This window comes from Herbaspirillum sp. RTI4 (genome assembly GCF_034313965.1).
Lineage (GTDB): Bacteria > Pseudomonadota > Gammaproteobacteria > Burkholderiales > Burkholderiaceae_D > Herbaspirillum.
The window spans coordinates 3,745,999-3,802,711 of the sequence record NZ_JAVIWQ010000002.1; the positions used below are offsets into that span (position 1 = coordinate 3,745,999).

Annotated in this window: 56 protein-coding genes, 1 other RNA gene and 1 riboswitch (2 of these 58 running past the window's edge); of the genes, 27 read left to right on the forward strand and 30 right to left on the reverse strand. The window is 54.7% G+C overall.

Annotation, left to right across the window (positions count from 1 at the left end; all coding sequences use genetic code 11):
• The 5 genes from RGU70_RS16675 to RGU70_RS16695 all read right to left on the reverse strand — a co-directional run.
• Positions 1-901 carry the beginning of an efflux RND transporter permease subunit gene (locus RGU70_RS16675; RefSeq protein WP_322210496.1) on the reverse strand. Its footprint begins 2,297 nt before the window's first position, so the window shows 901 of its 3,198 coding nt (coding positions 1-901); its start codon is at positions 899-901; the stop codon falls past the left edge of the window.
• Between the two features lie 15 nt (positions 902-916).
• The gene (locus RGU70_RS16680; protein WP_322210497.1) at positions 917-2,149 is read right to left on the reverse strand and encodes an efflux RND transporter periplasmic adaptor subunit; all 1,233 of its coding nucleotides are present in this window, start codon (positions 2,147-2,149) and stop codon (positions 917-919) included.
• 406 nt (positions 2,150-2,555) lie between these two features.
• Positions 2,556-2,960 (reverse strand): cytochrome c family protein, encoded by a 405-nt coding sequence (locus tag RGU70_RS16685; RefSeq protein ID WP_322210498.1) that lies wholly within the window; start codon positions 2,958-2,960, stop codon positions 2,556-2,558.
• A gap of 362 nt (positions 2,961-3,322) precedes the next feature.
• Positions 3,323-4,144, reverse strand: coding sequence for an aliphatic sulfonate ABC transporter substrate-binding protein (locus RGU70_RS16690; protein WP_322210499.1), 822 nt, complete (start codon positions 4,142-4,144; stop codon positions 3,323-3,325).
• 21 nt (positions 4,145-4,165) lie between these two features.
• The gene (locus RGU70_RS16695; RefSeq protein ID WP_322210500.1) at positions 4,166-4,297 is read right to left on the reverse strand and encodes a hypothetical protein; all 132 of its coding nucleotides are present in this window, start codon (positions 4,295-4,297) and stop codon (positions 4,166-4,168) included.
• Between the two features lie 279 nt (positions 4,298-4,576).
• On the opposite strand from RGU70_RS16695, the gene RGU70_RS16700 reads away from it, so the two are divergent.
• Positions 4,577-5,959, forward strand: coding sequence for an amidohydrolase (locus RGU70_RS16700; protein ID WP_322210501.1), 1,383 nt, complete (start codon positions 4,577-4,579; stop codon positions 5,957-5,959).
• A gap of 158 nt (positions 5,960-6,117) precedes the next feature.
• Here the strand turns inward: RGU70_RS16700 and RGU70_RS16705 are convergent, their stop codons facing one another.
• The 4 genes from RGU70_RS16705 to RGU70_RS16720 form a co-directional block, all read right to left on the reverse strand.
• Positions 6,118-6,825, reverse strand: coding sequence for an MIP/aquaporin family protein (locus tag RGU70_RS16705; RefSeq protein WP_322210840.1), 708 nt, complete (start codon positions 6,823-6,825; stop codon positions 6,118-6,120).
• A gap of 168 nt (positions 6,826-6,993) precedes the next feature.
• Positions 6,994-8,493 (reverse strand): glycerol kinase GlpK, encoded by a 1,500-nt coding sequence (gene glpK / locus RGU70_RS16710; RefSeq protein WP_322210841.1) that lies wholly within the window; start codon positions 8,491-8,493, stop codon positions 6,994-6,996.
• Between the two features lie 251 nt (positions 8,494-8,744).
• Complete coding sequence (glpD, locus tag RGU70_RS16715) at positions 8,745-10,271, reverse strand: glycerol-3-phosphate dehydrogenase (RefSeq protein WP_322210842.1); 1,527 nt, start codon at positions 10,269-10,271, stop codon at positions 8,745-8,747.
• A gap of 477 nt (positions 10,272-10,748) precedes the next feature.
• Complete coding sequence (locus tag RGU70_RS16720; protein WP_322210502.1) at positions 10,749-12,008, reverse strand: globin domain-containing protein; 1,260 nt, start codon at positions 12,006-12,008, stop codon at positions 10,749-10,751.
• Between the two features lie 664 nt (positions 12,009-12,672).
• Between RGU70_RS16720 and RGU70_RS16725 the strand changes: the two genes are divergently transcribed.
• Together RGU70_RS16725 and RGU70_RS16730 are read left to right on the forward strand one after the other, a co-directional pair.
• Complete coding sequence (locus RGU70_RS16725) at positions 12,673-13,122, forward strand: MarR family transcriptional regulator (RefSeq protein WP_322210503.1); 450 nt, start codon at positions 12,673-12,675, stop codon at positions 13,120-13,122.
• A 63-nt stretch (positions 13,123-13,185) separates the two neighbouring features.
• On the forward strand, positions 13,186-13,614 hold the full coding sequence (locus RGU70_RS16730) for an organic hydroperoxide resistance protein (protein WP_322210504.1): 429 nt from the start codon (positions 13,186-13,188) through the stop codon (positions 13,612-13,614).
• Positions 13,615-13,754: 140 nt separating this feature from the next.
• On the opposite strand, the gene RGU70_RS16735 is transcribed toward RGU70_RS16730, so the two are convergent.
• The 5 genes from RGU70_RS16735 to RGU70_RS16755 all read right to left on the reverse strand — a co-directional run bounded on the left by RGU70_RS16735 (position 13,755) and on the right by RGU70_RS16755 (position 18,924).
• Positions 13,755-14,363 (reverse strand): FMN-binding negative transcriptional regulator, encoded by a 609-nt coding sequence (locus RGU70_RS16735; RefSeq protein ID WP_322210505.1) that lies wholly within the window; start codon positions 14,361-14,363, stop codon positions 13,755-13,757.
• Positions 14,364-14,652: 289 nt separating this feature from the next.
• On the reverse strand, positions 14,653-16,008 hold the full coding sequence (locus RGU70_RS16740; RefSeq protein WP_322210506.1) for a GntP family permease: 1,356 nt from the start codon (positions 16,006-16,008) through the stop codon (positions 14,653-14,655).
• Between the two features lie 77 nt (positions 16,009-16,085).
• Entirely contained in the window at positions 16,086-16,469 is a 384-nt protein-coding gene (locus RGU70_RS16745) for a RidA family protein (RefSeq protein WP_322210507.1), read from the reverse strand.
• 42 nt (positions 16,470-16,511) lie between these two features.
• Complete coding sequence (locus RGU70_RS16750; RefSeq protein ID WP_322210508.1) at positions 16,512-18,032, reverse strand: N-acyl-D-amino-acid deacylase family protein; 1,521 nt, start codon at positions 18,030-18,032, stop codon at positions 16,512-16,514.
• 1 nt (position 18,033) lies between these two features.
• Positions 18,034-18,924: a MurR/RpiR family transcriptional regulator gene (locus tag RGU70_RS16755; RefSeq protein WP_322210509.1), complete on the reverse strand. Its 891-nt coding sequence runs from the start codon at positions 18,922-18,924 to the stop codon at positions 18,034-18,036.
• A gap of 123 nt (positions 18,925-19,047) precedes the next feature.
• Between RGU70_RS16755 and RGU70_RS16760 the strand changes: the two genes are divergently transcribed.
• Both RGU70_RS16760 and RGU70_RS16765 read left to right on the forward strand, forming a co-directional pair.
• Positions 19,048-20,340: an amino acid deaminase gene (locus tag RGU70_RS16760; protein ID WP_322210510.1), complete on the forward strand. Its 1,293-nt coding sequence runs from the start codon at positions 19,048-19,050 to the stop codon at positions 20,338-20,340.
• 102 nt (positions 20,341-20,442) lie between these two features.
• A complete protein-coding gene (locus tag RGU70_RS16765) occupies positions 20,443-21,363 on the forward strand; it encodes a sugar kinase (RefSeq protein ID WP_322210511.1) in 921 nt (306 codons plus the stop codon).
• A 64-nt stretch (positions 21,364-21,427) separates the two neighbouring features.
• Here the strand turns inward: RGU70_RS16765 and RGU70_RS16770 are convergent, their stop codons facing one another.
• Both RGU70_RS16770 and RGU70_RS16775 read right to left on the reverse strand, forming a co-directional pair.
• Positions 21,428-22,351 carry a LysR family transcriptional regulator gene (locus RGU70_RS16770; protein WP_322210512.1) on the reverse strand — a complete coding sequence of 308 codons (924 nt, stop codon included), beginning with the start codon at positions 22,349-22,351 and terminating at the stop codon, positions 21,428-21,430.
• A gap of 50 nt (positions 22,352-22,401) precedes the next feature.
• Complete coding sequence (locus tag RGU70_RS16775; protein ID WP_322210513.1) at positions 22,402-23,043, reverse strand: Vat family streptogramin A O-acetyltransferase; 642 nt, start codon at positions 23,041-23,043, stop codon at positions 22,402-22,404.
• Positions 23,044-23,287: 244 nt separating this feature from the next.
• On the opposite strand from RGU70_RS16775, the gene RGU70_RS16780 reads away from it, so the two are divergent.
• The 3 genes from RGU70_RS16780 to RGU70_RS16790 all read left to right on the forward strand — a co-directional run bounded on the left by RGU70_RS16780 (position 23,288) and on the right by RGU70_RS16790 (position 26,531).
• On the forward strand, positions 23,288-24,448 hold the full coding sequence (locus tag RGU70_RS16780) for an ABC transporter substrate-binding protein (protein ID WP_322210514.1): 1,161 nt from the start codon (positions 23,288-23,290) through the stop codon (positions 24,446-24,448).
• A 262-nt stretch (positions 24,449-24,710) separates the two neighbouring features.
• On the forward strand, positions 24,711-25,463 hold the full coding sequence (locus RGU70_RS16785; RefSeq protein ID WP_322210515.1) for a class II aldolase/adducin family protein: 753 nt from the start codon (positions 24,711-24,713) through the stop codon (positions 25,461-25,463).
• A 75-nt stretch (positions 25,464-25,538) separates the two neighbouring features.
• Complete coding sequence (locus RGU70_RS16790) at positions 25,539-26,531, forward strand: 2-dehydropantoate 2-reductase (protein WP_322210516.1); 993 nt, start codon at positions 25,539-25,541, stop codon at positions 26,529-26,531.
• 128 nt (positions 26,532-26,659) lie between these two features.
• On the opposite strand, the gene RGU70_RS16795 is transcribed toward RGU70_RS16790, so the two are convergent.
• Entirely contained in the window at positions 26,660-28,594 is a 1,935-nt protein-coding gene (locus tag RGU70_RS16795; RefSeq protein WP_416186572.1) for an autotransporter outer membrane beta-barrel domain-containing protein, read from the reverse strand.
• Between the two features lie 1,290 nt (positions 28,595-29,884).
• On the opposite strand from RGU70_RS16795, the gene RGU70_RS16800 reads away from it, so the two are divergent.
• From RGU70_RS16800 to RGU70_RS16810, 3 genes are read left to right on the forward strand one after another with little or no spacing between them, the layout of a single operon-like run.
• Positions 29,885-30,217, forward strand: coding sequence for a hypothetical protein (locus RGU70_RS16800; RefSeq protein ID WP_322210518.1), 333 nt, complete (start codon positions 29,885-29,887; stop codon positions 30,215-30,217).
• 19 nt (positions 30,218-30,236) lie between these two features.
• Positions 30,237-30,857, forward strand: coding sequence for a ParB-like protein (locus RGU70_RS16805; protein ID WP_322210519.1), 621 nt, complete (start codon positions 30,237-30,239; stop codon positions 30,855-30,857).
• A complete protein-coding gene (locus RGU70_RS16810) occupies positions 30,858-32,552 on the forward strand; it encodes a SulP family inorganic anion transporter (protein WP_322210520.1) in 1,695 nt (564 codons plus the stop codon). It abuts the gene before it with no gap.
• Between the two features lie 53 nt (positions 32,553-32,605).
• Here the strand turns inward: RGU70_RS16810 and RGU70_RS16815 are convergent, their stop codons facing one another.
• Both RGU70_RS16815 and RGU70_RS16820 read right to left on the reverse strand, forming a co-directional pair.
• Positions 32,606-33,136 carry a hypothetical protein gene (locus tag RGU70_RS16815; protein ID WP_322210521.1) on the reverse strand — a complete coding sequence of 177 codons (531 nt, stop codon included), beginning with the start codon at positions 33,134-33,136 and terminating at the stop codon, positions 32,606-32,608.
• A gap of 165 nt (positions 33,137-33,301) precedes the next feature.
• Positions 33,302-34,894, reverse strand: a complete 1,593-nt coding sequence (locus RGU70_RS16820; protein WP_322210522.1) for a methyl-accepting chemotaxis protein — start codon at positions 34,892-34,894, stop codon at positions 33,302-33,304.
• 628 nt (positions 34,895-35,522) lie between these two features.
• Here RGU70_RS16820 and RGU70_RS16825 point away from each other — a divergent pair.
• Together RGU70_RS16825 and RGU70_RS16830 are read left to right on the forward strand one after the other, a co-directional pair.
• Positions 35,523-36,041 carry a chromate transporter gene (locus RGU70_RS16825; RefSeq protein WP_322210523.1) on the forward strand — a complete coding sequence of 173 codons (519 nt, stop codon included), beginning with the start codon at positions 35,523-35,525 and terminating at the stop codon, positions 36,039-36,041.
• On the forward strand, positions 36,038-36,619 hold the full coding sequence (locus RGU70_RS16830; RefSeq protein ID WP_322210524.1) for a chromate transporter: 582 nt from the start codon (positions 36,038-36,040) through the stop codon (positions 36,617-36,619). Before RGU70_RS16825 ends, RGU70_RS16830 begins: the two co-directional genes overlap by 4 nt.
• A gap of 40 nt (positions 36,620-36,659) precedes the next feature.
• On the opposite strand, the gene arfB is transcribed toward RGU70_RS16830, so the two are convergent.
• Entirely contained in the window at positions 36,660-37,061 is a 402-nt protein-coding gene (gene arfB / locus RGU70_RS16835) for an alternative ribosome rescue aminoacyl-tRNA hydrolase ArfB (protein ID WP_322210843.1), read from the reverse strand.
• 147 nt (positions 37,062-37,208) lie between these two features.
• Here arfB and RGU70_RS16840 point away from each other — a divergent pair, with 147 nt between their 5' ends.
• The 3 genes from RGU70_RS16840 (at position 37,209) to RGU70_RS16850 (ending at position 40,192) form a co-directional block, all read left to right on the forward strand.
• Positions 37,209-37,967: a hypothetical protein gene (locus tag RGU70_RS16840; RefSeq protein ID WP_322210525.1), complete on the forward strand. Its 759-nt coding sequence runs from the start codon at positions 37,209-37,211 to the stop codon at positions 37,965-37,967.
• Positions 37,968-37,994: 27 nt separating this feature from the next.
• Complete coding sequence (locus RGU70_RS16845) at positions 37,995-38,429, forward strand: hypothetical protein (protein WP_322210526.1); 435 nt, start codon at positions 37,995-37,997, stop codon at positions 38,427-38,429.
• A 293-nt stretch (positions 38,430-38,722) separates the two neighbouring features.
• On the forward strand, positions 38,723-40,192 hold the full coding sequence (locus tag RGU70_RS16850) for an MFS transporter (RefSeq protein WP_322210527.1): 1,470 nt from the start codon (positions 38,723-38,725) through the stop codon (positions 40,190-40,192).
• Between the two features lie 20 nt (positions 40,193-40,212).
• Here RGU70_RS16850 and RGU70_RS16855 read toward each other — a convergent pair whose 3' ends face one another.
• From RGU70_RS16855 to RGU70_RS16890, 8 genes are all read right to left on the reverse strand, one after another.
• On the reverse strand, positions 40,213-40,656 hold the full coding sequence (locus RGU70_RS16855; RefSeq protein ID WP_322210528.1) for a transcriptional regulator: 444 nt from the start codon (positions 40,654-40,656) through the stop codon (positions 40,213-40,215).
• A gap of 8 nt (positions 40,657-40,664) precedes the next feature.
• Positions 40,665-41,222, reverse strand: a complete 558-nt coding sequence (locus tag RGU70_RS16860; RefSeq protein WP_322210529.1) for a GNAT family N-acetyltransferase — start codon at positions 41,220-41,222, stop codon at positions 40,665-40,667.
• Positions 41,212-42,609 carry an MATE family efflux transporter gene (locus RGU70_RS16865; protein WP_322210530.1) on the reverse strand — a complete coding sequence of 466 codons (1,398 nt, stop codon included), beginning with the start codon at positions 42,607-42,609 and terminating at the stop codon, positions 41,212-41,214. The genes RGU70_RS16860 and RGU70_RS16865 overlap by 11 nt, the downstream gene beginning before the upstream one ends.
• On the reverse strand, positions 42,606-43,640 hold the full coding sequence (locus tag RGU70_RS16870; RefSeq protein ID WP_322210531.1) for a cysteine synthase family protein: 1,035 nt from the start codon (positions 43,638-43,640) through the stop codon (positions 42,606-42,608). The genes RGU70_RS16865 and RGU70_RS16870 overlap by 4 nt, the downstream gene beginning before the upstream one ends.
• A gap of 22 nt (positions 43,641-43,662) precedes the next feature.
• Positions 43,663-45,069: an alanine racemase gene (locus RGU70_RS16875; protein WP_322210532.1), complete on the reverse strand. Its 1,407-nt coding sequence runs from the start codon at positions 45,067-45,069 to the stop codon at positions 43,663-43,665.
• A gap of 61 nt (positions 45,070-45,130) precedes the next feature.
• Positions 45,131-46,150 carry an ornithine cyclodeaminase family protein gene (locus tag RGU70_RS16880; RefSeq protein ID WP_322210533.1) on the reverse strand — a complete coding sequence of 340 codons (1,020 nt, stop codon included), beginning with the start codon at positions 46,148-46,150 and terminating at the stop codon, positions 45,131-45,133.
• A 113-nt stretch (positions 46,151-46,263) separates the two neighbouring features.
• Positions 46,264-47,316 (reverse strand): TauD/TfdA family dioxygenase, encoded by a 1,053-nt coding sequence (locus RGU70_RS16885; RefSeq protein ID WP_322210534.1) that lies wholly within the window; start codon positions 47,314-47,316, stop codon positions 46,264-46,266.
• Positions 47,317-47,550: 234 nt separating this feature from the next.
• Positions 47,551-47,793, reverse strand: coding sequence for a hypothetical protein (locus RGU70_RS16890; protein ID WP_322210535.1), 243 nt, complete (start codon positions 47,791-47,793; stop codon positions 47,551-47,553).
• Positions 47,794-47,979: 186 nt separating this feature from the next.
• Here RGU70_RS16890 and RGU70_RS16895 point away from each other — a divergent pair, with 186 nt between their 5' ends.
• From RGU70_RS16895 to ssrS, 3 genes are all read left to right on the forward strand, one after another.
• Complete coding sequence (locus RGU70_RS16895) at positions 47,980-48,222, forward strand: DUF904 domain-containing protein (protein WP_322210536.1); 243 nt, start codon at positions 47,980-47,982, stop codon at positions 48,220-48,222.
• Complete coding sequence (locus RGU70_RS16900) at positions 48,219-48,530, forward strand: cell division protein ZapA (RefSeq protein ID WP_322210537.1); 312 nt, start codon at positions 48,219-48,221, stop codon at positions 48,528-48,530. The genes RGU70_RS16895 and RGU70_RS16900 overlap by 4 nt, the downstream gene beginning before the upstream one ends.
• A 141-nt stretch (positions 48,531-48,671) precedes the next feature.
• A non-coding RNA gene (gene ssrS / locus RGU70_RS16905) (6S RNA) lies at positions 48,672-48,850 on the forward strand.
• Positions 48,851-48,969: 119 nt separating this feature from the next.
• Here the strand turns inward: ssrS and nrdR are convergent.
• Both nrdR and glyA read right to left on the reverse strand, forming a co-directional pair.
• Positions 48,970-49,449 (reverse strand): transcriptional regulator NrdR, encoded by a 480-nt coding sequence (nrdR, locus tag RGU70_RS16910; RefSeq protein WP_322210538.1) that lies wholly within the window; start codon positions 49,447-49,449, stop codon positions 48,970-48,972.
• Between the two features lie 102 nt (positions 49,450-49,551).
• A complete protein-coding gene (gene glyA / locus RGU70_RS16915) occupies positions 49,552-50,796 on the reverse strand; it encodes a serine hydroxymethyltransferase (RefSeq protein WP_322210539.1) in 1,245 nt (414 codons plus the stop codon).
• 136 nt (positions 50,797-50,932) lie between these two features.
• A riboswitch (ZMP/ZTP riboswitch) is annotated at positions 50,933-51,036 on the reverse strand.
• 252 nt (positions 51,037-51,288) lie between these two features.
• Between glyA and RGU70_RS16920 the strand changes: the two genes are divergently transcribed.
• The 8 genes from RGU70_RS16920 to ybgF all read left to right on the forward strand — a co-directional run.
• On the forward strand, positions 51,289-52,038 hold the full coding sequence (locus RGU70_RS16920; RefSeq protein ID WP_322210540.1) for an SDR family oxidoreductase: 750 nt from the start codon (positions 51,289-51,291) through the stop codon (positions 52,036-52,038).
• Positions 52,038-52,508: a tol-pal system-associated acyl-CoA thioesterase gene (ybgC, locus tag RGU70_RS16925; protein ID WP_322210541.1), complete on the forward strand. Its 471-nt coding sequence runs from the start codon at positions 52,038-52,040 to the stop codon at positions 52,506-52,508. The genes RGU70_RS16920 and ybgC overlap by 1 nt, the downstream gene beginning before the upstream one ends.
• A gap of 62 nt (positions 52,509-52,570) precedes the next feature.
• Positions 52,571-53,272: a protein TolQ gene (tolQ, locus tag RGU70_RS16930; protein ID WP_322210542.1), complete on the forward strand. Its 702-nt coding sequence runs from the start codon at positions 52,571-52,573 to the stop codon at positions 53,270-53,272.
• Positions 53,272-53,706, forward strand: a complete 435-nt coding sequence (locus RGU70_RS16935; protein WP_322210543.1) for an ExbD/TolR family protein — start codon at positions 53,272-53,274, stop codon at positions 53,704-53,706. Before tolQ ends, RGU70_RS16935 begins: the two co-directional genes overlap by 1 nt.
• Before the next feature lies 1 nt (position 53,707).
• Positions 53,708-54,607, forward strand: a complete 900-nt coding sequence (locus tag RGU70_RS16940; RefSeq protein WP_322210544.1) for a cell envelope integrity protein TolA — start codon at positions 53,708-53,710, stop codon at positions 54,605-54,607.
• Positions 54,608-54,658: 51 nt separating this feature from the next.
• Positions 54,659-55,924, forward strand: coding sequence for a Tol-Pal system beta propeller repeat protein TolB (tolB, locus tag RGU70_RS16945; RefSeq protein ID WP_322210844.1), 1,266 nt, complete (start codon positions 54,659-54,661; stop codon positions 55,922-55,924).
• 55 nt (positions 55,925-55,979) lie between these two features.
• Positions 55,980-56,489 (forward strand): peptidoglycan-associated lipoprotein Pal, encoded by a 510-nt coding sequence (gene pal, locus RGU70_RS16950; protein WP_322210545.1) that lies wholly within the window; start codon positions 55,980-55,982, stop codon positions 56,487-56,489.
• Between the two features lie 6 nt (positions 56,490-56,495).
• A protein-coding gene (ybgF, locus tag RGU70_RS16955) for a tol-pal system protein YbgF (protein ID WP_322210546.1) crosses the window boundary here: on the forward strand, positions 56,496-56,713 show its 5' portion. The gene runs 532 nt beyond the window's last position; only the first 218 of its 750 coding nucleotides appear in the window; its start codon is at positions 56,496-56,498; its stop codon lies off the right edge, out of view.

A 56,713-nucleotide genomic window follows, 5' to 3' on the forward strand; every position in this document is an offset into this window, starting at 1 on the left:
TGAGCGCATTCGCGCCAGTGGCGAGCTGAATACCAAAGCCAGCGGCTGGCTGGCCGTTGTATTTGGTATCGAAGTTATAGTTCTCCGCGCCCAGCTCAATCCTAGCGACATCTTTAATTCGTACTTGCGATCCGTCGGCATTGACCTTCAGCAGCACGTTGCCGAACTGCTCAGGCGTTTGCAGCAAAGTTGACTGCGTGATCGTCGCCTGCAACATCTGACCGGGTACTGCCGGTGTACCGCCGAGACTACCGGCGGCGATCTGTACATTCTGGTTGGTGACCGCGTTCTTGACGTCCAAGGGAGTCAGGGCGAAATTAGTCAGTTTGCTGGCGTCAAGCCAGATGCGCATCGCGTATTGCGAGCCAAAAACCTGGACGGTGCCGACTCCATCGATACGGCTGATTTGATCCTGAACCTTCGATGCCACGTAGTTGGTCAGGTCATTCCGGTTCATGCTGCCGTCTTTGGACGTGAAGGCCATCGCCAACAGAAAGCTGCTACTGGATTTGGTGACCTTGGTGCCGTTTTGCTGCACCGCTTGTGGCAGCAGAGGTGCGGCGAGTTGCAACTTGTTTTGTACCTGGACTTGCGCAATATCTGCGTTGGTACCGGGGGCAAATGTGAGCGTGATCACGGCGCTGCCGGAATCATCGCTGGAGGAGGAAAGGTAAAGCAAATGATCGAGACCACTCATTTGCTGCTCAATCACCTGCGTGACGGTATTTTCAACCGTACTTGCCGAAGCGCCCGCATAGTTGGCGCTAATCTGAATGGCAGGCGGAGCGATCGTTGGATATTGCGCGACCGGTAAGTTGAAAACGGATGCTAACCCTGCCAGCATCAAAATGATGGCGATCACCCACGCAAAAATGGGGCGATCTATGAAGAAATTTGCCATGAAGCGAGCTCCTGATTATTTCGTGCCGGCGGCCGCTGGAGCGGAAGCCGCTCCTTGTGCGTCGCCGGCATTATTCGGACCATTCGTGGCTGTAGTTTGGGTTGCCGTTGCAGGCAGAGTGGCAGGGATGGCTTTAACGAGTAGGCCAGGCTTGACCTTGTCGACACCCTCAACAATCACCCGGTCACCCGCAGCGAGGCCGCTTTCAACGACCCAGTTGCTGCCGTAGGTGCTGGAGGTGACCAATACCCGTCGCACGACCTTGTTATCCGAACCGACCACAAGTGCAACGGCCTGTCCCTTCTGGTCATGCGATACGCCGATTTGCGGCACGATCAGTGCTTTGTCGTTGACGCCTTCATTGATCGTTGCGCGCACAAACATGCCCGGCAGCAACACCCGACTTTTATTCGGGAAAATGGCTCTGACAGTGACCGACCCGGTACTGGGATTGACACTCACATCCGAAAACTGGAGCGTGCCCGTCTCTGTATAAGGACGACCATCTTCAAGCACCAAGGTGACCTTGGCCGCATTTTCGCCAGTGGTTTGCAGACGTCCTTCTTGCATCTGACGACGCAACTTAAGGCCATCGACGCTCGATTGCGCCATATCGACGTAAGCAGGATCAAGCTGTTGCACGGTCGTGAGCAAGGTTGCCTGACTCGCTTGCACAAACGCGCCTGGCGTTACCGCCGACAGACCGATACGGCCAGAAACCGGCGAGGTCACATCGGTGTAGCCGAGATTGATCGTTGCCGTATCCAGCAGCGCCTTGCCGGATGCCACATCGGCAGCGGCCTGACCCTGGGTTGCCACTGCATTGTCGTAATCCTGCTTGCTCACAGCGTTACCTGCGACCAGTATTTTGTAGCGCGCAATCTGCGCATTTTGCGTCACCAGATTGGCGTCGGCCTTGGCCAGCGTCGCTTTGGCCGTGTTCAGCGCAGCGATGTACGGTGCCGGATCAATCTTATACAGACGCTGCCCGGCCTTGACATCGGCCCCTTCGACAAACTCACGACGAAGGACAATGCCATCGACCCGTGAACGCACCTGCGCAACCAGAAAAGCACTGGTGCGGCCCGGCAATTCGTTGGTGACTGGTACGGAGGAGGTCTTAACGGTGAAAACGCCTACTTCAGGCGTAGTTTGCGTTGCTGCCGGAGGTTTTTGGTTGCAAGCTGCGAGAACTGCAGCGACTGAAATGATAGTAACTAAGCGATAGGAAATCCATTTAAAGCGCATGTGTAGTCCTTTGTTGATTGCAAAAAAAAGAGTTCTTTTTTTTGCAACTGCATATCTTTATAGCAAGTAGGACGTTACGAAAATTGTACTTTGATTTGACTTTTTTTATTTCCCAAGGGCATTAATAGAAAATGTGCGTAAGAATTGAGCGCATTGAATGTGAGAATAAGGGAAGGTAAAAAATGTTTTTCAGACAACTATCCGGATCGCATTTTCCCCGCAAGAAAAGCGGCTCTCATCGTTCGGATTAGCTATGCAAAGGCAGAAATGCAGCGTGAGGAACGCGGCACACAGAGTCCGCTTTATCACCGAGACCGGTAAGTAAGTCAGGAATGATGCGGGGTCATCAAATCCGGCCAGTCGCGCTGAGGGCGCGACAGGAGCGAGAGGCGTAAAGCTTCGTTCTCTATTTCGGATCGACCGGAAAGCTGCGCAAATACGCCAATAAATTGGCAAGCTTCTTTTCATCGCTGATGCCCCAGAAACTCATTTTGGTTCCGGGAACGACATTGCCAGGGGAGTTGAGGAATTTCGTCAAAGACTGTTCCGACCAGACGATGCCGGATTTTTTCATCGCGGCCGAATAGCGCTCTTTGTAATCCGGCGAGCTGCCTGCCACCCGTCCGAAAATACCGTTAAGCTGCGGCCCAAAGCCCGAGCGCGCATCCGGCCCCACTGCGTGGCAAGAGGCACAGGTCAAACTCAAAAACAGCGCCTTACCCGCGACGACATCCCCCGCCGCGTAAGCCCGCGGTAACTGGCATACCAAAGCTGAGGCTACAGCAAAAACGAACGAGGTTCGCCTGACCATTCGCGGCGCACCGGAGAGGCGAGCCGATTTTTTTCCACACAAATTCATGCCAGACCTTCACTTAAGAGAACGTATTCAACGGCCTACTTTACACGTTTGAACGTCTCTCCGTTGCTGCGTATGAATTTTCTGCTGGCAAGCAATTTGATGGGCTAAGGAAGGAGCAAACGAACCTGAATTTCCCCTTCCATTACCCCCTATAAAAATATCCTCTCTGCATGCCGAAGGGTCCCGTCAGACAGCGCGTCTGGCGGAACTTATCGTTTTTTTTTCGGAACGCGAAAAGCGGAAAATCGACTTGGCAATGCCATGTAAATTACCGCCACGACAATCAATTGAAGCAACACCAGCAACACTCCCTGTCATTTAATGTCAATCACCGCATCGACCACCTTCACCGCTTTCGGCAACAACTGATAACGAGAAAAGGTATCGGCGACCTCCTGCTGCGCCGCAATCACTTGTGGCGTTAACGGAAACGCTACTCCCCACGGCTGACGCGCCAACACCTGCCGCCAGACTGTCAGTTTGACACCCGTATCCCGCGCCAGAAACTGCGCCGTCTGCGCCAGATGATGTCGGGCGTACTGCTCTGTCTGGTCGATTTCCTTGAGTGTGGCGCGCAATGCGGCCGGATAACTGATGGCAAACTGACGCGGCGCGATATAAAAGCCGTAATTTTCCGGCAACTCGCTCGCGCGGATCAAGACTCGCACACCACTGCTCGCTTCAACGTCCGCCAGACGTGGATCGGGCACGACCCATGCGGCCACGTCCCCACGCTCCAGCGCCGAGCGCGCCTCGCTGTACTGAAGATAGGCGAAGGAAACATCCTCCGGCTTCAATCCATTTTTTTCCAATGCCTTCAACAGCAAATATTGTCCGGCCGATCCTCTGGCTACCGCAATGCGCTTACCCTTGAGATCGCGCACGCTTTTCGCCGTCGAGGTTTGCGGCACGACTATTCCGTAATTGTCGCCGTAAGCAGCGGAATAAGCGACATAGCGGATATCCGGTGCGCGACCAGCCTGAGCGAATACCGGCGGCGTCGAACCGACGAAGCCCAGGTCGATGTCACCGGTATTGATCGCCTCTACCATTGGCGGGCCAAACGGAAATTCATACCATTTGACTGCCACACCATGAGTAGCAAGTACTTTTTCCAGATCTCCGCTCGATTTCAAAATGACCAGACTGTTGCCCTTCTAATAACCGATACGGATTTCCTTGGGCCAGCCGGACTGGGGTTCGACTGCATGTGCCACCCCCAAGCCAAACAGATTGACGGAAAGTAGCAAGGTGGATAACAACCGGGTCTTCAACAACGATCTGAACATGAAAAATTTCCTCTTGAATGAAAGTGCAGAATAGGTATCCGCCGTTGCGCGCACAAGGAAGTTTTTAAAAGATGCTTATGTGATTTTCGAATTTCATTTCCGCTGCTAATAAATACATAAAGAACCACCGTATGCCGCTCAATGTCATTGCGGTTTCCAGCGGCTCACCCTGCATCACTCATCACGAACGACCATCAACAGGGTACTGCGTTGCTAACTTGCTATCGCCCCCAATAAAGACATACGATAAAATTTCGATCACTCTAATTAAGGAAGCGTATGAATTCACACCTCACCCATAAACTCGCTCAACTCCCTTTCTCCCTTGCATGCTTGTTCTTAACAACGAGTGTTCTGGCGCAAACGTCGCATGCCTCGGTTGAGGCAGCAATTCCGACCGCGTTGATTGCCCGTGTCAATAAAGCAGTCGATGCCGATACAGCGCGTCTTACTGCCATCTTCAAGGATTTGCACCAGCACCCGGAAATAGGCTTTACCGAGACGCGCACAGCAGCGATCGTCGCTAAAGACCTCAGGTCGCTTGGGTTTTCTGTGACGGAAAAAATAGGCCAAACCGGGGTGGTTGGCGTATTCAAAAATGGTCCCGGGCCCACTGTCTGGTTCCGCGCTGACATGGATGCGAATTCGGTACGCGAGGCAACCGGGCTGCCCTACGCCGCCACCGCCAAACAACATCTGGCCGATGGCAGCGAGATTGACGTCATGCATGCCTGCGGCCATGACGCGCATGTGACCTGGTTGCTCGGCCTGGCCAAGACCATGGTTGCGCTCTCGTCCGACTGGTCGGGAACACTGGTGGTTTATGCTCAACCGGCCGAAGAAGTCGGCCTCGGTGCGCAGGCCATGGTCGATGACAATCTATGGCAACGCGGCTTCCCACAACCCGATTACGCCTTCGGTTCGCATACTGCGCCGGGGCCGTTGGGCTATCTGTCGAGTTCGCCGGGCGTGCGCATGGCGGGTGTCGATCAGCTCGATATTACGTTCAAGGGAATCGGCGGTCATGGCTCTTCGCCACAGGCAACAATCGATCCGGTGGTGATGGCGGCGCAGGCAGTACTGGCCTATCAAACCATCGTTAGCCGCAACCTCGATCCGCAGGCCGCAGCCGTAGTGACAGTCGGAGCCATCGTTGCCGGACGAGACAACAATGTGATTCCCGAGAGCGCGGTACTCAAGCTCAATTTGCGCTGGTTTACAAAAGAAGTGCGTGAGCAGATGCTCAAACGAATCGACGACATCAATAATGGCGTCGCGATTGCCGCAGGGGTCAGCGCCGACAAAATGCCGACGCGTGTAATGAAGGGCAACGCCGGGCCACTGGTCAACAACAAAGCCCTGGTGGAGAAGATCAACATCTCGCTAGAGGCGCTCATGGGCAAGGGCAAGGTCATCGACCAATTCCCGGCCGTGATGGGGTCTGAAGATTTTCAGGAAGTATTCCGCTCGCTCAATACGCCCTATGTCTTAATGATGATAGGCGTTGCGCCGCTGGACTTATTCACCAAAGCCCGTGCAGCAGGGAAAGAGGCCCCTTACTCCAACCATAACTCCGATTTCTTCGTCGACCTCGCCGCCATCCCGATTGGCGCGAAAGTCAATGCGGTAGCGGCTCTGAGCATTCTGGCAAAACGACGTTAGCAGACATTCTCCGGTCGCATCAATGTCGCGCACTAGGATGTCCTTGCGCTGCTGCATCCGGCCCATGCGCTCTGGGTCGTCGCAATAGCGCAAGACATTCTGAATGCAGCGAACTCCCAATAAAAAATTCCGTTAAAAGCTTCTGTTAAAAGCTTCCGTTAAAAATTGACCTTGAATAGCAATGCGGCCAATGCCGCACCGATTAATGGACCGACTACCGGCACCCAGGCATAACGCCAGTCACTATCGCGCTTACCAGAAATAGGCAGAATCGCATGCATGATGCGTGGGCCAAGATCGCGGGCCGGGCTCATCGCATAGCCAGTGGTACCGCCAAGCGACACACCGATACCCAGCACCAGCAACCCGACCGGCAAAGCGTTCATCGCGCCCAGACCGAAGCGCGGCGCGGCCATATTGAGCACGGCAAACACCAGAACGAAGGTGGCGACAACTTCCGATAGCACATTGAACGGCGTGTTACGGATGGCCGGGCCGGTGCAGAACACCGCGAGTTTGGCGTCGGCATCCGCAGTCGCCTCGAAGTGATCGCGGTAGACCAGCCATACCAACAGCGCACCGACCATGCCACCGGCCATCTGCGCCGCGATATAAGCGGGTACCTGATCCCATGGGAATTTATCGGCCAGCGCCAGTGCGAATGTCACGGCCGGATTGAGGTGACCTCCGCTAGCCGCAGCCGTACACAGTACCGCAACAAAAACCGCCATACCCCAACCGATGGCGATCACTATCAGGCCGCTGTCATGGCCCTTGGTTTTCTTCAACAGGACATTGGCAACGACACCTTCGCCCAACAGAACCAGCATAGCGGTTCCAACAAATTCAGCAAACAGGGGACTCATCATGATCATGCTCCATTGCTATTATGGGATCGCTGAATAAGTAGTGTGGACGGCGCAAGCAAAGGAAATGCGTGCTGCCGCACTCAGGTACGGACAGCATCGCTGATGCTGAACTTGCACCGCCAATAGCCTAATCAGATGTTGCTTAGGAAATTGTCAGGCACTCTTTCAGACTGTGTCGGCCCAGACCTTGCTGGCATTGATCGCCCGCTTCCAACCGTTGAGCAGCGTCTTAGTCTCACTGGCTTCCAAGCCGCGTGTGAAGCGATGATCGAGTTCCCACTGGCCCTGAATTTCTTCGATGTCCTTCCAGTAGCCCACCGCCAGTCCGGCCAGATAGGCCGCGCCGAGTGCAGTCGTTTCGGTAATCTTGGGCCGGATCACATCGACGCCGAGAATGTCGGATTGAAACTGCATGAGCAGATCATTCGCCGCCGCACCGCCATCGACCCGCAATTCATTGATCTTGTAACCCAGGTCGGCTTCCATGGCCTTGAGCACATCGTGTGACTGGTAGGCGATACTGTCGAGCGCTGCTCGGGCAACGTGCGCCGATGTCGTGCCACGGGTCAGTCCGAACATCGTGCCGCGGGCGCGCGCGTTCCAGTGCGGAGCGCCAAGACCCACAAATGCCGGCACCAGATACACGCCATCGCTGTTCGGTACCGACCGTCCCAAGGCTTCGATTTCCGATGCGTTGTGGATGATTCCCAGGCCGTCACGCAACCATTGCACTACTGCGCCGCCGATGAAGATACTGCCCTCCAAGGCATAGTTGACCTGATCCCCGATCTTCCAGGCCACGGTAGTGATGAGATTATTTTTGGATTCGACGGGCTTGTTCCCGGTATTCATCACCAGGAAGCAGCCGGTGCCATAGGTATTTTTTACCATCCCGGGCTGAGTGCACATTTGCCCGAACAAAGCCGCCTGCTGATCGCCGGCAATGCCCGCCAGGGGAATCGCGGAGGCAAATACGGTGGTCTTGGTCTTGCCGTAAATTTCAGAGGACGAGCGCACTTCGGGCAGCATGCTGCGCGGGATTTCCAGCATGTCGATCAGCTCGTCATCCCACTCCAGCGTGTGAATGTTAAACAGCATGGTGCGCGCGGCATTGGTGACATCGGTGACATGCAGTTCATGTTTAGTGAAATTCCATATCAGCCAGCTATCCACCGTACCGAAGCAGAGTTTGCCTTGCTTGGCGCGTTCGCGCGCGCCGGAAACATTATCCAGAATCCAGCGGATCTTGGTGCCGGAAAAATAGGAGTCGATAGGCAGGCCCGTTTTCGCCCTGACCATATCTTCCATCCCGCGCTGTTTTAAGTCATCACAAAACTCCGCAGTACGACGGTCCTGCCAGACAATCGCGTTGTAAACCGGACGACCAGTTTCACGATCCCAGACGATAGTGGTTTCGCGCTGATTGCTGATACCGATGGCGGCAATCGATGCGCCGTTGAGTCCTGCATGCGTGACCGCTTCTGCGGCTACGCCAGCCTGGGTCGACCAGATTTCTTGCGGATCATGCTCGACCCAACCCGGCTTGGGATAAATCTGTCTGAATTCTTTTTGCGCGACCGATACGATATCGCCAGCGTGATCGAACAGCACGGCACGCGAGCTGGTCGTCCCCTGGTCGAGTGAAAGAATGTATTGACCTTCCATGTTTGTCTTCTCCATTTGTATCACCTCAAAAAATGATGGTTATTTACGGATATGTGGATTTTTCCCCCGCTCTGTCAGCGCACATCTGATGAAGCAATGCGCGGCACAATCCCCGAGCTGCAATGAACAGCAATAGTCGCCGCACTTGCGTACGACTGCTTTTCTTTCCCGGAGATTGTGTCGCCTGCACCACTTTTCAGGTGGGTTCTTAGAGGAGGCATCAGCGCCCGCCGAAGCGACGCCGGATCACGCTATTGAGCCAGCGTGGCGGTTCTTTCAGATTGTGCGGTGAGCCAGTCGGCAAGGCGTTGCTGCGACAGCGCAGTAGCATGCAAGCCCAGTTTGGTGCGACGCCAAAGGATATCGTCGGCACTGATAGCCCATTCCTGGTCCATCAGATAAAGCGCTTCCATTTCAAACAGGCCCGGGCTCAGTTCTTCACCCAGAGTTTCCATAGAATCAGCGCTGCCCAGAAGTCGTTCGGCACGGCTGCCATAAGCGCGCGCATAGCGTTTGGCCAAGGAAGCCGGCAGCCACGGATGACGGGCCACGAAGCCCGCCAGAAAGGCATCGAAGTCGCCACCGGGCAGGTCCCCTCCCGGCAGTGCTGCCTTGCCGGTCCAGGCTGGCTGCTCGATTGCCAATGGGCCGGCAAGCAAGTCCAGGGCATCCTCAGCAAGACGACGGTAGGTGGTGATTTTTCCGCCGAACACCGACAACAAGGGGGCCTGATTTTCTGGCGCATCGACGTCAAGATGGTAATCCCGTGTGACGGCCGAGGGATTGGACGCATCCTCCTCCGCCAGCAAAGGACGCACACCGGAATAACTCCAGACCACATCAGCCGGCGTAATCGGCTTTACAAAATAGGTATTAACCGCGTCGCACAGGTAGCTCACTTCTTCCGGCGAAATGCTGACCTTGCTCGGATCGCCTCGATACTCTAAATCGGTGGTGCCGATCAGCGTGAATTCATTTTCATAAGGAATCGCGAAGATGATGCGTTTATCAGGATTCTGAAAAATATAAGCGTGATCGTGATCGAACAATTTGCGAGTAATGATGTGACTGCCTTTGACCAGGCGTAATTCAGCATGCTCGGTCTGTCCCATATTTTGTTGCAGCAGATTGCTGGCCCAGGGACCACCGGCGTTGACGATAGCCCGCGCTTGTATCGTTTTTTCCGGCTGCCCATCGCTACGCAACTGGATGCGCCAACTGCTGGCCTCGCGTTCAGCCGAAACAAAATAGGTATGGGTGAGAATCGTTGCGCCGCGCTCTTTTGCATCTAGGGCATTAAGCACGACCAGACGGGCGTCATCGACCCAGGCATCGGAATACACAAAGCCGCGCACCAGTAAATCGACCAGCGGCACGCCCGCAGGATGGCGTCGCAAATTGATGCCGCGCGAAGCGGGTAACAGTTCGCGGTGGCTCAGGTGATCGTATAAAAAAAGACCGAGGCGGATCATCCATGCCGGGCGCAAGCTGGCTACATGCGGCATCACGAAACGCAAAGGCCAGATAATGTGAGGTGCCAGCCGCAGCAATACTTCACGCTCCTTGAGTGCCTTGCGCACGAGACCGAACTCGTAATACTCCAGGTAACGCAAGCCGCCATGAATCAGTTTGGTGCTGGCGGAGGAGGTGTGTTCGGCAAGATCATCTTTCTCGCACAACAGTACGCGCAGACCGCGGCCTGTCGCATCTCGTGCAATGCCAACGCCGTTGATACCACCACCCACCACCACCAGATCGTATTGTTCCGGTTCTTGCATTTGATTAATTTCCACTCAGTCTCCTGACGAGATTCGTTCGGAGTTTTTCACGCCGAGGCGCACTCTAATCAATTTAGCTTACCACTACCAGCGTGCCTACGCCTTTAGTTCATTTGCTTTCGGCAACATCCGAATGTGCCTGATCAATGTTTGTCGCTGCGAAAAATGTAGGTATCGACGCGGCTGAAATTGAACTTTGAGGCCACGCACAATTTTGTACGTCGGCACATCTTGAATCAGGGAGTTACCTCTTCCCTGAAAAAAACCACCGTCATTTTTATTTTTTACAAACTAAACGCAGAGACCCGCAGCGACACAATGCCGGGGCGTTAATATGCGTCGGATCCGTAGGCAAGGAACGACAGCAGCGACAGACGATGCCTGCCGCTGTGCCGGAATTTCCCCACAAAAAAAACCAGGGCATCTCACCAATGGCCTGCCAGCAGGCGCTAGCCAGACGCTTATCTCAAAGCCTGATCAGGCCTCTGCAGGCGCAGGAACACGCAACATCGCATTGCTTAACAAGCCATAGACCTTCAGCCATACCGCCTTGATTTCCTCTGTGAACTGATCGCCCAGCACATCATCGAAAGCTTTTATCAGGGAAGCACCGACCATCGCATAATGTTCGTCCTTGACGCCGTAAGCGACATGCCTGACGCCAAGTTCTTGCACGATAGGCAAGAGCGCTTCTATATCTTTGGCCCCCCTGACGATTACACCCAGCATGGCAATCAGTTTCTTTTGCTGCTCCGCTGCATCGGTACGGAAAAGCTCCCTGAGATGCGGATAGGCTTCAAATAGATTCTGATAGAAAATTTGCGCAAACTCGGTTGCCACTGGCGTCAACAACTTCCATGAAGCGTCAACTATCATGATCTCGCTATCGAGCAGCGGCCCCTCCTTGACTGGTTCGGTTTTTGCGCCAGAGACTTTTGCTCGTTCACTAGCGACCCTGAAAGCCGCTTCTTTCTCTTCGGGCGACAAAATGGCGAGGGGAATTCCGGCATTCTTGAGGGCAACGATAGCCGCTTTCGATACTTCGTGATTCGCTATATAAATTGGAACGACAGAAACATCAAAGTAATAGTTAAGTGAATAAAGACAAATCGTCCCATTAAAATAATTCACCATTTTCTCGTGCAACAAAAATGGCTCCGGCGTACCAACTATCTGCCCGCAAGCAATTGGCTTTTTTACTCCCTGCATTATTGCTGCTTTTACTACTTCATAGGGAACTGAATGATCGACCGAAAATTCGAATCTATCCCGCCCCATTGAGGAGGGCAAACTATAATTAATAACCTTGGCAGTTGCCACATTACCGTTAGGCAAAAAAACAATATTATTGTTCTCACTAAGAACGGTAGTTGCCCGCCAACCAATATTTAAAACTTTGCCTCGCTCATCCCCTATTTTCACGTTATCCAACAACCTAAAAGGAGGATCTAAAGACAACAGTATTCCTGAGAAAGCATCCAGCAATATTTTTTGCAAAGCAAAACCGAGTATTGCCAGTGAAACCCCTGAAAGGACGAAAAAATTGGAATACTCGACCCCATAAGAATAATGGATATACAAAGCGCCGCTGGCGAGATAAATAAGCAGCATGGAAAACGATTTTGAAATATCCGAGATGGGTCTTTTAAACACATAATGCACCAACAATCCCCATATATATTTCTTAAATGCAAAATGAATTAAAACAAAAATGAGTAAAGCTAGTAAGAAATTCATTAACTGATGAGATATCACAGCACATTCTCCCAATATATAATCGAGGCTTTAAAAAGTGCATGAAAAAAATAATATGGATATTATTTTAACGCCTGTATGAAGATCCACGCCACCATACAATAAACAATAAAATAATAACGCAGTAAATTTATTTTATTTTTTTATAATAAATAATTATCAAGAAGAAATATTAAATTTCACTCCAGAAAGAGTATTGAATTCTTTCACTATTAAAAGGACATCTTTGCCAGACGCATTTCCATTGACCAACTGGACACAAGACCATTCATAGCTAACCGGATCGCAAGGTATTCCCGATCCAATATCAAATCTTTTGCCAGCAAGCGAATCGCCGCAGAGCCATAGAACACAACAATGAGCACAACAATGAGCACAACAAGGAGCGCAACAAGGAGCGCAACTCTGGTAAGACTTGCGGGGAATTCCTCGCACGACTCGGAATGATCACTACTTTGAAGTGGGTGCCAACGGTGCGCTGGGTCGAAGTCGCTTGATCGCAGCTGATTGATCGCAGCCACTGGGTCAAAGTCGCTGGGTCGAAGCCGCTGAGTCACAGCCGATTGATCACAGCCTTGCATCAGCAGAGTTTTCGCATGGAAATAATTATATTGCACGCAATCTAATTGCGAACTACAATTGACACATGCCCAAGAAAAAACCCGCCAACAATCCGGCTCTGCTCCTCGACAATCAGCTTTGCTTCGCGCTGTATTCGACCTCGCTGGCCATGACCAAGCTCTATAAACCACTGCTTGCGGAACTGGGTCTGACCTATCCGCAATACGTGGTGATGCTGGTCTTGTGGGAAACCGACGGCTTGATGGTCTCGGAAATCGGCGAGCGTCTTTTCCTCGACTCCGGCACCTTGACTCCGCTGCTTAAGCGACTGGAAACGGCTGGCCTCATCACCCGCTTGCGCGATACGGAGGATGAACGCCGGGTCCGCATCCGCCTCACGCCAGCAGGTGTTAGTCTTAAGGCAGACGCCACCACCATTCCTACTTGCGTCGCCAACCTGACGCAATGCGGCTTACCTGAATTACTTTCACTCAGCCAGGACATACAGGCACTCCGCGCCCGCCTGACCGCCTGAGTTTTAGAATCCTTGCACCTGTCAATTCATTCACTCACCCCTTCATTCACCAAAGGAAATACCATGACAACCAAACTCGACAAAGTCCTCTACACAGCCCACGCACACACTACCGGCGGCCGCGATGGTCACTCGGTCTCCGACGATGGCCTGCTCGACGTCAAGCTCTCCCCGCCAAAAGCAATGGGCGGCGCAGGAACAGCCACTAATCCAGAACAATTGTTTGCCGCCGGCTATTCCGCGTGCTTCATGGGCGCACTCAAGCACGTCGCAGGCGTGAAAAAAGTGACCGTACCGGCGGATGCTGCTATTGATGCCAGCATCGACATCGGCCCCATCCCGGCAGGTTTCGGCATCGCCGCCAAACTGGTCATTCATTTGCCGGGTCTGGACCGCGCTGTGGCGCAAGATCTGATCGATGCAGCACATCAGGTTTGCCCGTATTCGAACGCAACTCGCGGCAACATTGAAGTTGAACTGACGCTGGCCTAAAGGAACATTTGATTAAGCAGATGCGCCGCGTAATTGCTTAGTCAGAAATTGTTTCCCTGATCCCCGTATCAAGAAATAAAAAAAAGCACGCCGACGCGTTATAGCGCCGACGTGCTTTTTGTTTTCATCAATACACAGTTTTAAACGGACAAACCCCGGTTAGTACCAAGCCAGTCCCTGACAAATGTCGCGTATTGCTTATCGTGTTCACTCCCCTGCAGCAGATGAGAAATCACGCTTTGCTGATCTTCCATGCTGCGATGCTGCCCGAATTTCGCCTTGCCGCTGATCTGCGTAATATCGATCTTCACGCCGATGATGCCCTTGCTGAGCTGATTTCTATATTCATCGGGAAGCGTGACCTTATCCGACAATAAAGAAGGCTGGAAGCGTTCCAGCATCTCATCGAGCGAAGCCAGAAGCTCTTCATGCGTCTGTACATGCGCCACGCCTTTGACGGTCAATGCGGCATAGTTCCAGGTCGGAACGGCTTGCTCACGGACATAATATTTCGTCGATATATAGGTGTGCGCGCCCAAGAAACTCATCAGACAGGCCGACCCGTCAATCACTGCCGCCTGCGGATTGGCGCGGGCAAAATGCGCGTAAGCGTACTTGCCATCCTCCTTGAAAAGAAAGGGCAAGTGCGACACTTGCAGATCGGGAGTAAAGATCGATCCGAAGTCCACCCCCTGCATGAAACTGAGGCATTCTTCGGACGTCATCTGCGGGTCATGGATGGGATTCATGCGGCTGTCCTATTTTGGATTTACTAAGGAGCCTCTGAGTAAGCGTAGCGAGCGGCGCAATCAGGATAAAAAGCGCAATCGTACTTGAGTACGATGAGCATCGCAGTCCTGAGATGGAGTCGCGCAGTAGCTGAATCAGAGGCCCCCAAAGCAAAAAGTATATAGGGAAGCTCTAATGAAGTGTGGCGCTTATCTTCGCACTGAAAGTACGACGTGCAAAAAGAAGTGGGCGGTTATTATTCCGCCCACTCCCTCAGTGATCTTTACTGAACCACGCCAGCAACATCCATCAAACTATCGTCGCCAGAGCCAGCGTCAGCAACAATGCCATGATCGAAATAATTGTTTCCAACACGGTCCAGGTCTTGAAGGTTTCCGTCACGGTCATGTTGAAATACTCTTTCACCAGCCAGAAGCCACCATCGTTGACGTGCGACAAAATCAGCGAACCCGCGCCGGTCGCCAGCACCATCAGTTCCGGCCTGACGCTCACGCCAGCGGCAGTCACGATAGGCGCCACAATGCCGCAGGCTGTCGTCATTGCCACCGTGGCAGAACCCGTCGCGACACGAATCAGCGCCGCCACGAACCACCCCAGCAACAGCGGCGACAAATGCGCATTGGTAGCCAGTTCGACGATTGCCTTGGAAACGCCACCATCGATCAGTATCCGGCCAAACCCGGCTCCGGCACCGACGAGCAGAGTAATCCCGGCAATAGGCGCAAGACAGGTCGTGGTGAATTTGAGGATAGCTTCACGATCGAAGCCGCGCGCTTTGCCGAAGGTATAAAAACTGACCAGCGTAGCAATCAACAGCGCGATCACCGAATTTCCTATCAGTCGCAAAAATTCATTGGGGAAGCTTTTCGGCGCAAAGAACACATCGGCCCAGCTACCGAGCAGCATCAGCGCCACCGGCAACAAAATGGTGCAGATCGTGATGCCAAAACCCGGCAGCGGACGATCCTTCTTTCCTTCATCGACAAATTGCGCAATCAATGGATTATCGGGATTGGGCGAAACATAGCGGTTGGCCAGTTTGGCAAACAAAGGCCCGGCTACGATAGCAGTAGGAATACCCACAATCAGCGCGTACAAAATAGTGCGGCCGATATCGGCGTTGTAAGCCGTCACCGCAAACAAGGCCGCGGGATGCGGCGGAATCAAACCATGCACCACCGACAAACCCGCCACCATAGGTATGCCGACCATGATCATCGAAGTTCCGGTGCGCTTTGCCACATTGAACGCAATCGGAATCAACAGCACGAAACCGACTTCAAAAAAGACCGGCAGACCGACGATCAGCGCCACCACCATCATGGCCCAGTGCACACGTTTTGGTCCGAAAACGCGAATGAGCGTATTGGCGACCTGCTCGGCTCCGCCCGACTCCGCCATCATCTTGCCGAACATGGTACCCAGCCCGACCACCAGTGCGATATGCCCCAGAGCGCCGCCGACGCCGGTTTCATACGACTTGACGATGCCGGTCATCGGCATGCCAACCGCCCAGCCCAGAATCAGTGATACCAGGATCAACACAATGAACGGATTCATTTTGAATTTGGCAATCAGCACCACCAGTGCCACCACCGCCACTGCCGCATACAAAAGCAAGCTAGTTCCCTGAACCATCTCCATCACATTCTCCTGATTATCATTATTTGAATTGTTAATTGCTGTTGTGCGTTCATTCCAGCCTTGCGCTTATTCTTCGCTTATTTTTTATAAGCGATGCAATCGACTTCCACCTTGCAATCGACCACCATGCTGGACTGCACGCAAGCACGCGCCGGTGGATTCGCGCCAAAGTATTCTTTGAACACCCGGTTGAAGGAAGGAAAATCACGCGCATCGTCCAGCCAAACGCCGCACCGTACCACATGTTCAGGGCCATAACCGACTTCTTTCATGATCGCCATCACGTTCTGAATCGCCTTGTGCGACTGCGCGATGATGCCGCCGTCAATCACTTCGCCGTTTTCCATCGGCACCTGTCCCGACACATACAGCCAGCCATCTGCTTCTACCGCACGAGCGAAAGGCAAATGCTGGCCGCCGGTTCCTGAACCGCCCTCAACACCGTATCGTTTGATTGTCATAGTTGTACCCAAGCCTTCATCGAAGTGTCATCGTTCAAAAAATCACCTTGCGGCAACAGGACGAAGCCCTGTCTGCCGCGCTAAAAACCGTCCGGCCCGCAAGCCGGTCGCTTCTTTTTTACTCCCGCCCAGATACGACAAAACACCGTTCACCCACACCGCCTCAATGCCCTCGGCAGGCTGCATGGGATCGTCAAAGGTGGCGGCATCGCGCACAGTTTCGGGATCGAACAGCACCAGGTCGGCCCAAAAACCGGCACGCACCAGACCGCGCTCAAGAAGACCAAAACGCTCCGCCGACAAACCCGTCATCTTGCGGATGGCCACAGTCAGCGGAAACAATTTTTGTTCGCGGCTGTAATGCCCCAGCACGCGGGGAAATGCGCCCCACAAGCGCGGATGTGGAAAGGGGTCGTTCGGTAAACCGTCAGAACCGATGACAGTCGCCGGATGATTCAGAATACGGTTGACGTCCTCATCCAGCATGCAGTGATACACCGCGCCGGCCGGCTGCAAACGGCGTGCAGTGGTAACAAGATCGAGCTGCCATTCCTTCGCAATATCGGCCAGCAGCTTGCCTCCCATGGCAGGAAATGGCTCGGACCAGGTCACGCGGATGTCGATGGTATCGGTCACCTGTTTCAAGTCCAGCGTAGAAGAACTGGCGGTGTACGGATAGCAATCGCAACCGACCGGCTGATAACGCTGCGCCTGCTCCAGCGCTTGCAGCACTTCGCCGCTGCGCCCCCAATTTTCGACACCGGCGCATTTCAGATGCGAGATCACCACCGCGACGCGCGCATGTTTGCCGATGCGGAAGGCTTCTTCCATCGCCTCCAGAATATCGGCGAATTCGCTGCGCAAATGGGTCGCATAAATTGCGCCGGCATCGGCCAGCGGTGCGGCCAGCGCCAGCACTTCCGATGTCGGCGCTTGCATGGCATTGCCATACGCCAGTCCGGTGCTGAGTCCCAACGCACCATGCTCCAGCGCTTCGCGCAACTGACTACACATGGCGGCGATTTCCGCTTCGGTCGCGGCGCGGTCGAGGCGGTCCATCTGATTGCTGCGCAAGGCTGTGTGCCCTACCAGTGCGGCCACATTGACCGATGGCTGCGCCTGATGAATAGCCTCGACATAACTGGCAAACGTCGGATAAGTAAAATCCCCGGCCTTGCCCAACAGGTTCATCGGGTCCGGCGGTTCATTCTTCAAACTGACCGGTGCGGCGCTGATGCCGCAATTGCCGACCACCACGGTAGTGACGCCTTGCGACAGCTTGGGCAGCATGCCCGGCATACGGATCACATTGGTATCGTCATGCGTGTGGACATCGATAAATCCGGGGCTCAATACTTTGCCCGCACCATCAATGATGTGCTGCGCCTGCCAGTCCGCATCAGAATCGATACCAGTGCCGGCCACAGCGATATGCAGAATACGGCCGCCAGCAAGGGCAACATCGGCCATGAAAGGCGCATTGCCGCTGCCGTCAATCACAGACACATTGCGAATTAAAGTGTCGCAAATCCGTCCGGCCGGAACGCTAGAATCATGTTGCATATCAATCTCCCAAAGGCTCACGGTTACCACCGCCGCGATGCGCATCCAGCGTGAATTTCAGGCGGCGCAACAATTCCTGGCTATGTTCTTTCTGCTGCACCGCCAGCTCGGCCATCAACACATCGAGCACCATCATCATGGCGTAGCGCGAAGAAGATGGCTTGAAAATGAAATCGGTTTCCAGCGACTTCAGCGGCAGCAGCACATCGGCCATCGCTGCCAGCGGCGAGCCCAGCGCGGTAATTGCCACGACCCGCGCACCATATTCTTTCGCCACCGCGCAACTGGAGTTGAGTTCGGGCACATTGCCGGTGGTCGAAAAAGCCAGCACCACATCGTTTTTATTAAGCGTCGCCGCCACCATTCTTTGCAGCAAGGCATCGTGGTAGGTCGCGACCGGGCGGCCCAAACGAACCAGCCGGTAACGCGCCTCATCCGACATCATGGTCGAGCCGCCGCCCATGCCAAAGGAATAAATCATGCGCGCCTGCGACAGCCATTGCACCGCTTGCCGCATGCCTTCCTGACTCAACAAGCTGCGATTGACCTCCAGCACCTTGTGAATATCGGCATAAATGATGTCGGCAATCTGCGGCGCTTCATCTGCGACGACTGGACTGGCTGTGCGCAAGAATCGCTGCCCGATGGCGGCGGCCTGCGCCAGTTTCATCTTCAGTTCGCGCACATCGCGACAACCGATGGCTTTGGCAAAACGGGTCACGCTGGCTTCGCTGACTTCGGCCTGCTTCGCCAGCGTCTGAATGCTTGCGCTGGCGGCAAACGGCAAATCGCTCAGAATCGCCTGCGCCACTTTTTGTTCGGCCTGACGCAATTGCCCGCTACGCTCGGCGATGCGGGAAACGATATCGAATGAATGAGGTGTCTGCTCCACAAGTGCCCCGTTGGTTGCGCCGCTTGGCTATAATTAAACAAATGTTACTTTGTAACATTCTTTTCGCATAGTAATTTCAAGGATATGATTGCGTCAATTGAATTATCAGAAAGATTTAATCAAATGAATGTTACAAACTATCACGCAGCACTGACGAACCCGATGATCGATTCTCTGAACAAAGGATTGGGCTCGTTTCAGCAAACCATACCCGCCGCTGAAGTCAGTGCGCTGCACTGGAACCTGCTGCGTGAAGACCTCAGCCTGCCGGCCGCGATTCTGTCCGAAGAGCGCATGTCGCACAATTTGCAGTGGATGCAGCAATTCGTCAGCGAATACGGCGTCAAGCTGGCACCACACGGCAAAACCACGATGGCACCCAAACTGTTTGCTCGCCAACTTGCGGGCGGCGCATGGGGTATCACGCTGGCCACAGCGCAGCAAACACGGGTGGCTTATCACCACGGCGTACGACGCGTGATCATGGCCAATCAACTGGTCGGCAAGCAAAACAAGGCGATCATCTCGGAGCTGATGAACGATCCTTCTTTCGATTTTTGCTGTCTGGTCGATTCCGCACGCAGCGTCGATCAATTGGGCGCATTTTTTCAGGCGCGACGACAAAGCCTGCATGTGTTGCTGGAACTGGGCGTCGATGGCGGCCGCACCGGTGTGCGCAATGACGCACAGTTAAAGGCGGTCGTCGAGGCGATTGCACGCTGGCCCGGCCACATCGTCCTGGCGGGCATCGAAGTCTATGAAGGCGTACTCAAGGAGGAGGCGGACATCCGCCATTTCCTGCAATACGCCGTAACCTGCGCCCAACAACTGGCGCAAGAAGGCCGCTTTGCCGCCCGCGCTGCGGAACGGCCGGTGATCCTGACCGGTGCCGGTTCTGCCTGGTACGACGTGGTCGCGGAAGAATTCGCCAAGACCGACATCGGCCTGCCGCTGGATGTGGTGCTGCGTCCCGGTTGCTACCTCACGCATGACGTTGGCATCTACCGCGCAGCGCAGGCGCAAATCCAGACACGCAATCCCATTGCCCGCAAAATGCGCACCGAACTGCAACCCGCCTTGCAATTGTGGGCTTACGTGCAATCGATTCCTGAATCCGGCAAAGCCATCATTGCCCTCGGCAAGCGTGACGCCGCATTCGATGCCGGCTTGCCGTTGCCCGTTCTGCATTTTCGTCCCGGCCATGCGGCACCGATCGCCACGCCGGCGCACTGGCAAGTAACCGGCATGATGGATCAGCACGCCTATCTGCAAATTGCAGAAGGCGACGACATCCAGGTCGGCGACATGCTCGGCTTCGACATTTCCCATCCCTGCCTGACTTTCGACAAATGGCGTCAGATCGCTGTCGTCAATGCCCGGTATGACGTGACCGATGTGATCCAGACCTACTTCTAAGCAAGGTCTGATCGAGTGCAATAAATAACGCAAAAACAAAGCAAAATCAGGGCAACCGATTAATCAGCGCCGCCTTCCTTTGAGCAACAACACCCGACAACCATGACGACAGACATTCTCGCTTACGGTGAGGCGATGGTGGAATTCAACCAGCGCACTCACGATCCGCGCCTGTATTTGCAGGGCTTTGGCGGTGACACTTCCAATTTCTGCATCGCCGCCGCCCGGCAAGGTGCGCGCAGCGGCTATATCAGCGCGCTAGGCAACGATATTTTCGGTCAGCAGTTGCGCGACCTGTGGCGCACCGAACAAGTCGATGCCAGCCATGTCAGTGACGATGCGCAAGCCGCCACCGGCCTGTATTTCGTTTCGCACGACAGCAACGGCCATCACTTCAGCTATGCGCGCGCCGGTTCTGCCGCCAGTCGCTACACCACGGCGCAATTACCACTGCAAGCCATCGCCGAAGCCAAAGTGCTGCATCTGTCCGGCATCAGTCTGGCGATCAGCGCCTCGGCATGCGACGCCGGTCTGGCCGCGATGGCACATGCGCGTCAGCACGGTGTACGCACCTCACTCGACACCAATCTGCGACTCAAACTCTGGCCGCTGGAACGCGCTCGCGAACAAATGCGCGCCGCCTTTTCTTTGTGCGACATTTGCCTGCCGAGCTGGGACGATGTCAGCTTGCTGACTGGTCTGGATGAGCGCGATGCGATTGTCGATACGCTGCTGTCGTACGGCATCGGGCTGGTGGCGTTCAAGCTCGGTGCAGAAGGTTGCTATGTCGCCACGCCCGACGAGCGGCGCTTGATACCGCCCTACCCGGTCGAAGCCTTCGACGCTACCGGTGCCGGCGACTGTTTTGGCGGCGCGTTGATCGCCCGTTTGGTGGCTGGCGACGATCCCTTCCTTGCCGCGCGCTACGCCAATGTCTGCGCCGCCTTATCGACTACCGGATATGGCGCAGTGGCACCGATTCCCTCGGCCGCGCAGGTCAACGCCATCCTGGCATCGGCTTAGAACCTGCTGCGCGTTGACATCCCCGTCACAATGAAGTGGCAATGATCCCCCAATGACCAGTCGCTCACGCCGCCCCGTTTTCCTTATTCCATTGCGGCAGCCACTCGCTCAGATGCTCGGCAAAGCCTTCTGCTGCCGGTGATGTCGCCCGGCGCACTGGCTGATATAAGCAGAGATAGCGCATGATTTCAGGATCGACCACGCGGCGCATCGTCAGTCCCAGCGGTCGGGCCAGTGCGCCGACATATTCGGGCGACAGCGTCGCTGCCAGTCCGGCACGGGCAATGCCCAGCGCGGTAGTGATGTTGTCCACCACGTCGATATTGCCGATGCGTTGATCCTCCGGCAGCGAATCGCTCATCTGCGCGACATTGCGCTCATGGTCGCGCCCGGCCGCCACCAAGGGCGTATTGCGCAGATCGCTCCAGCGCAGCTCGGGCTTTGCCGCTAACGGATGCCCGTACGCGCACCACAGCACCCAGGCACTCTCGCACAGCAAATGCCGCTGCACCTCGTCGCCGGTGGCGCGATCCGGTCCGACCGCCAGATCGGCGTCGCCACTGGCCACCATATCGACCAGCCGCTCCACGGACGCATCGCGGATACGTACCACGACTTTCGGCTGCTTCTGCTGATAAGCCTGAATCGCCTCCGGCAACATCACGCTCGCCAGCACCATCGGCGCGGCAATGCGCACTACGCCAGCGGCCCGGTTGCGCACATCGGCGGCGGCCGATTCAGCTTGCCGCAAGTGTTTCACCGCCGTTTCCGCCGACGCCAGGAATTCCTTGCCGGCCGACGACAAGGACACCAGCCGCGTGCTGCGATCAAACAGCCGGAAACCGATCGTTTGTTCCAGCTCGGCAATCAACTGGCTGACTGCCGAAGCGCTCAGGGACAGGCGCTGGCTGGCGGCGGTGAAACTGCGCATGTCGGCTACCGTGATGAAGGCGTCGAGCTGGCGCGGGGTAAATCGGAGTTGTGCCATGAATTTTTTCTTTTTACCTGCGATGAAAGATGGCCGACATTTTTTGCGCTTCAGTGGCCTTCTTGACAGGCAGCAAGCGCCTCAACATCCCCTGCAACGATGAGCGCCAAATGACGGGTAATGACGTCGACAGGCCAATTCCACCATGCGATCGCTTCCAGCATGACCACCACCTCGGGCGCGAACCGCGTTTTGATCAGTCTGGCCGGATTGCCACCAACGATGGTGTAAGCCGGCACATCGGCAGTGACTACCGAACGGGAGGACACGATGGCACCGTTGCCAATACTGACGCCCGGCATGATCAAGGCTTCATAGCCTATCCACACATCGTTGCCGATCACCGTGTCCCCCTTGTAGGGCAGTTCGCCCGGCGATGGCGTCACCGTCTCCCAACCGTTCCCAAAAATCTGGAAGGGATAGGTAGAAATGCCGGTGAATTTGTGATTGGCTCCGTTCATGATGAATTTGACCCCCTTCGCCAGAGCGCAAAATTTTCCGATCACTAACGTGTCGCCGATGAAAGGAAAGTGATAAAGCACATTGCGCTCGAAGTTCTCCGCATCTTCCGGGTCGTCGTAATAGGTATAGTCACCGATGATGATATTCGGGTTGCTGATCGTATTTTTGATGAAGCAAACTTGTGGGAAGCCCTCCATCGGATGTTTATTTTGCGGATTGGGTCCGTTCATAGCGCTCTCAGGTTGCGTAGTGCCGGGCTTAGCTCGAATGGCGAACAGGCCAAGCTGAAGAGAATGGCACCGCCTTATTATTAAGTAACTCTTACTAATACACTTAAATTCTTCAGTTGTGTTGGAATCCTGTGTTGAGGCATTCTTTTGCTGGCAGAATGCTTGCGAAACCATTGAATAAGCGCTGCGCAGTAGCTTAATCAGCGGTTCCCTCGTATTACTAAAATAAATCGGAGAAGACAACATGGCATTAACCCAGCGCACCACCCTCATTGCATCGCTCGTCGCCGTAGCCCTCTCGCTGATGGCGCAGACGGCACAGGCACAGATCAAAATCGGGGTGATTATTTCCGCAACCGGTCCGGCTGCTTCGCTTGGCATTCCACAAAAGAATACGGTCAGCCTGCTGCCCACCACGATCGGCGGGAAAAGTGTTGAATACATCGTCCTGGACGACAACTCCGACACCACTGCCGCAGTAAAAAATACTCGCCGCCTGGCTTCTGAAAATGTCGACGCCATCATCGGCTCGTCGATTACGCCGAACTCGCTGGCGATGGTCGACGTGGTGGCCGAAACGCAGACACCCATGATTTCGGTCGCTGCCAGCGCCAAAATCATCGAACCGATGGATGACAAACATGCGTGGGTCTTCAAGACTCCGCAAAACGATTCACTCATGGCCAGCGCCGTGGTCGAACGCATGGTGGTCGACAAGATTGCGACCGTCGCTTACATCGGTTTCAGCGACAGCTATGGCCAGGGCTGGTATAGCGAGTTCGCCAAACAGACCGAATTGCACAAGCTGAAAATCGTTGCTAATGAAGGCTATAACCGCAACGACACCAGTGTCACCGGCCAGATCCTGAAAATCATTGCGGCCAATCCTGATGCAGTCCTGATCGGCGCGGCGGGAACCCCGGCCGTGCTGCCACAACGCACACTGCGCGAGCGCGGCTACAAGGGCAAGATCTATCAGACGCATGGTGTCGCCAACAACGACTTCCTGCGCCTGGGCGGCAAAGATGTGGAAGGCACGCTGCTTCCTGCCGGTCCGGTTCTGGTGGCGGCGCTCCTGCCTGACAGCAACCCGAGCAAGAAAACCGGCCTCGACTACACCCAGAAATACGAAGCCGCTTACGGTGCTGGCAGCGTAACCACCTTCGGCGCCCATCTGTGGGATGCCGGTCTGTTGTTGCAACGCGCACTGCCGGAAGCCCTCAAGGTTGCCAAGCCAGGCACCAAGGAATTCCGCAAGGCTTTGCGTGACGCGATTGAAAACGTCAAGAACCTGACCGTTTCTCACGGCGTCATCAACATGACCAAGACCGACCACAGCGGACTCGATAACCGGGCGCGCGTGATGGTCAAGATCGAAGCCAACCACTGGGCGCTCGCTCAGTAATCCGGTCGCCGGAGTGCTTACTGAAAAGTAATTTTCGATAAGTCACTTCGGCGCAATAACTTTCCCCACAGCAGATTTTTTCTGGCGGCCCTTTCGGCTGCCGGGATTCTTGCACCCTTTTTTATCAGGACTTACGCAAAAGGCGGCTGGCTAGGCGTATTGCCGCAGACAGTGCAAGTAGCACCACAAGGCAAGTAGCACGACAAGGCAAGGCAACAACGCCAGCGGCCTTTTGCGTAAGTCCTATTTATCGAAAGAAATAATGCCAACCCCCACTCCCAACATCTCCCCCGCAGAATGGGCCGCCCGCGTCGAGCTGGCTGCCTGCTATCGCATCTTTGCCCATCTGGGCTGGATAGAACTGATCTACAACCACATCACTTTGCGTGTGCCGGGCGAAGACAAGCACTTCCTGATCAATCCCTTCGGTCTGAATTACGCCGAAGTCACCGCTTCCAACCTGATCAAGATTGACCTGCAAGGCAATATCATCGGCCACTCGGAATGGACTGCCAATCCGGCCGGCTTCACCGTGCATCGCGCCATCCATGAAAACATCGACAATGCGCATTGCGTCATGCATACGCACACTACCGCCGGGATGGCGGTTGCCTGTAGTCAGGAGGGTTTATCGATGAGCAATTTCTACGCGGCTCAATTGCACGGTCAGCTGGCCTATCATGAGTTTGAAGGCATTACCGTGCATGAGGGCGAAGCGCCGCGCCTGCTCGCTAATATCGGCAACAAACGCGCTGTCATTTTGCGCAACCACGGTTTGCTGGCGCTAGGCAGTTCGGTACCGCGCGCTTTTGCTGTCTTGTGGCTACTGAACCGCGCTTGTGAGATTCAGGTAGCATCGACCTCGATGGGGCCGGTGCGCATGATTTCTCCGGAAATCCAGCAAGCCTGTGCGCGTGACTCGCTGCAATTCAATGAAAATTATGGGGCCGGTCAGGATGTGTTCAACGCTCTGACCCGCATCATCGACGCGACTGATACCTCGTATAAAAATTGAGGAATGCGGACTAATGAATCCGAACTGATGAATCCGAACTGATGAATCCGAACTGATGAATAAGGAATCGCCCCCATGAAAATAAGCATCTACGGAATGGGCGCTATCGGCGGTCTGTTCGCGGCCCGGCTGGCGGAACACGGGCATGAAGTCAGTGCCGTCGCACGCGGCGCGACCTTGCTCGCCTTGCAGCAACACGGAGTGCGCGTGGTCGGGCCTGACGGCACGCGCAACTTTGCCGTCCGCGCCGAGGCGGACCCTGCCCTGCTCGGCCCGCAAGACCTCATCATCCTCGCGGTCAAAGGGCCGGCGCTGGCTGCCGTCGCTTCTACCATCGCGCCGCTGATAGGGCCGCACACCGTCATCATCAATGCCATGAACGGCGTGCCGTGGTGGTTTTTCGAACCGGCCCATCTCCCCTATTCAGGAACCCGGCTGAACTCAATCGATGCCGACGGTGCTTTGTCGCGCGTGATGCCCGTTGCGCAGATACTGGGTTGCGTCGTCCACCTGTCAAGCAGCTGCCCGGAACCGGGTCTGATAAAGACGGGATTCGGCAACACCCTGATTCTGGGCGAACCCGGCGGCGGCATTTCGGCACGCCTGAGCGAGATCGCAAAAACCTTGTCGGCAGCCGGATTCGATGTCGAAGAAACCGCCAATATCCGCCAACAGATCTGGTACAAACTGTGGGGCAACATGACCATGAATCCGGTCTCGGCAATCACCGGCGCTACCTGCGATCTGATTCTGGCGGACCCGCTGGTCAGCCAGTTTTGCCTCAACGTCATGCAGGAAGCCGCGCTCATTGGCGCAAAAATAGCCTGCCCCATCCAGCAAAGCGGAGAAGATCGCAATGCCATCACGCGCTCGATGGGCGCATTCAAAACGTCCATGTTGCAGGATGCGGAAGCGGGCAAAGCATTGGAAATCGATGCGCTGGTAGGCGTGGTGCGCGAGATAGGACAAATGGTCGGCGTGGCGACGCCTGCAATCGATAGCCTGTTGGGACTGGCGCGTTTGTTCGGACGCACGCACGGGCTTTATCCGGCGGCGATCCAACGCTAGGAATTCGTTCCCGGCTCGTCCTGCGTAGCTGACATTCAGATGCCCATTGCATCCATACTGCCGCTGCATGCGCCATGTGCTTAGCGAATGCAGCGGCGGTGCGGGTAAGCAGGCCGTACGTCATCCCATCAGAACAGATAGCGCAAATGCACGCCCACGGTTTGCGCCAGATAGCCGGAGGATTTTTCCGCTGTGTATTTGGCCGTCAGCGTCAGATTTTGCCGGTGCAACAGTGCGGCACCCAAGGTCACTACCGCCGTATTGGCAGCAGAGGTGGGCCCGACGCCGGTAAATTTAGTCACCCCAGTATTATCGACCGCAAAGCTGGACACCGATTGCTGGCCTTTGGTGCGGTATTCACGACGCCAGACCAGTTGCGCCGAAGGCGTCAGTACGCCGTATTCGGTGTCGAAATCACTCGCCACCTGCGCCCCCAGATCGCTTTTAATCGAGGTGATTTTTGCGGCATCCACACTGAGTTCGGCACCGCTGGTGCCGGTTTCCGTATAGCCGTTGCTGCGCAGGGTGCTGTACGTCAGCCCCGTCAGCGGTGTCAGCGTGAGGTTTTGTCCGCCCGCATTGAGTTTGAGCGGATAGCCCGCCTGTACCGAAGCGACTGTTTGTATACCGTTGTATTGACCATTCGCGCTGGCGAGATAATTCGCCACGTTGATGACGCGCTGGGTGGTGTATTCGTGCTGTACCACGCCACCCGAAACGTCGATGTACCACGGATCACCGCTGTAAGACGCATAGCCAATCACGCCGTAGGAGGTGACATGGCTGCCGCTACCGCTGTTGTCATCGCGGCTGGCGACGGAGGTATTGGCATAGCTGACTAAGCCACCAAACCGGAATTGATCCATTACTGGTGCATCCGCACCGATGAGCAATCCGTTGTAACCGGATTGATATCCGCTCACGCCCTGCCGCATATTTTGAGTAGATTGGCCGCCGAATACGTGGCCCCATACCGCGTTAGAACCAGTTTTTTGCTCGCCTGTCGACTTGGAAATTGAGCTGTCCGATGAGCGAGCGCCGCCCATGAGTCCCGGTATATTAGTGAGGTCAGAGCCCGCAGTGAGTGCCGTCATATTATTGAGATCAGCACTCGCCTGTTGCCCTGCGCCCTGCATGGAAGCCGAGCTGCCTGAGCTGCCTGAGCTGCCTGAGCCGCCCGAACTACGCAAGCCCCCAATGTGCGCCGACACATCACTGAGCACGGCCTGCGTCGAAGAAGCCGAAGCTTGTGTCGCCGCTACCGCGCTGGCAGCGGGACTCAGTTGCGCACCCAATTTATTTTCCAGCGCCGATCCGCCGGTAAGCGCGCCAGCAATAATGGCCAGATTCAGATTGTTCAGATCCAGCAGTCCCTGATTAATACCGTTGTAGTTGGACACCCCATTGAGCGAGGCTCCTGCATCGGGTGTAACGCTTGGCAGGACCGTAACGGGGGGCGTAGTACCCAGGCTCAATCTAAGCGCGCCTTGTCCACCGGCCCCAGTGGTCGTAACATGCTCCGCAGTAACCCCTCCCACCCATCCGGGCACAGTGATCACCAAGCTACTGACGTTGTACTGCGAGCCCGTCCCTATCGGCGAAATCAACACCGCAAATTTATCGCCCGCGACGAATGGTATGCCTCCCGTACTGCGCACTAGCTTGATGCCGGAGCCTGGCGTAAGCGTAACGGCGCCACTCACCAACAAAACACCATCCGTAGCGGGGTTGTTACCTTCCACATCAACGATCAGACTGGCCCCGGCACCCTGAGAATAACTACCGGTGATGGTGATGCGAGACTTGATCATGAGCGCCGCACCGATATTGTTGACCGTTTTGGAGCCTGCATAAATAGCATCATTGAGAAATGTGTTGCCGCTAATGAAATTGATGTTGGTATTAAGATCGTAATTACTAATCAAACCGATGGTACCGCCATTGCCGGTCAGGGTTCCCATCGTCGTCCCGGTGCCGCCGACAATGTTCAGGTCGCCATTTACATATTTAATGTTACCGGCAATAGTGCCAGTGTTAGTAATCGTGCCCATTGTCCCGTACATAGAATTTTCAAGGGCATTCACTGTCCCGGTAATCAATCCACTGTTGCTGAGCGTCCCTATAATGCCGTCATTGAGAATCCCTGTTGGCCCGCTGATGGTGCCACTATTATTGATGGACGTAATCCTGCCAGTGGCGTTGTTACGGATACCTGCGTCGTTGGATCCCCCGATCTGACCGCTGTTGATAAGTGTGCCTATCGTCCCGCTATTGGTGATCCCATACCCACCGAAGATGGTTCCGGTATTCGTCAGCGTGCTGGTGTTAACTAAATAAGCATTATTGATACCAACGCTGTACGGATCCGCATTGCCAATAATCGCTCCGGAATTTGTGATCGCGCCAGCAAATCCTGCCATGACAGACAAGGCATAGCTGCCAACAGTGCCGCTAACAGTGACACCACTATTGACAATGTAATTACTGACCGTGTTATCAATAGTGACGCTACTTGCCGTATCGGTGGTTTGCACCAGGTCTGCGGCAAATGCGGGGGCCATTGCTGCCATGCAGGAACTTAATGCAATGACCAGCGTTTTCATACGACCCATCGACGATGGTGCCTTGCAATTTTTTGTTGTCATAAGTCCGCCATGGCTTAGTTGAATATAAGTTAATATAAATAAATATTATTAATAAACAATATAAGTACGCTTAATTCAATTCAATTTAACACGACGTAGTTAATAATTACATTAACCAACATTAAAATTTAATTATTTAATTACATAGATGAAATATTAATAATTTAAAATTAATAAAAACCATTCTTAATGTTTATTTTTTTAATATTTATTATCTTTAATGCTTCTCAAATTCAAACAATTAATTTTGTCCGATGAGAAACATTTCCCTCGCCATCACAAATAGTGTTGGTGGTGTAAGGGAGATCGTTTACGTCCCGACTCTCATGCCTGGCATCCTGTTTTTGCGCTATAACAGCGTTGCGAGGGAGCGCTGATGGCACGGAAAATAAACGACCTCAGACGGCATTGACCGCACCTCGACATGACGGATGATCAGCGGGAATATTGCAAAAAAAATCATCTAAAAGCGAGATGCCGCATGAGGAAAATCCTGTTTTTCAGCAAGCGTTATGCGTGCCTATTTTTGTACCGGCATAACAACATGCCTCAGCCGAATGCGCGAGCGCGCAAGTCGATGAAAAAATGCTTTGAATTATTTCTTGGCATCGGGAAATTCAAACAAATACACATTAATCATTTCACCAGATCCTTTTCCCGGTGGATTAAAACGCCCCGGCATGACAACCCTCTCCATGCAGATTGGCTATGAAATTAAACAATGTAGCCGTCTATTTTTTAGCTTTACCCTCATTGAATTCCATTGCACAAGACCAGACTGCTTTTAAAAAACTCTCCGGTAGTTACTCCATTCATGACGGTGAATTGGGCGATACCTCTCCACCCACAGCCCAAGATAAAAAACTCGCTATTGAGCTCGATAAGCAATCTTCCAAAAACATGTTCGATGCGATTGGCCCATACCGCACAGGAGGCGAATTTCTCTCTACGCGACGCCCTGTTTTTGCCAGCGACATAAAGCACTCGCACGCTGTTTTACGCATACAATCTGGTCTACTTTGCGGTCAGGCGTTTTCCTGATCACTCACAGGAGAAAACCATGCAACGCGCCCAACCGCAACTCATTACGACCCGACTCGACAAACTGCATCCGACGCAGATTACGGTGGGCAAGCTGGAAGTCACGCTCAAGCGCAAGCAATGGGGTGCGCTCGGCAAAAGTGCGCGCGCCACGACCTTGTCCAGCCACTGGTTTCCCGCCGTTGCCGGCCCGGACAGCAAGTACTACATCCTCGACCATCATCATTTCGGTCTGGCCTTGCTGGAAGAAGAGGTCAAGACCGTCAATGTGATGTTGATGAAGGACCTGTCCTGGCTGGCACCGCCCAAATTCTGGGGCGTGATGGATCATCATCAATGGGTGCATCCCTACGATGGAGAAGGTTTGCGCCGCGATTTTTCTGCCGTCCCCCATCATCTGACGCATTTGCACGACGATCCCTATCGCAGTCTGGCCGGGGAACTGCGCCGCGCAGGTGGTTTTGCCAAGGATGTGACGCCGTTCAGTGAATTTTTATGGGCCGATTATTTGCGCGATCTGGTGGACGCCAGCCAGATCGAAAACGACTTCGAGAAAGCGCTGACAAAAGCAAAAAAAATAGCGCGCTCTCAGGATGCGCGCTATCTGCCGGGCTGGTGCGGTGTGATGGTTGCCAACTAAATGTCGGCCTCGCTCCCGCAACCTGCCGCGACGACCAATCCCGGACGTCTTTCCTGGCCCGATATCGTGGCGGGTTTGTCGCTGGCCGGTTTGCTGTTGCCGGAAGCGGTGGCGTATTCCGGCATTGCCAATCTGCCGCCGCAAGCCGGTGTGATTGCGCTGTTCGCCGGACTGGTCTGTTATGGCTTGATGGGAACCAGCCGCTTTGCCATCGTGTCGGCAACCTCCTCTTCCGCTGCGGTGCTGGCGGCGGCATCGGCGTCGATGGCGGCCGGCGACAATACCCTGCGTCTGACCATGGCGATTGGCATGGTCATGCTGACCGGACTTTTTTTCCTGCTGGCCGGACTGGCGCGCATCGGCAGTGTCTCGGACTTCATCGCCAAACCGGTTTTGCGCGGCTTTTCCTTCGGGCTGGCCTTGGTCATCATTTTCAAGCAACTGGCCGGTGTCGTGGGCGTCTATCCGCAACATGCCGACCTGATCCGCTTCACGCTGGAGTTATTCGAGCGGACGGCGACGTGGAACTGGATGGCAGGGGCGGTCACGCTGGCGACGCTGGCTTTGCTGTTTCTGTTTGCGCGCATACCGCGTCTGCCGGGCGGTTTGCTGGTCATTATTCTCGGCATTGCTGCCGGAAAGTGGCTGCATCTGGAGCAGTACGGCATCGGCATGGTCGGTGCTATCGCGTTGCCACTGAGCGCGCCCGCGCTGCCGGGATTGGCTTATTCGCAGTGGCTGCGACTGGGCGAAGTCAGCGTGGCGCTGGTGCTGATTTTATATGCAGAGTCCTACAGTTCTATTCGCAGTTTTGCCATCAAACACGGCGATGGTATTTCCCCCAATCGCGATTTGCTGACTTTGGGAGCGGCCAATATTGTGTCGGGGTTGTTTCATGGCATGCCGGTGGGCGCAGGCTATTCCGCGACGGCGGCCAATGAAGCGGCCGGTGCGCAATCGCGCTGGGCTGGATGGACGGCGGCGTTCACGCTATTTTTGATCGTGCTGACGATGTTGCCCGCCATTGCCCTGACGCCGAACCCGGTTCTGGCGGCAATTGTGATCCATGCCGTCGGCCATACTTTGCGCCCGGCGGTATTCCGCCCCTATTTCTTGTGGCATCGCGACCGGCTGCTGATTGTCGCCTCGGTGCTGGGCGTATTGCTGTTGGGTGTGCTGGATGGTTTGCTGGCGGCTATTGCGGTCAGTCTGCTGATGCAATTGCGACGCCTGTCGGAATCTTCGGTGACGGTGCTGGGTCGGCTCAATCAGGGTCATGATTTTGTCAGTAAAACCCTTCATCCTGATGCGCAGGCCATTGCCGGCATGCTGATTCTGCGGCCAGAGACCAGTATTTTCTTTGCGAATGCGGAGCGCGTGCTAGGGCAAGTGCGGGGTCTGATGGAGGCGGCGGGAGAGAGCGTCCATACCCTTGTTCTGAGTCTGGAAGAGTCGCCGGATCTGGATAGTTCTAGCGTGGAAGCACTGGTGGATTTCTGTGCGGCTATGCAGGCGCAACACAAGCATTTGCTGTTCGCCCGCTTGAAAGCGCCCGTGCAGCAGGTGCTGGGACGGGCGGCGATAGCGGGCTTGCCGACGGCGGCCCTGTCCGATCTGAGTGTGGATGACGTGGTCGGTCTTGCCGACAAACTTTATCCAAGAAGTACTTCTGCGGGACGCATTACGACCGCTTAGCTTGTACTAAGCGGCACCAGTCCACCTTATCCAGGCCTGAAAAAATCCGGCTCTCAGCTCGGTTTGCGGAATTCGTTTTCTACCCAGACCGTTGCGCTGGCGCGGGTTAAGTTGAAATTCGGCGGCACACTCACTCGTGCCAGTTCTGTCCCGTCTTCATCCTGCGCGCTCAGTTGGGCGGAGGGATCGTCTTCATCGGGTGTGATGTCGAGCGTGATGGTGAAGCTCTTGCTTTGTGCGGTCGTTATCGTGACGCTCTTGTGCAGCATGGCGTGCAGTTGTTGTTCGTGCCGACGGCGGAATTCCGATGCGGTCTTGACCAGCGTGTTGAAAGCGGCGGTATCGAGCGGCTTGGGGTTTTTCTTGTCGCGGCCCATGGTCCAGGGGCCGACCAGTGCCGGCTCCTGCTCACCATCCTTGATCATTTCAACGGCCCATCCTTCTTCGTTGTCGTTCCTGATGATGCGGGCGGTCCAGCCGACGTCTATCCATAAGCGTGCTTCGTAGGTGGCACCGGTTTCGCTACCGGATTCGTCCTCGGGCGCGTCTTGCAAATCGGGGGAGGAGGCAGGGGAGTTGGTCATTTCTTGTACGCGGATGGCAAGAGGGGAAACCAGCAATTTTACTGTATTTATATACAGCAGTACGAGCTATTTTCATTCGCTCGATTGGTTTGCGGAAAAGGGGGACGCACTTCGCCCCCCCCCCTTCCCCAGCCCGCATCAAAAATGCAGGGCTAGGGTCAAACCCTAGACTGAAGCGCGCGCCTCACCGAACTTGAACAGCGAAAATACTTGCGTCAGTTTTTCAGTCTGCCGCGCCAGACTGGAAGACGATGCGGCTCCCTCGCCGACCAGGCTGAGGTTGCTGTGCGTGACTTGTTCCATTTGCGTAATGGCAATATTGACCTGATCGATGCCGTTGCTTTGCTCTGAACTGGCCGAAGTGATTTCGCCCATGATGGTGGTGACGCGCTGCACTGAATTCACGACGTCCTTCATGGTGTTGCCGGCATCGGCGACCAGATTGGTGCCAGCCTTGATTTTGTCGACGGTTTCGTTAATCAGCGTTTTTATTTCTTTTGCCGCACTGGCAGAGCGTTGCGCCAGATTGCGGACTTCGGTCGCTACCACCGCGAATCCACGCCCTTGTTCGCCGGCCCGGGCCGCTTCCACGGCGGCGTTCAAGGCGAGGATGTTGGTTTGGAACGCGATACTGTCGATCAGTCCGATGATGTCCACAATCTTAGTGGAAGCCGCACTGATCTCAGTCATCGTGGCGCCGACGGCCATCACGGCATCGCCTCCCTTGACCGCAATGACGGAGGAAGAGTGGGCCAATTCGTCCGCCTGCACGGCGCTGTGGGCATTTTGTTTGACGGTGGCGGCGAGCTGCTCCATCGTTGCGGCGGTTTCTTCCAGACTGGAGGCCTGTACTTCGGTGGTCTGCGACAGGTGCAGATTGCCTTCCGCCATATCTCTGATCGAGCTGTTGATGGAATGTACGTTCAGATTGACGTCGCCGATAATCGACTTCAAATTCAGTTTCAGCTGCTGCAAGGCGCGCAATAACATTCCCATGTCATCCGTCCTTTCAGACTCGAACTGAATGGTGAGGTCACCACCGGCCAGCGCCGATACTGCCTCGTTGGCTAGCCGGATAGGCTTGACCGTTGCGTCGTGCAAGATTTTCCAGACATACAAAGTCAATCCTATGCAGGCGGCTGTGAGCAGCAGGCCGACGCTGTCCGAACCACCGTTGAGCCGGTGCAGCGCAGCGCTTGCTAATGGATTCTGCAACAGAAATAAGGCCGCCAGACTCAACATGCAGCACGATAACTTGGTACTGAGCGAGATGGCGCGCGCCTTGATCAGCAGTCGGGGCAAGCCTGAGGCGACTACTGCGCCGTTATAGATAATCCGTTTGCCTGCTTTGCCTTGCCGGAATTCACGATAGGCTTGTCCGGCACCTTCGACCTGCGCCCGGCTGGGCTTGGTGCGCACGGACAAATAGCCGACGACGGCGCCGCGATCCCGGACCGGCGTGACGTTGGCATAGACCCAGTAGAAGTCGCCATTCTTGCAGCGATTTTTGACCACGCCGCTCCATGGCTTGCCGGCCTTGAGGAAACTCCACATATCGGCGAAGGCTTCTGTCGGCATATCGGGATGACGGACGATATTTTGCGGCGCGCCCAGCAGTTCCTGCTCCGAAAAACCGCACACCGTGGCGAAATAGGGATTGACGTAGGTGATGTTGCCCTGAAGATCGGTCTCGGAAACGATGGATTCGTTTTCTTCCAGAAGGTATTCAATCTCTGTTACCGGCAAGTTCATGCGCATAGGGATGCTCCGTTTGAATACATGGACCGAATATCGATCGCTAAAGCGCTTCCGATGAAGTGTGGCGGGCGATCTAAGCGCAGGGGAAAGCGTCAACCATCATTGCTTGCGGTGAGCGTTACCACCGGGGAATTCCGCTGGGAAATTCCACTGCGCAGTCCCTTAATCAGAGCGTCCTTAACAAATGAATTGCTTGCAATGCCTTGATGCTCTGGCTGCCGTTTTAGCTGCCGCTTTGGCTACTTTTATCAATACTTTTTAAGCGCTGGTGGCGCATGCGTTTGTATTTTTACTTCCGGGCGTCACAGGGTTATGATTGTAATCATCAATAATTCTATGAGTATTGATATAGATCAACTATTTCTCTACAATCAACGGAATATCCATCGCCAGATTTCTACCTTTTAAAGGTATTTTCAGTGGTGGCAGTTCGCTTATTTAATTGCGATTTAAACAACTTTATTTCGATTCATGCTCATCCCACATTTACCTAATCCACGCACCGGGCTTACGCTCTGCCTCGGTGTAAGCGCATGACTTCCCCCTTGGAACCGCCCACCGCACAGCCCACCGAAGCCCCCTGCAATCTCCTCTGCACGCCCACCCCCAATCCCCCGCTGATCTGTTCATGACCTTTACCCTGCTCGCCCTGCAAGGCTTCGGCGGCGTGCTGGCGATCGTCCAGCGCGAACTGGTGGAGCGAAAGCAATGGATGACCAACGAAGAGTTTGTGGAGGAGTGGTCGGTCGCGCAGATCATGCCGGGTCCTAACGTGGTCAATATTGCGCTGATGATTGGTGGACGTTATTTCGGCGTGCGCGGTGCGCTGGCGGCGCTGGCCGGTCTGCTCTGTTTCCCGCTGGTGCTGGTGTTGCTGCTGTCGTTCGGTTACACACAAATTGCCGCCTATCCGGGCGTGGCGGGCGCATTGCGCGGGATGGGGGCGGTGGCGTCGGGTCTGATCGGCGGTGCAGGCTTGAGAATGATCGTGGCGCTGCGCCGCAATGTAATGGGTCCGGTGGTGTGCGGTGTCCTCACCATTCTTGGCTTTGTCGCCACCGCATTGCTGCGGCTGCCGCTGGGTTATGTGCTGCTGGTGGTAGGCGGTTTCGCCTGTGTCTACTCCTATCGCGGTCTGAATTCATGAGCGCCTCTGTCGTCATGATCGCAGCGCACGAGTGGTGGCAGCTGTTTTCGCATTACGTTTTGCTGTCGATGCTGTCGATTGGCGGGGCGATTAGCACCGTCCCCGAAATGCACCGTTATCTGGTCGATCAGCATCACTGGCTCAGCGATGCGGATTTCAATGCCTCCATCGCTATCGCGCAGGCGGCGCCTGGTCCGAATCTGTTGTTTGTGGCGCTAATGGGCTGGAAAATCGGTTTGAACAGCGGTGGATTGGGTAACGCGCTTTTGGGGGCATCCGTCACCATGCTGGGCATCCTCTTGCCAAGCAGCACCATTACTTATCTCGCGGCGCGCTGGGGACACACCAACCGTAATGTCCGCGCAGTGCGCGCGTTCAAACAGGGCATGGCTCCGCTGGTGATTGCCCTGCTGCTCTCCACCAGCTGGATACTGGCCACCGCGCATCACGATATTCCGCGCGAATGGCCGCTTTGGCTGATCTCTGCCTGTACTGCGCTGATCGTCTGGCGGACGCGGATTCATCTCTTGTGGCTGCTTGCCATCGGCGCATTGCTGGGCTGGTTCGGCATACTTTAAAGAATCTCTTGTCCAGTACCGCGACCAGTGTCGTGACTCATCAAGCACGGACTTTCCCGCGCATCGATTTGACTTCCCCTCGCAGCGTCTTGCTTTGCAGCCTTTTGCGCTGCGAACTGCGGGTGGGACGCGTCGGCCGGCGCAGTACCGGCACCCGCGCAACGATCACGATCATTTCCTGCAAGCGCTGCAAGGCGTCCGCTTTGTTTTTTTCCTGCGTGCGGTGTACCTGGGCCTTGATGATGACGACGCCGTCCTTGCTGATGCGATGGTCTCTCAGCGCCAGCAGGCGTTGTTTCACATCGTCGGGCAAGGACGAAGCACGGATATCGAAGCGCAAGTGGATGGCGCTCGATACCTTGTTGACGTTCTGACCGCCCGCGCCCTGAGCGCGGATCGCGATGAGTTCGACTTCGTCCTCGGAAATGAAGAGTGTGAGAATGGCGGCAACCCGGTTTGGTAAAGCGTCATTCTACTGGCTACCGCCATAACGGCCTGCGGGAGAAGCTGATTTCCATACCGATTAGCGTACGATATGGCACCTCAGCCACTTCAGCCACCGTGGCCACCTCTTTGTGAAAGCACCATCATGTTGAAAAAACCGCTCTCCGTTCCCGAAGGCCCGGGCAAATCTGACGAAGAAATCGAAGAAGCCGCGATTCAACACTTAGCCGACCTGGCATTGCAGTTTGCCGCCGCCCAACGGCGCGGAACGACTTCTGCTGATTTGACGCAAGCGCAGGCAGATTGCCAGCGACTGCTGCGCAAAACATTGGCACAGGATCAGGACGACATCCTTTACGAAGCCCTGGATCGCTGCCGCTATGCGGACATCGATGCCTACCTGTGGCTCAAGGATGCCATTGAAGAAGCGGCCTCGGTGGCGCTGATTCGTGGGCAGGCCGGTCAGCAGTTCGAGATCAATGCATTCCTCATTCCGCTGTTCGCCCATTCGACCGGCGGTCTGGAACGGGACAAAAATTTCCAGAATCAGCAAGCCTTCGATCGGCTCACTAAAAGTTTTACCGAAGCCGGTCTGGAAAGCCCGACTGCCCGCGTGGTGCTGGTCAATCATGCCTACCCTCTGGAGCAAATCGATCGCATTACCTACTGCCAATTGAGCAGCATGGTGCGCGAGGCCTATGCCTCCATGACGAATGCCAAAATGGCGGCGGCCCCGGCGATTGCCGCCAGTATCGGGGAATGGCAAGAGAGTGATTTCGGCCCGGAAGATTCGGCGATTGAACTGCGGTTCCTGTTGGGCTTTGCCTTGAAGACCGAGGACGATCCGTTTTATTTGCCCCCCGCAGATGATGCCGGCAGCGACGCCTACTTTTCAGCGCGGTAAAAAAGCTTTCAAGTCTGGACTGAGAAAATGACGGCTATCGTCCAGAATTGCCTGGGAATGGATGAGAAAAAAAGCGACGTGCATTTCATGTATCAGGATCTGTTCCACGGGGCCAAGGAAACGGCGATAGCGGAATGGTCGATGCTGGAAATGATGGCGCAACTGAATCAGGGCCTGCAAAGTCACGATTTGACTGCCGCAGATTCGGAAGCCGCGATGGCGATTATCGAACAAGAAGGCGATGCCCTCGTGCAGGTGAATCTTTACTCCCGCGCACTGCATCTGTTATTGGCCCAGGTAGATATGCCGCTGGCTATCGCCGCCGATCTGACGACGCTGCTGGCCGATATTAATGATGCCTTGGGTACGGTGGGCATCACAGCAGTGCATTTTGCCGATGGCTTTGATGCCAATAATCAGCCGCTGGGTTTGCGTCCGTTCGAGCTGGGAAACATCACCTGATCCCAGGCCTCAATTGCGCATGATTGGCCTTGTTAACCGAAAAAACCTAAGGGGTTCTACGTAGGCCAATGCCCAGGCGCGATCAAAAGTGCCTGATTGCAACAATTTCGTCTACTATCGGGCGTCTGATTCGAATACGAGTCCCCATTTTTCACAAAAACACGAACTCAACGAAAGACGCTTCAATGCCCGATACCACCAGCAAGACCGATTCAAATGCTGATGCTAAGCACCCCAAGGGCAAAACCAAAAAACCGCTTCTGAAGCGTCGATTAAAACTCTCCGACATTAACGTGGTTAACAAGGCGAGACTGAAAAAAGCGCTCGGGGGAACCATCGTCGGCAATACGATGGAATGGTATGACGTCGGTGTGTTCGGCTACCTGATCACGACGATGGGCCCGGTATTCCTGCCCAAGGCAGACAAGACCGTGCAGACGCTGTTCCTGCTCGGCACCTTCGCCGCGACTTTCATCGCCCGCCCGCTCGGTGGCGTCTTTTTCGGCTGGCTCGGAGATAAAATCGGCCGCCAGAAGGTGCTGTCGATGACGCTGATCATGATGGCGGCATCCACTTTCGCGGCAGGTATTCTGCCCAGCTACGCGATGGTCGGCATGCTCGCGGCTGCGCTGCTCGTCCTCACCAAACTGATTCAGGGTTTCTCCACCGGCGGCGAGTATGCCGGTGCCACCACCTTCGTCAGCGAGTACTCGCCTGACAAGCACCGCGGCTTCTTCGCCAGTCTGCTCGATATGGGCAGTTATCTTGGCTTCGCTATCGGCGCTGCGCTCGTCTCGGTTCTGCAATACACCCTGGGACAATCGGTCATGGAGGAGTGGGGTTGGCGCATTCCCTTCCTCATCGGCGGACCACTCGGTCTGATTGCCATCTGGTTCCGACTGAAGATCAAGGAATCCCCCACCTTCCAGGCCACCTTGGATGCCAAGGAACAGGCAGCCACGGACACGTCCGTGAAAGAAGCACCGGCCGAATCCAACGGCCCGGTCAGTACCTTCAAGGAACACTGGCGCGGAATCATCGTCGCGATGGTCCTGGTCGCCGCGGCAAACAGTCTGGGCTACGCCCTCACCTCTTACATGCCGACTTACCTGACCTCGACCATGGGGTACGACGAACTGCACGGAACGCTGCTGACTATCCCTATCCTTATCATCATGGCCTTGTGCATTCCACTGACAGGCCGTCTCTCCGATAAAATTGGTCGCCGCCCGGTGCTATGGGTGGGTGCGATTACCGCCATCCTGCTGTCGATTCCCGCGTTCCTGCTGATCGGCGTCGGTAATGTTTGGTCAACTCTGCTTGGTCTGGCGCTGATCGCCCTGCCTGTCACGTTCTACGTCGCTAACCTTGCCTCGGCTCTGCCGGCGCTGTTCCCGACCGAAAGTCGCTACGGAGCCATGGGAATCGCCTATAACTTCGCGGTCGCTATCTTCGGCGGTACTACGCCGTTCATCATCGCGGCACTGATCGCCGCCACCGGTAACGACATGATGCCGGCGTACTACCTGATGGCGACATCCATCCTGGGTGGTATCGCCGTCTTTTTCATGAAAGAGACTGCCGGACGTCCGCTGCTCGGCTCGATGCCGAGCGTGGATTCGGTCGCCGAGGCACGTGAGCTGGTTGCCACTCAGGACGACAACCCCAACATCGACACGGACGAAATGCCCTTCGATCACACGTATGAACCGCCGGCGGTATCGACAGAACCCGCCGCCGAGCCGGGACCGCTGAAGGCTTAGCTTAGCCTGCGACAGCAGTGTTAGCGGATGCCGTCCCCGGTTCTCAGCAGCCGCAGATTGATGCGGGTTTGCGGCAAGGCCGGGGCAAAGGAGTGGCGTGTGGTTTTATGCGGCAAGATGCGATGTTCTTCCAGGATGGCCCGGTAAATGTGAACGATGTCGAACGGGTCGTCGCTCTGCCAGTGTCTGACGCTAACGCGAGGGTCTCGGTAATCGAGCAATACGCAAGGTGCGAAAGCCAGACCAAGCAAACTGGCGGCGCATATCCGGTGGTTGCCATCCATGATGATGCCAGTATCGCGTTCTACCGGCAAAGGCGAAGTCCAGATATCTTCGGCGGAAATGGTGGCAGCCAGACGCCGCACATTCTCGTCATCGACCTGTTCCGATCGCCGCAAAAAACTGAGTGGTTTCAACACCACGCGGTAAGAAGCGGCAGCAAGGAGGGGGTTGTTGTTTTTCATGTCGCAGACTAACGCGATGCCATCGCGATAAATTTCTGAGCGGACAATGACGGCGCTACTCTGAGCATGTCGATATGGGGAATACCTGCATCATCATATTGAGAACCGACGGCACGAAAACCAAGACGTCCGTAGAACTCTTGCAAATGAAATTGCGCTGAAAGTGCGATATCTCTCCCGCAATACAATCTCTCGGATTGCGCAAGTGCGCGCCGCATCAAATCGGAACCCGTCCCCCTGCTGCGCCATGAGGGTGTGACAAGAACACGGCCAATTGCCGGCTGCGGACACGCTGTGTGGGGAGGCACGATGCGCGCATAGGCTTGTATTCCTGCAGAGGTACGGCCACATCCATGCAGAGAGATCGAATCCAGACCATCGGCATCCTGATACACGCAGTTTTGTTCGATCAGGAATATGCGTTGGCGCAATATCATCACTTCATACAGCTGCCTGGCTGTCATATCGGAAAACGCAATCCATTGCCACTCCAATTCGGATGATTCGGTCTGCATCAGGCTGTGGCTTGGGCTGTAGTTTGGACTGTGGATGGGTTCAGTTTGCATAATCGAAATCTCCTCTGGAAACGGCGATCCGTTTGCTTTTCAGAATGCGCCTGAAGCGGTGCAATAGCTGCATGGCCGTCATCAGCAATCCCAATGTGAGTCCGACCCAAATACCGGATGCGCCGAAAGAAAAATATTTTCCAAGCAACCAGGCAATCGGAAAACCAATCCCCCAATAGCCAAAGAGGGTAATGACAAAACTGCTGCGTGTTTCTCCTGCGCCGCGCAATATGCCAATGCCGATGTTTTGTGCGCAATCAAAAAACTGCAACATCCCGGCAATCATCAGCAAAGGCAAGGCATTACTCATCAGTACCATCCGGTCAGTTCCCTCCGAAAAAAACAAACTCAGCACTTGATGGGGCCAGCGGAGATAGATTGCCCCCACGACCGCCATGCAGACCAACCCGAGAGCCAGTCCCGTGTAGGCAAGACTGGCCGATTGCTCTACTTGCTTCAAGGCCCAGGAACGACTGATGCAGATGGATGTGGCTTGCGAAATACCCACCGAAATCATGAATACGATGTACACCGCCTGATTGACGATGGTATGCGCGGCGAGGGCATCGGCACTAATGCTGCCGACCAGCAGCAGCAGCACTAAAAAAAAACCCGCTTCCGATCCATACGTCGCAGCCACAGGTAAGCCCGCGCGCCACAGGCGGATGACATCTGCACGGCGTGGGTGCCACTGTCTCCATGACAGGTAGGGGGCCATTTCCTTGTCGCGCCGGATGATTGTCAGAAACAGGAAGAAGGAAAAAAAATTGACTGTGGTGGTGGAACAGGCGATGCCAATCAGTCCCAATGCCGGCATCCCGAGATACCCGAACATCAGCACAAAGTTGAGTGCCGCGTTGACTGCCACTGCCAATAAGGTAATCAGCAGCAACGGGCCGGGACGCCGCAAACCGATAGTGAAATTGCGCAATGTCTGAAACCACAGCAAAGGCACAATCCCCGGCGCCACAAAAACCAGATAATCTGCGGCCCGGGCGGCCACGCCGGCATTTTGTCCCAACCATGCCAATCCAGTACCGGCTACTAGCATGAGGCCCCAAAAGAAGAGCCCCGCAATAGTCGCCATAAGAAAGCTGCTGTACAACAGAGCGCGCAACTCGGACTCGCGGGATGAAGGTCGGATAGTGCCGACACTGGCTGCCGCTACCATGTTGCCGGTGGGCGTTACCAGTCCGACACCCATCGAACGTAGAAAACCGAATATCGATACGGCCAAGCCGCCGGCCGCCAGATCAATCGGTTCCAACATCCCCATCATGGCAATGTCCGTTGTTGATAAGGCGACCTGGGACAACTGCGTGAGGATCAAAGGAAACGCCAAAGCGGTAATGCATTTACTATCCGCCCGCCATTGCGCCACACTCATGCCGACACGGTAATCTGTTCCAGCAATTGGTCCAGTTCCCGTTCGACGCCTGAATCCAACAGATCGCGTTTATCCATCCATTCATCGTTGAATACGGTATCGAGATATTTTTCACCGCCATCGCACACCAGCACGACTAAGGTGCTCCCGGGAGGTGCGACTTCCAGCCTTTTGATCGCCTGATAAATGACCCCGCCGGCAGACCCACCCGTCATGAGCGAAAATTTACGTGCCAGGTAGCGACTCGTGTTGAAGGCTTGCCGATCCGATACTTTTAAACCTTCATCCAGTAAATCGTAATCAACCAGCGCGCCGATTTCAGCACCTTCCGGCGTCCCTGTTCCCGACTGATAATAGGCCGCTCCGGGACCGCCAAAGGCAATCGAGCCGTGAGGTTCTACGCCGATCACGCGCAACGCGGGCAAGAGCGTTTTAAGAACTCTTGCGGTGCCGAACAGGGAACCGCCGGTACCTACTGCGCCGACAAGATGTGTCATCTCTTGGCCCAGTACCTTTTGCAATTCTTCAGCGACATCACGATAAGCATGTCCATTGGCGGGATTGTTATGCTGCTCTGTCCAATAGGCTCCTTGCTCGGCTGCGATCTTTGCGGCCAGTGCTTCGCGGTCTGCAGTTGCCAGCTCATCGTTGTCGCCCGTGTCGACATACATAATTTCTGCGCCGTAAGCCTGCATCGTACGAATTTTATCGGCCGCAGCATGGCGGTCCACAACGGCGGTAAAACGATATCCCCGCTCCGCCGACAACAGCGCCAGCCCCATGCCGGTATTGCCGGAAGTCGATTCGATCACCCATCCGCCCGGCTTGAGTAAGCCCTGTTGTTCTGCCTCATCCAGCATCTGTCTGGCGATACGGATTTTTGCACTGCCGGTGGGATTGAATTGCTCAAGCTTGAGTAGAAGGCGACTGCCAAAACGGGTACGTATCAATTCCAGCAAAGGGGTATTTCCGATGAGGTCCGATGATCGTGTAACGATGGACAAAGACTGCTGCAGAGGATGGCGATCCATATTTATCTTCCTTGTAAGTGCGTTAATACGCAGGGGTAGATCCGCTGACGCCATCGAGCCGCCAACGGGGCCGATCGGAGTTGAGGTTGACAACTATTTTGGCGGGCAGAGGCAAGTCATGAAACGGGGATTCATTGGAATCCATTTGATAGCCGGCAGTGTTGGTGTACACCAGCAAATCGCCAGCAGCGGGACGGCGAGGGAATACTATTTTGCGCCAGCTCAGCATGTCGGAATCGAGGCAGCTGGCACCACCAACGCAGGCGGGATAGGGGATAGGGTCGCTTTGTTGCTCGTCGAAAAAATCGAAAGTGTCTCTATTGAGCAGAAGTGGGTCGGGAAAATATTCGCTGTTAAACCATTGTTCGGACAAACTGAAACTGGTAGCGCCTACCGTAATGATGCCGTAAGGAGGCATCGTTCCCGCAGCAGCTCTGTCCTTGACGCCTTGCACGGCAAAGACGCTGAAACCAGCCTGATCAAGCAGCGCCCGCCCGGGCTCTGCCAATAACCGAATTCCATGTGACTGTAAGCGCTGCGCCAGAGTCAGGCCTGTTGCGGTTTGTCGGGCAAAGAGGATGTCGGCAAGCATACCGGCACCGTGACTCTCTGAGTAGTAGGGATAAAAGTCAGAGAAAGATTTTCCGGCATGGTAATGCGTGGGCTGTTGCATGGCGATGAAGGCAGTCCAATGCGCCTGCTCCGCGTAACGTACTGCAAAGCCACCGCCGATATTGACGGTGCTGCAATCGACGAGGCCCCTCATGCGTGCGGCCTGGCAATAGTCGATTAACTGATGTGCTGCCGTCGAGCGCTGGTCAGGGACATAGCCTGACAGGTGGAATGAAAACCCCTCCAGAGTGATGTCGCTGCTCGCGTCGGTGCAGACTTGCAATGCGGCCTCGCATTCCGCTGAAGATAGTCCGAAGCGACTCTCTGGCTGCGCTGAAGGGTGTATGCGTAACAGACAACGACCACGACAACCCGTCTGTCGCGCCAGGGCGATAAATCCATGCAACTCATCCAGACTGTCGATGGCAACCAGGCATCGCTGGCGAATCGCCAACAGGAGCAAATCGGTCTGCTTTGCCGGACCGCTGATTCCGATATGCTCCCCGGGCACGCCGCAAGCCAATGCCTGCGTTACTTCCTGCAGACTGGCAGCGTCAATGCCGATACCTAATTGCGGACAGCATTCGACAAAGCAACGCGCTTTATTGGCTTTTTTGGCGTAGAGAATCAGTCCGTCTACCTGAACTGATTCCAATACGTTTTGAAACCGTTTTACCGTGTCGCAAAAAATTTGGGGTAATACGATGTGGATTCCAGAACCAAATCCGGCAACCAGATCGGTAATATATTCCTGCTGCTTATAAATAAAATGGCGAACTGCCGGGTGAAGAATCGAGGGCAATGACGGTAGCCTCATGCCAGCGTCTATTTCAGTTTCTAATTGAGTTTGTTGGACAGTCGATTGCTTCATCGATATCTCACCACATTTGTACGGTTCGGCCCAAACCTTGTGCGCTGGCGCGCTCGACAAACAGGCGACCTAGTGCGATATCGGTAATTACCATGCCACTGTTATAGGCGAAAATTCGTTGGTCCTGATCATGCCGTCCCGATTGCGACCCTGAGAGAATGTCGGGCAATTCGGCGTCAACCGCAGGCAATTTTCCATCGGAGTCCACCAGATCGGCTCCGGTGATCTGCATCTGGGCTTCGTTAGTTGCAATGCGATAATCTGCCTTGTGCAGCAGATCGGGATGAAGCCCGTATCCGACCAAAATGCTGAGGGCGCCCGGTTTGAGCCAATCGTGTTGTACCCGTGCCAGAGAACGAGGGCCGGCAGCGCCGATAATGATATCTGCCACGCCTGCTTCGGCTCGCAAATTCGTCGAAACTTCGACCGTACGATTCGGATGGAATCGCTTCATTTTTTCCACTACCGCATTCACGCCTTCCGTATGTCGGCCATGTACGATAAGACGTTTCAATTGCGGCATCGCCGTCGCCAGAAATGGCAATGCCATCTGCCCCTGTGTGCCACAGCCAATCACCAAGGCGCACTCGGCATTGCGTTGAGCGCATTCCCGTGCGATCAAAGCAGATGCGGCAGGTGTTCGTAGTCCGCCTACCAGACTGCAATCCATCAACGCGAGAGGCAATCCGGTTGCATCGTCAAATAACAAAAGCGAGGTGTAATATTTCTGCCCATTCTGCCCATTTTTGCCGGGATTACCATGGAATTTATAGGATGATTTGAGTCCTATCGTTCCGCGTTGGCCATCCCGTCCCAGCATCGCGTAAGAGACAGAGCGACCGTCTTTTCCATTAGTCGTTAGCTTGCGCGGATTATCAGACAGACCTGCTGAGTAAGCCTTATATGCTGCGTCAATCGCATACAAAATTTCCGTGAGCGAAAAATCGACTTTACTCATATCGTGCTTGTTGAACACCTGCAAACTGCCATCCTCTGGCGCAGTATTAAAAATCAAAATAGTCTCCATTTATCATTCGGAAATTCGCTGTCCTGCATAGAAAAATCAATCGCAAAAAAATATCGCTGAAATGAAGTGACTTGAATATGGGGAAGCATCTGCAGCACATCAAAGAAAACATCTCAGACAATATGCCGACTCAATGCACTTTCGCGATAGGGCAGCGAGGCACGTAAATTGAGGGTGACATTGACACGCCTCAGCCAACGTTGACGCGGCCCATAGTGAGGTAAATAAACTGACCGGCCATGTACTGCGCGCTTGTTATCGATCCACAACATATCGCCAGGCTGCATGACGATGCTATTTTTTTTATCATCGAACTGGCGTAGTAACCAGTCGAAAGCCTCCGCTGCCTCAGCATCCCCTTCAATGGCACACATGAAGGCTTCATCTACTTGTATGAACGGTTTTTCACGCGAACCTGACAGCACCGGGACCGGTTGCGGATCGGCATACATACATTGGATCCGCGCGAAGGCGTGATCATCCAGACGCCAGTGCGCACTGACATTTTGATCCGGGAAATGCGACTTATCGGGACGGATGGTGTAGCGCGGCGCGGCCAGAATTGCCCATTTTTCATCCGGGATGGCGATGTCGCCCACATAGGACAATATGGTTTGCGCCTGCTCGTCATTCCGATAACACAGGATGGATAAAAAATCGCCCCGGCATTCATGGAATGCTTCTTCGTTATGCCAGACGAGCGTGACACTGCTGCCACCGCCAAGTTGCTCTTCGCTTTCTTTTAGAACCGGAACAATGTGGCGCAGGAAGCGGCCATTTTCTTGCGTTCTCCATCCGAATATATCGCCCAGTACGGCACTCAGCAGGCATTGCGTCACCTCCTCTCGCAAGGTCGGCGGATTACGCCAGGGAGCATCCCAATGTTGCGGCGAAGGGCCGATGCGATGATCATCCACAGCAATCCCGCGCAGCAATACCGCACCGCACTGCAAATGCATGTATTTGAAACGATGTGCGAGTTCGCGCAAACGACGTGGCAATTGTTGCGCTGACAGACTGCAGGCATCTGCAAATTCGGCCGTCTCAACGCTACCAAAATTGTGCAGTAATTCATCAACGATAGCCTCGATTGACAAGCGCTCCCGGGGAGCCAGGCAATGCACATAAGGGGATTCTGGTTTTGAAGCTACTTTAAAATTGGGCATGCCGCTTCTCCTACTCCTGTCGACCACATCGATAATTCGGCGCTAACAAGCGCTGATGAGATTAGCTGGCGTAGGCTGGCGAATTTCGTTCATTTCCGTGAAATATTTTTATCCGAAAAAACCACATTAGAATCAGAAAATAGAGATTCGCGACAACATCAATTTTAAAAAATAAACTGATATATTTACAAATAAATAGCCGTGCCACCACGCCGAAAACAATAGCATGCGCATTCAAAAACCGAAGCTGATTTCCAACACAAACACGACAAACGGTGATTTTTCAGCTGAGCATTGAAATAAATTCTTTTTTTTTTCGATAAATATTTCGCAAGCGCTCTTATTCACTGCATCAACCAACAAATTCGTTCTCAAATGGATAGGGAATTTCGGGCAAATCTGCAGACCCTTTTTAAAAGCCAGGGAAGCCTTGATTGCTTGAAGCGGCTCGTATAAATTCAGAAAAAATGTAGCCATTTTTGCGTGAAGTGCATACCGCAATCCTGATTTTTTCTCGTGCTCGCCTCATCAGAGTCTCATTGAAAATCTGTTCTGGCTATGCGATTGATGCGTGCGAGGACGGCGGGAGGAAGAGCCGGCCAGGAGAGCATTAGCAACTAAGGCATATAATGATCATCTGTCCGAATAGTCACCGTTACGCCCATGATCTCTGAACTACAGCAACTTTCCGATAAAGTAGCCCAACTGGCTGCATTGACTTCGTCATTGCGCCAAGAAAACGCAGAATTACGTTCGCAAATTCATTTACTCGACGTAGAAAAATCGGAATTAGCTACACGTATTGATGCTGCACATGCAAGAGTCTCCACGCTACTCAGCATGATGCCGTCAATAGAGCCACCACCAGAGCTATCCGTTGATTCCAACAGCGAGGAAACCGCATGATCCAGCTCCCCGTCAATATTATGGGTACGTCCTACACGCTGGCTTGCCAGGAAGGACAGGAGCCTGCGTTGCAACTGGCAGTCGCTTACCTTGATGAAAAAATGTGCTCCATTCGCGACATGGGAAAAATCAAAGGTACGGATCGTATCGCGGTAACAGCAGCCCTCGGGATTGCCGCCGAATTGTTATCGACTCGGCATGATTCTGGGCCACTCGCTGGCCTGACTCTGGCCGAGTGGAAGCTGAATGTTTCAGCAATGCATACCCTGCTGGACCAGGCACTGACCCCTCAAGAAAATTTATTTTGAATGCGCAGACAGCGTCTTCATTGCGAAACTAACAAGCTTGCCTCCAGCCCAGTGCCTACACACTGTATTCATCAGATCAGTAATTATTGTTTTCTTTCAACAAAAACAGTTTGACACGCAGGGGCTTTAGCGTAGACTTAGTGACTCCTGCCGTGTTCGCGAGTGTCATAATTCCTTGAACCATTTATGTGCATAGGCTGTGGAATATTGTTTGATGGGCGTGAGCGTCGCTAGACCGATGAACCCGAAATTGAACTGACTGCAGCCACCTTGAACCGTTTGGTTCAGGATGCCGGCACAGCGGCACTGGCGGGGCTTTATTTGATGGAAGATGTAAATGAAAACGACCGCGAAAGCGGTCGTTTTTTTATGCCCGTACATTGTCGAACCTTAAACTATTTCTTCTTCAGGTTACTGCTGCAAACCAAACCAAACCAACTCAGGTTGGTTTTTTTGGCACAGCAGGTCGCTCCCGACCGACTTCAGCAATCGCATCCTGGAACTCCGACAAATCCTCAAAGCTTTTATAGACCGATGCAAACCGGATATAGGCAACCTTATCCAGCCGCTTCAACTCACGCATCACCAACTCACCAACGTGACCGGATACCACTTCACGGGCTCCGCTCGATAGCAGTTTTTCCTGAATGCTATGAATCGCCTGATCAACCGCTTCCGCAGAAACGGGGCGTTTACGCAATGCCAGCATCAGACTAGCGCGCAGCTTGGCAGTTTCGAACTCCGTCCGGCTACCGTTTTTCTTGACGATCACCGGCATCGTCAACTCAATCCGCTCAAACGTCGTGAAGCGCTTGTCGCAATGCTCGCAACGCCTCCGGCGACGAATCGTGTCACCCTCTTCCGAAGCGCGGGTATCGACTACCGACGTATCGTCGTGATTGCAAAAAGGACATTTCATCAGACTCTCCCCATGCACCATCAATAAGAGCCCGCCCCTTCGATAATCTCAGGGGCGGGCTCCGGACCAATCCATTTACTGTTACTACCCTACGCGACTGCTTCAGGCATAAACAGGGAACGCAGCAGTCAACTTCTTCACTTCTGCTTTCACGCGTTCTATTGTGGCTGCGTCATGCGGCTGATCGAGTACATCGGCGATCAGATTACCGACCTTGATCGATTCGGCCACACCGAAACCGCGCGTCGTCATGGCCGGGCTACCCAGACGAATACCCGAAGTCACGAACGGCTTTTCCGGATCATTAGGAATCGCATTTTTATTGCAGGTCATGTGCGCCGACCCAAGCACCGCTTCCGCTTCCTTGCCGGTGATATTTTTCGCACGCAGATCAACCAGCATCACATGCGACTCGGTGCGTCCGGAAATAATACGCAAACCACGCGAGATCAATGCCTTGGCAAGCGCATCTGCGTTATCCAGAACCTGTTGCTGATAAATCTTGAATTCAGGCTGCAAGGCCTCCTGGAATGCCACGGCCTTACCGGCGATCACATGCATCAAAGGACCGCCCTGAATACCAGGGAAAATGGCAGAATTGATCGCCTTTTCATGTTCCTTCTTCATCAGGATGATTCCGCCGCGAGGGCCACGCAGGGACTTGTGCGTTGTCGACGTAACGAAGTCGGCATGCGGTACCGGATTAGGATAAACGCCCGCAGCAATCAGGCCCGCGTAATGCGCCATATCGACCATGAACAAAGCGCCGACATCCTTGGCCACCTTGGCAAACCGCTCAAAATCAATCCGCAGCGCATAGGCCGACGCACCGGCAATGATCAGCTTCGGCTTTGCTTCATGCGCCAGACGCTCCATCGCGTCGTAATCGATTTCTTCTTTGTCATTCAAGCCGTAAGAAACAGCGTTGAACCATTTTCCCGACATATTGAGCGCCATGCCGTGCGTCAGATGTCCGCCTTCAGCCAACGACATACCCATGATGGTATCGCCCGGCTTGAGCATGGCGAAAAACACGCCTTGATTCGCTTGCGAACCCGAATTCGGCTGCACATTGGCGGCTTCAGCACCAAACAATTGCTTGACCCGGTCAATCGCGAGTTGCTCGGCGACATCGACAAACTCACATCCGCCGTAATAACGCTTGCCCGGATAACCTTCTGCATACTTGTTGGTCAGCTGCGAACCCTGCGCCTCCATGACGGCTGGCGAGGTGTAGTTCTCGGAAGCAATCAGCTCAATATGCTCTTGCTGACGTACCTTTTCTTGCTGCATGGCCGCCCACAGTTGAGGGTCAACATTGGCAATCGTATGGTTCTTTGGAAACATGGAATACTCCGCTGGATGAGAAAGTTACCGGGGCATCAGCCGTGCCGGCACAGAATGCCGGACGGCATCACGCCGTTGCAATCGAATGAGCGCCAAAATTTTAAGGGAATGACGGCAGCCTCTTCGTACTTTCCATTTGGGCTGCCCAGGCGTACGGCTAATGAAATCTCACGCTTCCCGATGGATATCCATCTAGTACCGGAGCAGTGTCCGGCATTTTCGCCAGTTACGTGAGACGAAATGGTCTTGGCATTGTAAGGGACTGCCGAAATTTCAGCAAGACGCCCCCTCATTATGAGCAACAACAGAACCAGCGCCGCCCTGTTTTACTGCATCACGCATCGCAGCAAACAAGCCGCGCAACGAGCGACTATGAGCGGACGTAAGTACGCGTATTGGGCCTCGACTCACGTTTGCAGTTATCATGTTGCATTGCATTCGCAGTGAACATGCTTGCGACCATCATTTCAAAAGAATTCAGGAGTCCTATATATGATCGTATTAATTACAGGCGCCACAGCCGGTTTCGGCGCTGCCATGGCCCAGCAATTTTCGACCAACGGCCATCGTGTCATCGCTACCGGTCGCCGCAAAGAACGGCTGGACGCATTGGCAAGCGAACTGGGCCCCAACGTCCTGCCACTGGTCATGGATGTGACAGACAAGCAATCGGTCGCCGACGCGCTGGCCAGCCTGACTCCTGAATGGCAAGCAATTGATGTTCTGATCAACAATGCAGGTCTGGCACTCGGCCTGGGCTCAGCTCAACAGTCTTCGCTGGAAGACTGGGAAACCATGATCGACACCAATTGCCGCGGCCTGGTCACGGTCACCCACCATATTCTGCCCGGCATGGTCAAACGCGGAAGCGGCAGCATCATCAACCTGGGCTCGGTCGCCGGCACTTATCCGTACCCGGGCGGCAACGTCTATGGCGCGACCAAGGCCTTCGTCGACCAGTTCACGCTGAACCTGCGCGCCGATCTGGTCGGCACCGGAGTTCGGGCCACTAATCTGGCACCCGGCTTGTGCGGCGGTACTGAATTTTCCAATGTGCGCTTCAAGGGCGACGACAGCGCAGCCGCCAAGGTGTATGAAGGCACCACCCCCCTGTCGGCGCAGGATATCGCCAGCACAGCCTACTGGATTGCAACCTTACCGCCGCATGTCAACATCAACTACATCGAAATGATGCCGACCTGCCAGGGTTTTGGTCCATTCAATATCAAACGGACGACGTAATGAGCGCCAGGTACGTCTGGCCCATTCGGGTCTACTACGAAGACACCGATGCCGGCGGCATCGTGTTTTATGCCAACTACCTGAAATTTTTCGAGCGGGCGCGCACCGAGTGGCTCCGGGCCCAAGGTTTCGGCCAGCATGAAATGCAAGCCACGTACGGAGCCATGTTCGTGGTCAAAAGCACCACCGTTGATTATGTTTCACCAGCCCGACTCGATGATGAATTGGAACTGACGGTCGAGGTTGAAAAAACCGGCAATGCCTCCGTCAATTTCGTCCAGGAAGCCTGGCGCATCGACCGCAACGCCCCTGAGGGAACGGCACCGCGCCTGCTGGCGCGCGGCCGCATCTGTGTAGTCTGCGTCGACATGGCCAGTTTCAGACCACAAGCCATACCGGCACCCATTTTGAACAGCCTGCAACAAGCCAATATGTCGGCCCCGGCTGCCGAAGCCAAGTTAAGCGCATAGCACTCATCCTCGTGAACAGACAATTCTCTCCTGCCACTCACCGTTAAAATCCATCCCAGCCCATGACCGTCACTCAAGATCTTTCCTTCGTTTCCCTGATCGCCAACGCCTCGATACTGGTGCAACTCGTCTTGCTGCTGCTGCTGGCCGCATCGGTATTGAGCTGGACCTATATTTTCCGCAAGATGTTTACCATCCGCAGCGCACGCCTGCAGACCGAAACATTCGAAAGCAGCTTCTGGTCGGGCGGTAATTTGATGGCGCTGTACCAGGACACCTTGTCCAACCGCCGCAAATCGAGCGGTGACGGCGGCGCGCTGGAACGTATTTTTCAGGCCGGCATGAGTGAGTTCAACAAAGGCAAAGCCGCTGTCGTGGGCAAAGCCAACACCGAACCCGGCGCAGCGCTGGACGGCGCACGACGCGCCATGCGCGCAGCCTATCAGCGTGAAATGGATGTGCTGGAACTGCATCTGGCGTTCCTGGCATCGGTCGGCTCCGTTTCACCCTATATCGGGCTGTTTGGTACCGTGTGGGGCATCATGAATGCCTTCCGCGGCCTGTCCAACGTGCAGCAGGCAACACTGGCCGCCGTCGCGCCGGGTATTGCCGAAGCACTGGTCGCTACCGCCATCGGCCTGTTTGCCGCGATCCCTGCCGTGATTGCCTACAATCGGTTTTCCCACGACGTCGATCGTCTGGCGATCCGCTTCGAAAGCTTTATCGAAGAATTCTCGAACATCTTGCAACGGCAGGCACGCTGATGTCAGGTTCCCCCATGCGCGGCGGCCGCCCCCGCAAATTCAAATCCGAAATCAACGTCGTACCGTATATCGATGTGATGCTGGTACTGCTGATCATCTTCATGGTCGCGGCACCAATCACCAATCCCAGCGTCATCAACCTGCCCAACGCAGGCAAGTCGAATGTGCCGCCGACCAGCTACGTCAACATCGCACTCAAGCCGGACAGCAAGGCCACGATCAGCGTCAGCGGCCCGCAAAAGGGCAATAGCGGCACACAAACCGCCTCCAGCCGCAGCGATCTGGTACGCAAACTTTCTGATCTTCATGAGGACAACCCCGACCTCCCGGTCATGGTTTCCGCCGACAAGGACATCAAGTACGACGAGGTGATCCAGGTCCTGTCCGAAGCAAAGAAACTGGGCATCTCCAGGGTAGGTCTGGCCACTAAGTAATATGGATAATTCTTCCCCCCCTACCGTCCCGCACGCTCCGGGACGCTGGCGCGCGGTTGCTCTGGCTCTGCTCGTCCATGGCGCTTTGATTGCCTTTCTCTGGATCGGCATCCGCTGGCAAAACTCGACACCCATTGCCGTCGAAGCTGAAATCTGGAATCCGCAAATCCGCGAAGCCGCACCGCTGCCCGAACCGGAAGCCCGTCGACCGGACCCGGTGCCGGTTGCGCGTCCCGTGCCGCCGCCACCAAAAGTGGAAGAAGCGCCAGTGATCAATCCTGACATCGCCCTGGAAAAAGAAAAAAAACGCAAAGAACAGCAAAAGCGCGACAAAGAATTGCAAGATGAGAAAAAAGAACAGCTACGCCTGAAACAAGAAAAACAGGACAAGCAGGAAGAACTCGATAAGCGCAAGAAACAAGAGCAACAACAGGAGCAAAAAAAGGAAAAAGAAGCCGACGAAAAGAAAAAGAAAGAACTCGACAAACTTGCTGCCGACAAGCAGCGCAAGCAGCAAGAACAAGACAGCAAACAATCGGATAAACGCCGCCAGGACGATTTAAAGCGCATGATGAGCCAGGCGGGTGGAACCGGCGACGCCAGCAGATCGCAAGGTCCGCGCGGCAATGCCGACTACATCGGCAAAGTGGGCGCAAGGATCAGGTCCAATACGGTATTTAATGTGCCGGACAGTATCGTGGGGAACCCTTCGGTAGAATACACAGTTGAATTGTTGCCCGACGGCACGCTGCGTGGCCTGCGCAAGACCAAGTCGTCCGGCGTTTCCGGCTTCGATGAGGCAGTACAAAGAGCGATTGAGAAATCAGTCCCGTTTCCGCCCGATAAGGACGGCAAAGTCCCCGCGAGTTTCGCCATCGTGCATAAACCGAAGGATCAGTAAACAATGTTGAAAAAAATGTCATTTTTGTATCGCCGCCCCAGCTCTGCCCCCATGCGTCGCCTGACGTGCCTGCTGGCACTTGCCGCCAGCGCTATCACCGTGGCGCTCGTGCCGGTCTCCGCACAAGCGCAATTGCGGGTGGAAATTGCCGGCGTCGGTGCGCAGCAAATCCCGGTCGCCATTGCTAGTTTTGCCAATGAGACCATCGCCCCGCAAAAAGTGACAGCCATCATCAAGGCCGATCTGGCACGCAGCGGCATGTTCAAGATCATCGACACCGGCGACATCCTCTCCGAAAACGCCACCATCAATTACGCCGACTGGAAAGCACGCGGCGCCGATGCGCTGGTCATCGGCAGCGTGCAACAACTGGCGGACGGGCGCTACGACATCCGCTACCGCTTGCTCGATACGCTCAAATCGGCGCAACTGTCGGCCCTGTCGATGTCGGCCCAAAGCCCTCAGCTACGCTTGAGCGCGCACAAAATTGCCGATGATATTTATCAAAAGCTGACCGGCATTCCCGGCATTTTCTCGACCCGCATCGCCTATGTCACCAAAGCCGCGCGCGAATACCGGCTGGAAGTAGCCGATGCTGACGGCGAGGGCATTCAAGTCGCGCTGCGTTCAGGCGAACCGATCATTTCGCCCACCTGGTCGCCCGACGGCACCAAGGTGGCCTATGTTTCGTTCGAAGCGAGAAAGCCGGTTATCTACATTCAAAATCTGGTGACCCGTCAGCGCACCGTCGCCGCCAATTTCAAGGGCAGCAACTCCGCGCCTTCCTGGTCGCCGGATGGCTCGCACCTTGCCGTGGCGCTGACACGCGACGGCCTCACGCAAATCTATAGCATCGAGGCCGACGGCAGTAATGTGCAGCGTCTGACCCGCAGCAATGGCATCGACACCGAACCGCGCTATGCGCCTAACGGCAGTATTTATTTCACCAGCGATCGCAGCGGTGGCCCGCAAATTTACAAGATGGGTCCCAATGGCGGTGAGGCGCAACGGATCACCTTTACCGGCACCTACAACACCAGCCCTCGCATATCGGCGGATGGCAAATTGCTGGCCTATATTTCCCGCCGTGAAGGCAAATATCAGCTGTACCTGCTGGATCTGACTAACAATCAGGAACTACGTCTCTCCGACACGGCAAGAGACGAATCCCCCAGTTTTTCTGCCAACGGCAAGTACGTTATGTATTCGAACGGCAATGGACTGTCGGTCGTTTCGGTCGATGGTCAGGTCAAGCAACGTTTGACAACACAGGCCGGCAATATCCGCGAGCCGACCTGGGGCCCGTTCATGAAGTAAATCGTTCTTCTTTTTTCATCTTGCAACAAACCACAACACAACTAGGGAGTTTTCCATGCGCAAGTTCAATACCGTTCTGATTATTCTGGCCAGCGTTTTCGCGCTCGGCGCCTGCTCGTCAACCAAACTGAACGACAAACCGGCTCCGGTCGAAAGCCGCTCCTCCGGTGCAGACGGCGCAGATTCGCGCTCGGTCAATACCGTCAACATCGACCCGCTCAATGACCCGCAAAACATCCTGTCCAAGCGCAGCGTGTATTTCGACTACGACAGCTATTCGGTCAAGGAAGAATTCCGTTCCGTGGTTGAGGCTCATGCCAAGTACCTGAATTCGCACAAAGAACGCAAAGTCATCGTCCAAGGTAATACGGATGATCGCGGCGGTGCCGAATACAATCTGGCCCTGGGACAAAAACGTGCAGAAGCCGTACGTAAGTCGCTGAATCTGCTGGGCGTCTCCGATGCACAGATCGAAGCCGTTTCTTTCGGCAAAGAAAAGCCTAAGGCACTGGGTAACGACGATGCATCGCACGCAGAAAACCGTCGCGCTGACATCGCTTATTAATAAGCCATGCGCCACTCATTCAAGCACCTGCTTCTGGCGGCCAGTACGGCCGCATTTACCTGCCTGCCCCTGATAGCCCATGCCGGCTTGTTCAGTGACGACGAAGCGCGCAAAGCGATTATTGAATTGCGCGCCAAAATCGACACCCTCCAAACCGACACAGGCAAAAAGGCCGATCAAAGCAGTTTGCTCAGCTTGTCGGATCAGAACGATAGTTTGCGGCG

What these genes read in the sequence shown, in the direction of transcription:
- RGU70_RS16750 (WP_322210508.1), bottom strand. Translation starts at nt 18,032, where the DNA reads ATGCAACATGATTCTAGCGTTCCGGCCGGACGGATTTGCGACACTTTA.
- RGU70_RS16745 (WP_322210507.1), bottom strand. Translation starts at nt 16,469, where the DNA reads ATGACAATCAAACGATACGGTGTTGAGGGCGGTTCAGGAACCGGCGGC.
- RGU70_RS16815 (WP_322210521.1), bottom strand. Translation starts at nt 33,136, where the DNA reads ATGACCAACTCCCCTGCCTCCTCCCCCGATTTGCAAGACGCGCCCGAG.
- glyA (WP_322210539.1), bottom strand. Translation starts at nt 50,796, where the DNA reads ATGTTTCCAAAGAACCATACGATTGCCAATGTTGACCCTCAACTGTGG.
- RGU70_RS16680 (WP_322210497.1), bottom strand. Translation starts at nt 2,149, where the DNA reads ATGCGCTTTAAATGGATTTCCTATCGCTTAGTTACTATCATTTCAGTC.
- RGU70_RS16800 (WP_322210518.1), top strand. Translation starts at nt 29,885, where the DNA reads ATGAAATTAAACAATGTAGCCGTCTATTTTTTAGCTTTACCCTCATTG.
- RGU70_RS16880 (WP_322210533.1), bottom strand. Translation starts at nt 46,150, where the DNA reads ATGGAGACTATTTTGATTTTTAATACTGCGCCAGAGGATGGCAGTTTG.
- RGU70_RS16890 (WP_322210535.1), bottom strand. Translation starts at nt 47,793, where the DNA reads ATGGCTACATTTTTTCTGAATTTATACGAGCCGCTTCAAGCAATCAAG.
- RGU70_RS16920 (WP_322210540.1), top strand. Translation starts at nt 51,289, where the DNA reads ATGATCGTATTAATTACAGGCGCCACAGCCGGTTTCGGCGCTGCCATG.
- RGU70_RS16700 (WP_322210501.1), top strand. Translation starts at nt 4,577, where the DNA reads ATGAATTCACACCTCACCCATAAACTCGCTCAACTCCCTTTCTCCCTT.
- glpD (WP_322210842.1), bottom strand. Translation starts at nt 10,271, where the DNA reads ATGCAAGAACCGGAACAATACGATCTGGTGGTGGTGGGTGGTGGTATC.
- RGU70_RS16825 (WP_322210523.1), top strand. Translation starts at nt 35,523, where the DNA reads ATGACCTTTACCCTGCTCGCCCTGCAAGGCTTCGGCGGCGTGCTGGCG.
- RGU70_RS16725 (WP_322210503.1), top strand. Translation starts at nt 12,673, where the DNA reads ATGCCCAAGAAAAAACCCGCCAACAATCCGGCTCTGCTCCTCGACAAT.
- nrdR (WP_322210538.1), bottom strand. Translation starts at nt 49,449, where the DNA reads ATGAAATGTCCTTTTTGCAATCACGACGATACGTCGGTAGTCGATACC.
- RGU70_RS16865 (WP_322210530.1), bottom strand. Translation starts at nt 42,609, where the DNA reads ATGAGTGTGGCGCAATGGCGGGCGGATAGTAAATGCATTACCGCTTTG.
- ybgC (WP_322210541.1), top strand. Translation starts at nt 52,038, where the DNA reads ATGAGCGCCAGGTACGTCTGGCCCATTCGGGTCTACTACGAAGACACC.
- RGU70_RS16845 (WP_322210526.1), top strand. Translation starts at nt 37,995, where the DNA reads ATGACGGCTATCGTCCAGAATTGCCTGGGAATGGATGAGAAAAAAAGC.
- glpK (WP_322210841.1), bottom strand. Translation starts at nt 8,493, where the DNA reads ATGGAAGGTCAATACATTCTTTCACTCGACCAGGGGACGACCAGCTCG.
- RGU70_RS16790 (WP_322210516.1), top strand. Translation starts at nt 25,539, where the DNA reads ATGAAAATAAGCATCTACGGAATGGGCGCTATCGGCGGTCTGTTCGCG.
- RGU70_RS16870 (WP_322210531.1), bottom strand. Translation starts at nt 43,640, where the DNA reads ATGGATCGCCATCCTCTGCAGCAGTCTTTGTCCATCGTTACACGATCA.
- RGU70_RS16940 (WP_322210544.1), top strand. Translation starts at nt 53,708, where the DNA reads ATGGATAATTCTTCCCCCCCTACCGTCCCGCACGCTCCGGGACGCTGG.
- RGU70_RS16760 (WP_322210510.1), top strand. Translation starts at nt 19,048, where the DNA reads ATGAATGTTACAAACTATCACGCAGCACTGACGAACCCGATGATCGAT.
- tolB (WP_322210844.1), top strand. Translation starts at nt 54,659, where the DNA reads ATGCGTCGCCTGACGTGCCTGCTGGCACTTGCCGCCAGCGCTATCACC.
- RGU70_RS16875 (WP_322210532.1), bottom strand. Translation starts at nt 45,069, where the DNA reads ATGAGGCTACCGTCATTGCCCTCGATTCTTCACCCGGCAGTTCGCCAT.
- RGU70_RS16775 (WP_322210513.1), bottom strand. Translation starts at nt 23,043, where the DNA reads ATGAACGGACCCAATCCGCAAAATAAACATCCGATGGAGGGCTTCCCA.
- RGU70_RS16720 (WP_322210502.1), bottom strand. Translation starts at nt 12,008, where the DNA reads ATGAATTTCTTACTAGCTTTACTCATTTTTGTTTTAATTCATTTTGCA.
- RGU70_RS16885 (WP_322210534.1), bottom strand. Translation starts at nt 47,316, where the DNA reads ATGCCCAATTTTAAAGTAGCTTCAAAACCAGAATCCCCTTATGTGCAT.
- RGU70_RS16740 (WP_322210506.1), bottom strand. Translation starts at nt 16,008, where the DNA reads ATGGAGATGGTTCAGGGAACTAGCTTGCTTTTGTATGCGGCAGTGGCG.
- RGU70_RS16855 (WP_322210528.1), bottom strand. Translation starts at nt 40,656, where the DNA reads ATGAAAAACAACAACCCCCTCCTTGCTGCCGCTTCTTACCGCGTGGTG.
- RGU70_RS16685 (WP_322210498.1), bottom strand. Translation starts at nt 2,960, where the DNA reads ATGGTCAGGCGAACCTCGTTCGTTTTTGCTGTAGCCTCAGCTTTGGTA.
- RGU70_RS16770 (WP_322210512.1), bottom strand. Translation starts at nt 22,351, where the DNA reads ATGGCACAACTCCGATTTACCCCGCGCCAGCTCGACGCCTTCATCACG.
- RGU70_RS16900 (WP_322210537.1), top strand. Translation starts at nt 48,219, where the DNA reads ATGATCCAGCTCCCCGTCAATATTATGGGTACGTCCTACACGCTGGCT.
- RGU70_RS16795 (WP_416186572.1), bottom strand. Translation starts at nt 28,594, where the DNA reads ATGTACGGGACAATGGGCACGATTACTAACACTGGCACTATTGCCGGT.
- RGU70_RS16705 (WP_322210840.1), bottom strand. Translation starts at nt 6,825, where the DNA reads ATGAGTCCCCTGTTTGCTGAATTTGTTGGAACCGCTATGCTGGTTCTG.
- RGU70_RS16735 (WP_322210505.1), bottom strand. Translation starts at nt 14,363, where the DNA reads ATGAATCCCATCCATGACCCGCAGATGACGTCCGAAGAATGCCTCAGT.
- pal (WP_322210545.1), top strand. Translation starts at nt 55,980, where the DNA reads ATGCGCAAGTTCAATACCGTTCTGATTATTCTGGCCAGCGTTTTCGCG.
- RGU70_RS16730 (WP_322210504.1), top strand. Translation starts at nt 13,186, where the DNA reads ATGACAACCAAACTCGACAAAGTCCTCTACACAGCCCACGCACACACT.
- RGU70_RS16860 (WP_322210529.1), bottom strand. Translation starts at nt 41,222, where the DNA reads ATGCAAACTGAACCCATCCACAGTCCAAACTACAGCCCAAGCCACAGC.
- RGU70_RS16695 (WP_322210500.1), bottom strand. Translation starts at nt 4,297, where the DNA reads ATGTTCAGATCGTTGTTGAAGACCCGGTTGTTATCCACCTTGCTACTT.
- tolQ (WP_322210542.1), top strand. Translation starts at nt 52,571, where the DNA reads ATGACCGTCACTCAAGATCTTTCCTTCGTTTCCCTGATCGCCAACGCC.
- RGU70_RS16780 (WP_322210514.1), top strand. Translation starts at nt 23,288, where the DNA reads ATGGCATTAACCCAGCGCACCACCCTCATTGCATCGCTCGTCGCCGTA.
- RGU70_RS16785 (WP_322210515.1), top strand. Translation starts at nt 24,711, where the DNA reads ATGCCAACCCCCACTCCCAACATCTCCCCCGCAGAATGGGCCGCCCGC.
- RGU70_RS16830 (WP_322210524.1), top strand. Translation starts at nt 36,038, where the DNA reads ATGAGCGCCTCTGTCGTCATGATCGCAGCGCACGAGTGGTGGCAGCTG.
- RGU70_RS16820 (WP_322210522.1), bottom strand. Translation starts at nt 34,894, where the DNA reads ATGCGCATGAACTTGCCGGTAACAGAGATTGAATACCTTCTGGAAGAA.
- RGU70_RS16840 (WP_322210525.1), top strand. Translation starts at nt 37,209, where the DNA reads ATGTTGAAAAAACCGCTCTCCGTTCCCGAAGGCCCGGGCAAATCTGAC.
- RGU70_RS16810 (WP_322210520.1), top strand. Translation starts at nt 30,858, where the DNA reads ATGTCGGCCTCGCTCCCGCAACCTGCCGCGACGACCAATCCCGGACGT.
- RGU70_RS16935 (WP_322210543.1), top strand. Translation starts at nt 53,272, where the DNA reads ATGTCAGGTTCCCCCATGCGCGGCGGCCGCCCCCGCAAATTCAAATCC.
- RGU70_RS16895 (WP_322210536.1), top strand. Translation starts at nt 47,980, where the DNA reads ATGATCTCTGAACTACAGCAACTTTCCGATAAAGTAGCCCAACTGGCT.
- RGU70_RS16765 (WP_322210511.1), top strand. Translation starts at nt 20,443, where the DNA reads ATGACGACAGACATTCTCGCTTACGGTGAGGCGATGGTGGAATTCAAC.
- RGU70_RS16805 (WP_322210519.1), top strand. Translation starts at nt 30,237, where the DNA reads ATGCAACGCGCCCAACCGCAACTCATTACGACCCGACTCGACAAACTG.